This is a genomic window from Candidatus Pelagibacter sp. HIMB109 (assembly GCF_052048155.1).
Classification (GTDB): domain Bacteria; phylum Pseudomonadota; class Alphaproteobacteria; order Pelagibacterales; family Pelagibacteraceae; genus HIMB114.
Map to the genome: position 1 here is coordinate 1 of NZ_JBNAIK010000006.1, position 57,671 is coordinate 57,671.

59 protein-coding genes and 1 tRNA gene (1 of these 60 running past the window's edge) are annotated in these 57,671 nt (G+C 30.3%); 20 read left to right on the top strand and 40 right to left on the bottom strand.

All coding sequences use genetic code 11. The annotated features are described in order from the left end of the window. Nucleotides 1–1,220: hypothetical protein (locus ACTTAQ_RS04525; protein ID WP_440695936.1), on the bottom strand; the 1,220-nt coding region annotated here is incomplete at its 3' end. Nucleotides 1,221–1,410: 190 nt separating this feature from the next. Between ACTTAQ_RS04525 and ACTTAQ_RS04530 the strand changes: the two genes are divergently transcribed. The 3 genes from ACTTAQ_RS04530 to ACTTAQ_RS04540 are packed head-to-tail and all read left to right on the top strand — an operon-like array spanning nt 1,411 to nt 4,275. Further along, nucleotides 1,411–1,914, top strand: a complete 504-nt coding sequence (locus ACTTAQ_RS04530) for a shikimate kinase (RefSeq protein WP_440695938.1) — start codon at nt 1,411–1,413, stop codon at nt 1,912–1,914. After that, nucleotides 1,911–3,023, top strand: a complete 1,113-nt coding sequence (gene aroB / locus ACTTAQ_RS04535; protein ID WP_440695940.1) for a 3-dehydroquinate synthase — start codon at nt 1,911–1,913, stop codon at nt 3,021–3,023. The genes ACTTAQ_RS04530 and aroB overlap by 4 nt, the downstream gene beginning before the upstream one ends. Then, nucleotides 3,010–4,275 carry an HlyC/CorC family transporter gene (locus ACTTAQ_RS04540; RefSeq protein ID WP_440695942.1) on the top strand — a complete coding sequence of 422 codons (1,266 nt, stop codon included), beginning with the start codon at nt 3,010–3,012 and terminating at the stop codon, nt 4,273–4,275. Before aroB ends, ACTTAQ_RS04540 begins: the two co-directional genes overlap by 14 nt. On the opposite strand, the gene ACTTAQ_RS04545 is transcribed toward ACTTAQ_RS04540, so the two are convergent. Next, a complete protein-coding gene (locus ACTTAQ_RS04545) occupies nt 4,265–4,525 on the bottom strand; it encodes a BolA family protein (protein WP_440695944.1) in 261 nt (86 codons plus the stop codon). The genes ACTTAQ_RS04540 and ACTTAQ_RS04545 overlap by 11 nt on opposite strands. 25 nt (nt 4,526–4,550) lie before the next feature. On the opposite strand from ACTTAQ_RS04545, the gene ACTTAQ_RS04550 reads away from it, so the two are divergent. Genes ACTTAQ_RS04550 through ACTTAQ_RS04560 form a run of 3 tightly spaced genes read left to right on the top strand, consistent with a single transcriptional unit; the run spans nt 4,551 to nt 7,956 of the window. After that, on the top strand, nt 4,551–5,201 hold the full coding sequence (locus ACTTAQ_RS04550; RefSeq protein ID WP_440695946.1) for a DnaJ domain-containing protein: 651 nt from the start codon (nt 4,551–4,553) through the stop codon (nt 5,199–5,201). Nucleotides 5,202–5,204: 3 nt separating this feature from the next. After that, entirely contained in the window at nt 5,205–6,179 is a 975-nt protein-coding gene (locus ACTTAQ_RS04555) for an AAA family ATPase (RefSeq protein WP_009360632.1), read from the top strand. Continuing rightward, nucleotides 6,172–7,956, top strand: a complete 1,785-nt coding sequence (locus ACTTAQ_RS04560; RefSeq protein WP_440695948.1) for a cobaltochelatase CobT-related protein — start codon at nt 6,172–6,174, stop codon at nt 7,954–7,956. Before ACTTAQ_RS04555 ends, ACTTAQ_RS04560 begins: the two co-directional genes overlap by 8 nt. Here the strand turns inward: ACTTAQ_RS04560 and ACTTAQ_RS04565 are convergent. Both ACTTAQ_RS04565 and rpmB read right to left on the bottom strand, forming a co-directional pair. Further along, nucleotides 7,927–8,466: a queuosine precursor transporter gene (locus ACTTAQ_RS04565; RefSeq protein WP_440696080.1), complete on the bottom strand. Its 540-nt coding sequence runs from the start codon at nt 8,464–8,466 to the stop codon at nt 7,927–7,929. The two genes, ACTTAQ_RS04560 and ACTTAQ_RS04565, sit on opposite strands and share 30 nt — an antisense overlap. 32 nt (nt 8,467–8,498) lie before the next feature. Then, nucleotides 8,499–8,792: a 50S ribosomal protein L28 gene (gene rpmB, locus ACTTAQ_RS04570; RefSeq protein ID WP_009360635.1), complete on the bottom strand. Its 294-nt coding sequence runs from the start codon at nt 8,790–8,792 to the stop codon at nt 8,499–8,501. A gap of 127 nt (nt 8,793–8,919) precedes the next feature. On the opposite strand from rpmB, the gene ACTTAQ_RS04575 reads away from it, so the two are divergent. Both ACTTAQ_RS04575 and ACTTAQ_RS04580 read left to right on the top strand, forming a co-directional pair. Then, on the top strand, nt 8,920–9,975 hold the full coding sequence (locus ACTTAQ_RS04575; RefSeq protein WP_440695950.1) for a TSUP family transporter: 1,056 nt from the start codon (nt 8,920–8,922) through the stop codon (nt 9,973–9,975). Next, the gene (locus tag ACTTAQ_RS04580) at nt 9,975–10,403 is read left to right on the top strand and encodes a DUF3429 domain-containing protein (RefSeq protein WP_440695952.1); all 429 of its coding nucleotides are present in this window, start codon (nt 9,975–9,977) and stop codon (nt 10,401–10,403) included. Before ACTTAQ_RS04575 ends, ACTTAQ_RS04580 begins: the two co-directional genes overlap by 1 nt. Here ACTTAQ_RS04580 and ACTTAQ_RS04585 read toward each other — a convergent pair. Both ACTTAQ_RS04585 and ACTTAQ_RS04590 read right to left on the bottom strand, forming a co-directional pair. Further along, nucleotides 10,374–11,426, bottom strand: a complete 1,053-nt coding sequence (locus ACTTAQ_RS04585; RefSeq protein WP_440695954.1) for a quinone-dependent dihydroorotate dehydrogenase — start codon at nt 11,424–11,426, stop codon at nt 10,374–10,376. The genes ACTTAQ_RS04580 and ACTTAQ_RS04585 overlap by 30 nt on opposite strands. A gap of 1 nt (nt 11,427) precedes the next feature. Beyond that, the gene (locus ACTTAQ_RS04590; RefSeq protein WP_440695956.1) at nt 11,428–12,987 is read right to left on the bottom strand and encodes a lysine--tRNA ligase; all 1,560 of its coding nucleotides are present in this window, start codon (nt 12,985–12,987) and stop codon (nt 11,428–11,430) included. A gap of 103 nt (nt 12,988–13,090) precedes the next feature. Here ACTTAQ_RS04590 and ACTTAQ_RS04595 point away from each other — a divergent pair, with 103 nt between their 5' ends. Continuing rightward, complete coding sequence (locus ACTTAQ_RS04595) at nt 13,091–14,536, top strand: TrkH family potassium uptake protein (RefSeq protein WP_440695958.1); 1,446 nt, start codon at nt 13,091–13,093, stop codon at nt 14,534–14,536. Here the strand turns inward: ACTTAQ_RS04595 and argF are convergent. From argF to ACTTAQ_RS04610, 3 genes are read right to left on the bottom strand one after another with little or no spacing between them, the layout of a single operon-like run. After that, entirely contained in the window at nt 14,533–15,459 is a 927-nt protein-coding gene (gene argF, locus ACTTAQ_RS04600; protein WP_440695960.1) for an ornithine carbamoyltransferase, read from the bottom strand. The genes ACTTAQ_RS04595 and argF overlap by 4 nt on opposite strands. Beyond that, nucleotides 15,456–16,622 (bottom strand): aspartate aminotransferase family protein, encoded by a 1,167-nt coding sequence (locus ACTTAQ_RS04605; protein ID WP_440695962.1) that lies wholly within the window; start codon nt 16,620–16,622, stop codon nt 15,456–15,458. Before ACTTAQ_RS04605 ends, argF begins: the two co-directional genes overlap by 4 nt. 5 nt (nt 16,623–16,627) lie before the next feature. Then, the gene (locus ACTTAQ_RS04610; protein ID WP_440695964.1) at nt 16,628–17,440 is read right to left on the bottom strand and encodes an ABC transporter permease; all 813 of its coding nucleotides are present in this window, start codon (nt 17,438–17,440) and stop codon (nt 16,628–16,630) included. A gap of 153 nt (nt 17,441–17,593) precedes the next feature. Between ACTTAQ_RS04610 and ACTTAQ_RS04615 the strand changes: the two genes are divergently transcribed. Further along, entirely contained in the window at nt 17,594–18,103 is a 510-nt protein-coding gene (locus ACTTAQ_RS04615; protein WP_440696082.1) for a GcrA family cell cycle regulator, read from the top strand. Between the two features lie 54 nt (nt 18,104–18,157). Here ACTTAQ_RS04615 and ACTTAQ_RS04620 read toward each other — a convergent pair whose 3' ends face one another. Genes ACTTAQ_RS04620 through phnA form a run of 5 tightly spaced genes read right to left on the bottom strand, consistent with a single transcriptional unit; the run spans nt 18,158 to nt 23,288 of the window. Next, nucleotides 18,158–18,637, bottom strand: coding sequence for an SET domain-containing protein (locus ACTTAQ_RS04620; RefSeq protein ID WP_440695966.1), 480 nt, complete (start codon nt 18,635–18,637; stop codon nt 18,158–18,160). 21 nt (nt 18,638–18,658) lie between these two features. After that, nucleotides 18,659–19,504, bottom strand: coding sequence for a hypothetical protein (locus ACTTAQ_RS04625; RefSeq protein WP_440695968.1), 846 nt, complete (start codon nt 19,502–19,504; stop codon nt 18,659–18,661). Between the two features lies 1 nt (nt 19,505). After that, a complete protein-coding gene (locus tag ACTTAQ_RS04630) occupies nt 19,506–20,621 on the bottom strand; it encodes a phosphonoacetaldehyde reductase (RefSeq protein WP_440695970.1) in 1,116 nt (371 codons plus the stop codon). Beyond that, nucleotides 20,621–22,063, bottom strand: coding sequence for an aldehyde dehydrogenase family protein (locus tag ACTTAQ_RS04635; protein ID WP_440695972.1), 1,443 nt, complete (start codon nt 22,061–22,063; stop codon nt 20,621–20,623). The genes ACTTAQ_RS04630 and ACTTAQ_RS04635 overlap by 1 nt, the downstream gene beginning before the upstream one ends. After that, the gene (phnA, locus tag ACTTAQ_RS04640) at nt 22,056–23,288 is read right to left on the bottom strand and encodes a phosphonoacetate hydrolase (RefSeq protein ID WP_440695974.1); all 1,233 of its coding nucleotides are present in this window, start codon (nt 23,286–23,288) and stop codon (nt 22,056–22,058) included. Before phnA ends, ACTTAQ_RS04635 begins: the two co-directional genes overlap by 8 nt. Nucleotides 23,289–23,372: 84 nt before the next feature. On the opposite strand from phnA, the gene ACTTAQ_RS04645 reads away from it, so the two are divergent. Beyond that, on the top strand, nt 23,373–24,248 hold the full coding sequence (locus ACTTAQ_RS04645) for a LysR substrate-binding domain-containing protein (RefSeq protein WP_440695976.1): 876 nt from the start codon (nt 23,373–23,375) through the stop codon (nt 24,246–24,248). Here ACTTAQ_RS04645 and ACTTAQ_RS04650 read toward each other — a convergent pair. The 6 genes from ACTTAQ_RS04650 to ACTTAQ_RS04675 all read right to left on the bottom strand — a co-directional run bounded on the left by ACTTAQ_RS04650 (nt 24,237) and on the right by ACTTAQ_RS04675 (nt 29,234). Next, on the bottom strand, nt 24,237–25,244 hold the full coding sequence (locus tag ACTTAQ_RS04650) for an inorganic phosphate transporter (RefSeq protein WP_440695978.1): 1,008 nt from the start codon (nt 25,242–25,244) through the stop codon (nt 24,237–24,239). The two genes, ACTTAQ_RS04645 and ACTTAQ_RS04650, sit on opposite strands and share 12 nt — an antisense overlap. Nucleotides 25,245–25,246: 2 nt before the next feature. Next, complete coding sequence (locus tag ACTTAQ_RS04655; RefSeq protein WP_440695980.1) at nt 25,247–25,855, bottom strand: DUF47 domain-containing protein; 609 nt, start codon at nt 25,853–25,855, stop codon at nt 25,247–25,249. Between the two features lie 26 nt (nt 25,856–25,881). Next, complete coding sequence (phnE, locus tag ACTTAQ_RS04660; RefSeq protein ID WP_440695982.1) at nt 25,882–26,685, bottom strand: phosphonate ABC transporter, permease protein PhnE; 804 nt, start codon at nt 26,683–26,685, stop codon at nt 25,882–25,884. A gap of 3 nt (nt 26,686–26,688) precedes the next feature. After that, complete coding sequence (gene phnE, locus ACTTAQ_RS04665) at nt 26,689–27,501, bottom strand: phosphonate ABC transporter, permease protein PhnE (RefSeq protein WP_440695984.1); 813 nt, start codon at nt 27,499–27,501, stop codon at nt 26,689–26,691. A gap of 2 nt (nt 27,502–27,503) precedes the next feature. Continuing rightward, nucleotides 27,504–28,262, bottom strand: a complete 759-nt coding sequence (gene phnC / locus ACTTAQ_RS04670; protein WP_440695986.1) for a phosphonate ABC transporter ATP-binding protein — start codon at nt 28,260–28,262, stop codon at nt 27,504–27,506. 66 nt (nt 28,263–28,328) lie between these two features. Continuing rightward, the gene (locus ACTTAQ_RS04675) at nt 28,329–29,234 is read right to left on the bottom strand and encodes a phosphate/phosphite/phosphonate ABC transporter substrate-binding protein (RefSeq protein WP_440695988.1); all 906 of its coding nucleotides are present in this window, start codon (nt 29,232–29,234) and stop codon (nt 28,329–28,331) included. 135 nt (nt 29,235–29,369) lie between these two features. Between ACTTAQ_RS04675 and ACTTAQ_RS04680 the strand changes: the two genes are divergently transcribed. Both ACTTAQ_RS04680 and ACTTAQ_RS04685 read left to right on the top strand, forming a co-directional pair. Then, nucleotides 29,370–30,134, top strand: coding sequence for an MBL fold metallo-hydrolase (locus ACTTAQ_RS04680; RefSeq protein ID WP_440695989.1), 765 nt, complete (start codon nt 29,370–29,372; stop codon nt 30,132–30,134). Between the two features lie 67 nt (nt 30,135–30,201). After that, a complete protein-coding gene (locus tag ACTTAQ_RS04685; protein ID WP_440695991.1) occupies nt 30,202–31,344 on the top strand; it encodes an ATP-binding protein in 1,143 nt (380 codons plus the stop codon). On the opposite strand, the gene phoB is transcribed toward ACTTAQ_RS04685, so the two are convergent. The 7 genes from phoB to ACTTAQ_RS04720 all read right to left on the bottom strand — a co-directional run bounded on the left by phoB (nt 31,341) and on the right by ACTTAQ_RS04720 (nt 37,957). Beyond that, a complete protein-coding gene (gene phoB, locus ACTTAQ_RS04690; protein WP_440695993.1) occupies nt 31,341–32,021 on the bottom strand; it encodes a phosphate regulon transcriptional regulator PhoB in 681 nt (226 codons plus the stop codon). The genes ACTTAQ_RS04685 and phoB overlap by 4 nt on opposite strands. Before the next feature lie 3 nt (nt 32,022–32,024). Further along, complete coding sequence (gene phoU / locus ACTTAQ_RS04695) at nt 32,025–32,687, bottom strand: phosphate signaling complex protein PhoU (protein ID WP_440695995.1); 663 nt, start codon at nt 32,685–32,687, stop codon at nt 32,025–32,027. A gap of 3 nt (nt 32,688–32,690) precedes the next feature. Beyond that, a complete protein-coding gene (pstB, locus tag ACTTAQ_RS04700; protein WP_440695997.1) occupies nt 32,691–33,467 on the bottom strand; it encodes a phosphate ABC transporter ATP-binding protein PstB in 777 nt (258 codons plus the stop codon). Beyond that, the gene (pstA, locus tag ACTTAQ_RS04705) at nt 33,458–34,720 is read right to left on the bottom strand and encodes a phosphate ABC transporter permease PstA (protein ID WP_440695999.1); all 1,263 of its coding nucleotides are present in this window, start codon (nt 34,718–34,720) and stop codon (nt 33,458–33,460) included. The genes pstB and pstA overlap by 10 nt, the downstream gene beginning before the upstream one ends. After that, nucleotides 34,713–36,119, bottom strand: coding sequence for a phosphate ABC transporter permease subunit PstC (pstC, locus tag ACTTAQ_RS04710; RefSeq protein WP_440696001.1), 1,407 nt, complete (start codon nt 36,117–36,119; stop codon nt 34,713–34,715). Before pstC ends, pstA begins: the two co-directional genes overlap by 8 nt. A 67-nt stretch (nt 36,120–36,186) precedes the next feature. Continuing rightward, nucleotides 36,187–37,206 (bottom strand): substrate-binding domain-containing protein, encoded by a 1,020-nt coding sequence (locus ACTTAQ_RS04715; RefSeq protein WP_440696003.1) that lies wholly within the window; start codon nt 37,204–37,206, stop codon nt 36,187–36,189. 235 nt (nt 37,207–37,441) lie between these two features. Next, entirely contained in the window at nt 37,442–37,957 is a 516-nt protein-coding gene (locus ACTTAQ_RS04720) for a DoxX family protein (RefSeq protein WP_440696005.1), read from the bottom strand. On the opposite strand from ACTTAQ_RS04720, the gene ACTTAQ_RS04725 reads away from it, so the two are divergent. Then, on the top strand, nt 37,929–38,345 hold the full coding sequence (locus ACTTAQ_RS04725; protein WP_440696007.1) for an ion channel: 417 nt from the start codon (nt 37,929–37,931) through the stop codon (nt 38,343–38,345). The two genes, ACTTAQ_RS04720 and ACTTAQ_RS04725, sit on opposite strands and share 29 nt — an antisense overlap. Nucleotides 38,346–38,347: 2 nt before the next feature. Here ACTTAQ_RS04725 and msrB read toward each other — a convergent pair whose 3' ends face one another. The 3 genes from msrB to ACTTAQ_RS04740 are packed head-to-tail and all read right to left on the bottom strand — an operon-like array spanning nt 38,348 to nt 41,260. Then, nucleotides 38,348–38,821 carry a peptide-methionine (R)-S-oxide reductase MsrB gene (msrB, locus tag ACTTAQ_RS04730; RefSeq protein WP_440696009.1) on the bottom strand — a complete coding sequence of 158 codons (474 nt, stop codon included), beginning with the start codon at nt 38,819–38,821 and terminating at the stop codon, nt 38,348–38,350. Further along, nucleotides 38,822–40,147: a DUF2064 domain-containing protein gene (locus tag ACTTAQ_RS04735; RefSeq protein WP_440696011.1), complete on the bottom strand. Its 1,326-nt coding sequence runs from the start codon at nt 40,145–40,147 to the stop codon at nt 38,822–38,824. Then, entirely contained in the window at nt 40,148–41,260 is a 1,113-nt protein-coding gene (locus tag ACTTAQ_RS04740) for a HupE/UreJ family protein (protein WP_440696013.1), read from the bottom strand. It lies immediately after the preceding gene. Between ACTTAQ_RS04740 and ACTTAQ_RS04745 the strand changes: the two genes are divergently transcribed. Further along, entirely contained in the window at nt 41,261–42,034 is a 774-nt protein-coding gene (locus ACTTAQ_RS04745) for a DUF4198 domain-containing protein (RefSeq protein ID WP_440696014.1), read from the top strand. Here ACTTAQ_RS04745 and ACTTAQ_RS04750 read toward each other — a convergent pair. From ACTTAQ_RS04750 to ACTTAQ_RS04760, 3 genes are all read right to left on the bottom strand, one after another. Continuing rightward, nucleotides 42,031–42,759 (bottom strand): DUF3047 domain-containing protein, encoded by a 729-nt coding sequence (locus ACTTAQ_RS04750; protein WP_440696016.1) that lies wholly within the window; start codon nt 42,757–42,759, stop codon nt 42,031–42,033. The two genes, ACTTAQ_RS04745 and ACTTAQ_RS04750, sit on opposite strands and share 4 nt — an antisense overlap. Further along, nucleotides 42,760–44,196, bottom strand: coding sequence for an aldehyde dehydrogenase family protein (locus ACTTAQ_RS04755; RefSeq protein WP_440696018.1), 1,437 nt, complete (start codon nt 44,194–44,196; stop codon nt 42,760–42,762). Nucleotides 44,197–44,205: 9 nt separating this feature from the next. Next, nucleotides 44,206–44,282, bottom strand: a tRNA-Arg gene (locus ACTTAQ_RS04760). Nucleotides 44,283–44,372: 90 nt separating this feature from the next. On the opposite strand from ACTTAQ_RS04760, the gene ACTTAQ_RS04765 reads away from it, so the two are divergent. From ACTTAQ_RS04765 to ACTTAQ_RS04780, 4 genes are all read left to right on the top strand, one after another. Then, the gene (locus tag ACTTAQ_RS04765) at nt 44,373–44,897 is read left to right on the top strand and encodes a hypothetical protein (protein ID WP_440696020.1); all 525 of its coding nucleotides are present in this window, start codon (nt 44,373–44,375) and stop codon (nt 44,895–44,897) included. Nucleotides 44,898–44,970: 73 nt separating this feature from the next. Beyond that, on the top strand, nt 44,971–46,206 hold the full coding sequence (locus ACTTAQ_RS04770) for a pyridoxal phosphate-dependent aminotransferase (RefSeq protein WP_440696022.1): 1,236 nt from the start codon (nt 44,971–44,973) through the stop codon (nt 46,204–46,206). A gap of 70 nt (nt 46,207–46,276) precedes the next feature. After that, on the top strand, nt 46,277–47,275 hold the full coding sequence (locus ACTTAQ_RS04775; RefSeq protein WP_009360677.1) for a TAXI family TRAP transporter solute-binding subunit: 999 nt from the start codon (nt 46,277–46,279) through the stop codon (nt 47,273–47,275). 84 nt (nt 47,276–47,359) lie between these two features. Beyond that, nucleotides 47,360–49,717: a TRAP transporter permease gene (locus ACTTAQ_RS04780; protein WP_440696025.1), complete on the top strand. Its 2,358-nt coding sequence runs from the start codon at nt 47,360–47,362 to the stop codon at nt 49,715–49,717. 100 nt (nt 49,718–49,817) lie between these two features. Here the strand turns inward: ACTTAQ_RS04780 and ACTTAQ_RS04785 are convergent, their stop codons facing one another. The 6 genes from ACTTAQ_RS04785 to araD1 all read right to left on the bottom strand — a co-directional run bounded on the left by ACTTAQ_RS04785 (nt 49,818) and on the right by araD1 (nt 56,078). Continuing rightward, a complete protein-coding gene (locus ACTTAQ_RS04785) occupies nt 49,818–50,993 on the bottom strand; it encodes an L-rhamnonate dehydratase (protein ID WP_440696027.1) in 1,176 nt (391 codons plus the stop codon). Next, the gene (locus tag ACTTAQ_RS04790) at nt 50,993–51,982 is read right to left on the bottom strand and encodes a 4-hydroxythreonine-4-phosphate dehydrogenase PdxA (protein ID WP_440696029.1); all 990 of its coding nucleotides are present in this window, start codon (nt 51,980–51,982) and stop codon (nt 50,993–50,995) included. Before ACTTAQ_RS04790 ends, ACTTAQ_RS04785 begins: the two co-directional genes overlap by 1 nt. Nucleotides 51,983–52,027: 45 nt before the next feature. Then, entirely contained in the window at nt 52,028–53,497 is a 1,470-nt protein-coding gene (locus ACTTAQ_RS04795) for a tripartite tricarboxylate transporter permease (RefSeq protein WP_440696031.1), read from the bottom strand. Beyond that, nucleotides 53,497–54,003 carry a tripartite tricarboxylate transporter TctB family protein gene (locus tag ACTTAQ_RS04800; RefSeq protein WP_440679552.1) on the bottom strand — a complete coding sequence of 169 codons (507 nt, stop codon included), beginning with the start codon at nt 54,001–54,003 and terminating at the stop codon, nt 53,497–53,499. The genes ACTTAQ_RS04795 and ACTTAQ_RS04800 overlap by 1 nt, the downstream gene beginning before the upstream one ends. A gap of 11 nt (nt 54,004–54,014) precedes the next feature. Next, on the bottom strand, nt 54,015–54,995 hold the full coding sequence (locus ACTTAQ_RS04805; protein WP_009360684.1) for a Bug family tripartite tricarboxylate transporter substrate binding protein: 981 nt from the start codon (nt 54,993–54,995) through the stop codon (nt 54,015–54,017). 93 nt (nt 54,996–55,088) lie between these two features. After that, a complete protein-coding gene (gene araD1 / locus ACTTAQ_RS04810) occupies nt 55,089–56,078 on the bottom strand; it encodes an AraD1 family protein (RefSeq protein WP_440696033.1) in 990 nt (329 codons plus the stop codon). A gap of 28 nt (nt 56,079–56,106) precedes the next feature. Here araD1 and ACTTAQ_RS04815 point away from each other — a divergent pair, with 28 nt between their 5' ends. Beyond that, entirely contained in the window at nt 56,107–57,627 is a 1,521-nt protein-coding gene (locus ACTTAQ_RS04815) for an aldehyde dehydrogenase (NADP(+)) (RefSeq protein ID WP_440696035.1), read from the top strand. On the opposite strand, the gene ACTTAQ_RS04820 is transcribed toward ACTTAQ_RS04815, so the two are convergent. Then, a protein-coding gene (locus ACTTAQ_RS04820; protein WP_440696037.1) for an isocitrate lyase/PEP mutase family protein crosses the window boundary here: on the bottom strand, nt 57,624–57,671 show its final stretch. 840 nt of this gene lie beyond the right edge of the window; the window shows 48 of its 888 coding nt (coding positions 841–888); its start codon lies off the right edge, out of view; its stop codon occupies nt 57,624–57,626. The genes ACTTAQ_RS04815 and ACTTAQ_RS04820 overlap by 4 nt on opposite strands.

Sequence of the window (57,671 nt, forward strand, 5' to 3'; positions counted from 1 at the left end):
GTTAATTTATCTTTAAAATTATTTAAAATCTTTAATTTGATATCAGGTTTTTGAGCAAGTAACATTGCTTGATATAAAATTGCATGAGACTCGGGACGTCTCAAATTTTTTACAGCATCTTCAACTTGAAATAACTGGTTAAATGAAAAATTATATTTTTTATAAATATCTAAAATTTTTTCATAAGGATAAAGATCTTCATTCACTGAACGTTCTAAAAAAATTACTAAATCATTTAATTCCTTTTTTTTGTCTGGGGATGTATCTTTCATTGCGTCATCTAAAAGTTTATTAGCTAAATTACTTTTAAAAAAATAATTTCTTAATTCTTTAGATTTTGAAAAATTATTATATTTTAATTCAAGACTATCATTCGTGATAAGAGTAAGGTGTGTGTAGAAAACATTATCAAAATTTATATCACTCTTTTGATCACTTATGCCTATCAAAAAATTTACCTTTCCAACAAAAAAATTATCCAAAGAAGATGTTTCTCGCGTTAACTCAAGTTGAGACTGGGCTTGTTTAATTTTTTTATTATTTATTAAACAAAAAATTTTATATTTTTCTAAATCAATACTCTGGACATTAACAGTCATTAACTTGGTGTAACCACACGCTTTATCTATTTGGCCTAAAGACAAATAATGAGTAAACAAAAATTTTAATAATTTAGCATTTTTATTAATGATTTTGTTCTGATCAATAACCTGATCAATAAGTTTCATCTTTTGATTATTTATTAACCAATCAGCAATAAAGCTTAGATGTCTCTCTCCTTTATCTTCAAAAACATTTATATTTGATTTTGAAAATAATACTTTTTCTGAAACAGCAACTAAACTGTTTTTTTCTTTATTTAATAATGTCTCGAAAACTCTGCTATATAAATTATTATCAACATCAGACCAAAAATTTAAGTTTATTTTCGTATCCTCAGGTTCGTATAATCCAAAAATAAGTTCCTGATCATTTATTTCTTCAGATTGACTAATTTCATTTACACTTAAATTTAATTTTTCTTTATCAAAAGTAGTTTGGGGTAAATCTTTATTTAAATTATTTTCTGAATTTTCGATTTTTTTATTTTGATTTTCCTTAATAGTTATTTCTTGTGACTGTTTCCATATATCTTTAGGCTCACTCAAAACTAAAGATGATGAGGATACAAAAATAGATAAAATTAAAATTCTTTTACTTAACTTTAACAGCGATATCATTAGGTAAGGTTTTCTTACTTGCTTTTGTTTCTGGTGATATATCTAAATAATTAACTAAGTACATTGCTCCATAAACAATTAATACGATAGGAAATATTTTTTTAAGTATAAAATTTTTAATCATTAAGAATTAGTTTTATAAACATTTTAGTCAAAAATATGTTATTAAATTAATATTATTCAGCACACAATGTTAAAAACAATAGTTTTAGTCGGAATGATGGGCTCTGGTAAAACCTCTATTGGTAAAGAGCTTGCAAAATCACTAAATATTAACTTTATTGATAGTGACAAAGAAATTGAGCTTAAATGCAAAAAAACAATCCCTCAAATTTTTGAAACAAAAGGTGAAACATATTTTAGGAAAATTGAAGAAAAAATTTGTGTTAAACTTATAGATGGTAATCCAAAAGTTTTGTCACTTGGGGGTGGTGCTTTTTTAAATAGCGCTATAAGAAGAAAAATTAATAAACTAGGTCTTTCAATATGGATTAGTCCCAGTTTAGAAACTATTTATGAAAGGCTTAATAAATCAAAGAATAAAAGACCTTTGTTAAACTATAAGAATTTAAAAAAATCTATTAAAGAAATTTATGACAGTAGAAAAGAGCAATATACTAAAGCCAATTATACAATTAGAACAAAGTCTGATAACAAAAAAAATATCGTAAAAAAAATTATAGAAATATTATGAAAACACTAATTGTAAAAACTTCTTCAAAAAAATACCCAATTTATATTGGTCAAAATATATTATCAAAATTTAGTTTTTTTAAAAAAAAACACCTTAAAAATACAAAAAATATTTTAATAGTATCCTCAAAAAAAATTCCAAAAAAATATACGTTAAGTTTAAAGAAAAATACAAAAGGAATAAAATATTACACTATAATTTTGCCAGATGGTGAAGTTATAAAACAGGATCAATTTTTAATCAAAATCACAAATTTATTATCTAAATGTAACTTTGGTAGAAATGACTGTGTTATCGCAGTGGGCGGAGGAGTGATTGGTGACCTTGCAGGTTTTGCATCAAGTATATTTAAAAGAGGTATCAATTTTGTTCAAGTTCCAACAACTCTTCTTTCTCAAGTAGACTCATCTGTGGGGGGTAAAACTGGAATAAATAATAATTTTGGAAAAAATCTTGTTGGAACTTTTTTTCAACCTAATTTTGTTTTAATTGATATTGATACTCTAAATACTCTTCCAAGAAGAGAGATGATTGCAGGTTTTGCTGAGGTTTTAAAATATTCATTAATTTTAGATAAAAAATTTTTTAATTGGTTAAATAAAAATGGAAAAAAAATTATAAATAAAAAATCTAAAAATCTAATTACCGATGCTATTTATACTAGCTGCAAACATAAAGCTTACGTAGTAAAAAAAGATGAAAAAGAAAAAAATTTAAGAGCGATATTAAATTTTGGACATACGTTCGCACATGCAATTGAAACCGTGACTGGGTATTCTAAAAAGATAATTCATGGTGAGGCTGTACTTATTGGAATGGCTTTGGCTTCAAGATTATCAAATCAAATGGGATACTTAAAAAGGCACGAACTCGAAAGTATTTTATCTTTATATCAAAAATTAAAATTAAATTTCCAGTATAAGAAATTTGTGAACTCGAAAAATATCAAGAAAGTTTTTCAAATTATGAGTAACGATAAAAAATCTGATGGAAAAAAAATTAAAATAATTCTTTTAAAAAAAATTGGTTTATCTATAATTAAGGAAACAACATTGAAAAAAACATTTATTCCCTTAATTCAAAAAGATTTAAAAAATGGAATTTACTAATTATTTACCCATTTTTTACATCGCAATACTCATCGTTATCTCAGGGATGTTTTCTGGTTCAGAAACATCCGTAACGTCGGTAAATAGAAGTAAGATTCATAAACTTGCGAATAAAGGTGATCGAAAAGCTAAAAAGCTCCTAAAACTAATAGATAATAAAAATGATCTTATTAGCTCTATTTTAGTTGGTAATAATATAGTGAATATTCTTGCATCAGTTTTAGCAACAGCAGTTTTAATTGAATACTTTGGTAGTGATGGAATTTTTTATTCTACTCTTGTAATGACTTGCTTAATTGTAATTTTTGCAGAGGTTTTACCTAAAAATATTGCTTTGATAAAAGCAGACCGATTTGCTTTATTTTTTTCAACTCCATTAACAATTTTTGTAAAAATATTTTATCCAATAAACTTGGTTTTAAAATTTCTAAATCACACAACATACAAAATTTTTGGAATTGATCATAAAAATTCTACAAATTCAGTGACCGAAGATATACGTAATATGATTGATATGCACGAAGATGAAGGAGACTTGCATAAAGATGAAAGCGAAATGATCAATGCAATTCTCGACTTAAAGGAAATTACAGTTGAAAAAATTATGACTCACAGAAAAAATATATTTTCTCTAAATTTAAATGAAACAAAAAAAATATACTCAACTATTGCTTCCAGCTCGTTTAGTAGAATACCTGTGTGGAAAGATGACCCAAATAATATTTTGGGCATTATTCACGCCAAAAATATTTTAAGTAATTTAGATGATGATGGTAAAATAAGCTTAGAAAAAGTTAAACGAGGTATTATTAAACCGTGGTTTATACCCGAAACCACAAAAGTAAAAGATCAACTTAATGAGTTTATTAAAAGAAAAGAAAAGATTGCATTTGTAGTAGATGAGTATGGAGAGCTAATGGGACTAATATCATTAGAGGATATAATTGAAGAAATTGTTGGAAACATCTTTGATGAAAAGGACTTCTCTACAATTGGAATAAGAAGAATAAATGAAAATCAATATAGAATAAGAGGAGATGTAAATATTAGAGACATTAATCGTGAGCTAGATTTAAATCTTCCAGAAAATGATTCTTCAACACTAGCTGGTTATATTATTTTTAAAACAGAAGCTTTGCCTGAAGTCGGTCAAACATTCAAATTCGATAACATTGTTTATGAAATTCTAAATAAAAATAAAAATCAAATTACTCAAATCAAAATTATATTAGAAAAATCTACTAAGCATTAATAATTTCAATTTCTAAAGCATGAATAAAACTCTTCATTTCTTCTGAAAGACATGAATAAATCTTTTGATGTGATTTAACTTTTGGAAGTTCACTTAGTTGCTTATCTTTAATAATTAATTTGAAATGACTTATGCCATTATTTGGAGATTGTTGATGATTTTGATGTAAATGAGAATTGTTAACAACTTCAACATCATTAATTCCTAAATTATTTAAAAGTTTTTTTTTAATTAATGTTTCGGCATTCATGATTATTTTATATTATATATTGTTTATGAAAAAAAGTTGCGAAAAAATAAATTGTTTTGAACGTGGTTTTAAAGAAGTACTGATAAGAGATAAAAAAAATAAAGAATACAAAGTATTATGTCAGCATCACTTTGAACAATATACAAAAAACCAAGACCTAAATTGTAATTGGGATTCTTGTAAACAACTTGGCGAGTTCAAAGCTCCAACTAAGGGTGAAGGTGACTATCTATGGTTCTGCGAGGATCATATTAAAGAGTATAATAAAAAATGGGATTTCTTTGAAGGTATGTCTCAAGCACAAATAGAAGACTTTGTGTTCAAAGATATTATTGGACATAGAAAAACACAAAAATTTGGATCAATGGATACTTTTTTTCATGAATTATGGAACAATGCTATTGAAGATGAGTTGTTAAACCTTTCAAAATTTAAAAATACCTTAAATCAAGAGAACCAAAAATATACTGACAAACAAATTGCAGCTTTAAAAAAAATGGATCTTAAACCAAATATTACTTGGTTAGCGATAAAAGAACAGTTCAAAAAACTTGTTAAAAAATATCACCCTGATATGAATGCGGGCGACAAAAAATACGAAGAAAAACTAAAAGAAATTACAATCGCATATTCGTATTTAAAAACATCGCTAAGCGATAAACAAAAGGTAGCTTAATTAATGTTTGCTGAACAACCAGATTTAAAGATTTCTGTTAAACAAACTTTTAATATTGATACAGATATAGAAGTCCCAGCTTTTTCTGACAAAAATGATTATGTCCCGGAAATAGATAATAATTACATCTTTGATAAAGAGACTACTTTGGCAATTCTTGCCGGTTTTTCAAATAATAAAAGAGTAATGGTTCAAGGGTATCACGGTACAGGTAAATCAACACACATTGAGCAAGTTGCAGCAAGATTGAATTGGCCTTGTGTTAGAGTAAATTTAGACAGTCACGTAAGCCGTATCGATTTAATAGGTAAAGATGCAATTGTGATTAAGGACGGAAAACAAATTACAGAATTTAAAGAAGGTATTTTGCCTTGGTCACTACAAAATCCAGTGGCGTTAGTTTTTGATGAGTACGATGCTGGGAGACCAGATGTAATGTTTGTTATTCAAAGGGTTTTGGAAACCGAGGGTAAGTTTACACTTTTAGATAAAAATAAAGTCATAAAGCCAAATAATTCTTTTAGATTGTTTGCAACGGCAAATACAATTGGGCTTGGAGATACAAGTGGACTTTATCATGGAACCCAACAAATTAATCAGGGCCAAATGGATAGATGGAATATTGTTACAACTCTAAACTATCTTGATCCCAAAAAAGAAGAGGCAATCATTCTAGCAAAGTGTGAGTTTTTAAACTCAAATGACGGTAAACAAATTATAAAAAATATGGTGCAAGTCGCGAATCTTACTCGAAATGGATTTGCGAATGGAGACATATCAACTGTAATGAGTCCAAGAACGGTTTTAACATGGGCCGATAATTATAAAATTTTTTCTGATTTAAAACATTCTTTCAAAGTATCATTTTTAAACAAGTGTGATGAACTAGAAAGACCTATCATTTCAGAATACTACCAAAGATGCTTTGGAGAGGATGTTTTGTCAACAGAAGATAAAAATTCCAAACCTAATGGCTGACCACCCAAATTTAGAAAAGTATAAAACTGCAATTCACTCTACTGCAAAAGCAATTGCGAGAAGTAATTTAAAGGAAAAAAGAGAAAAATTTGAAAAAATTACTAAACCAAAAATTTTATCTTCCGAAAATAAAGAAGAAATTCTAGAGGCAAGAGTCCTGGCAGATAGTGAGGCTTTAAAAATAAAATATAGTGATGAAAATATATTAAATAAAAACCTTCCAACTGGAACAATTAGTAAAACTATTTATAATATTGCTGAGAAAATCAGATATGAAAAAATTGGCTCAGATCAATACAAAGGTATTAAAAGTAATTTAAATAATTTTTATCAAAAAAAAATTTCGGAAAGCAATGTGCATTCACAAAATTTTATTGCTGACGCATTTGAAGCATATCTACGCGGTAAGGTATTAGATTTTAAAATTCCAGAAAATAAAAAAGAAGATTTTAAGAGATGGAATGAAATTTTTGACAACAAAGTTTCTGATAAAATATCATCATTAACTAAAAGCTTAAATGATCAGGAGACATATGGCAAAAAAGTTCAATCAATTATTGATGATCTAGAGATTCAAGACCAAAATCAAAATCCACAGAACGCACAAAATGAAGAGGATAATGAAGACAATAATAAGGAGCAAGATAGCGAAAAACAACAATTACAAGAACAAGAAAATCAACAATCTCAAAATCCAGAATTTGATATGGAAAATCTTGTTCCAGAAATAGATTTTGACCCAAGTTTAAATGATCAAGAGATTGCTTTAGAGGATAGTGATGATGAAGATATACAAACTACTAGATCTCAAAAGCAAGTATCAAATGATAATAAAAAATATAAAATTTTTACAAATCAATTCGACAAAGTATTAGAAGCAAATGAGCTTATAACAGATGAAGAGATTTTTAAATTGAGAAACAATCTTGATATCCAACTATCATCTCTACAATCCTTCATTTCGAGACTGGCAAATAAATTGCAAAGAAAACTTTTAGCTAAACAAAATAGGTCATGGAATTTTGATCTTGAAGAAGGATTATTGGATGCATCTAAGCTACCTAGAATTATTATAGATCCATTTAATTCTCTCTCTTACAAAAAAGAAAAAGATATTGATTTTAAAGATACGGTTGTAACCTTACTGATTGATAACTCAGGATCAATGAGAGGGAGGCCAATTACTATAGCAGCGATTTGCGCAGATATACTATCTAGAACGTTAGAACGATGTTCAGTTAAAGTTGAAATTTTAGGTTTTACCACCATGAACTGGAAAGGTGGAAAAAGTAGAGAGCTTTGGATGAAACATAAAAAAGAAAGTCCTGGTCGATTAAATGATCTTTGTCATATTATTTATAAGTCTGCAGATACACCGTGGAGAAGATCTAAAAATAATTTAGGGTTAATGTTAAAAGAAGGAATTTTAAAAGAAAATATTGATGGTGAAGCAATTCTTTGGACTTACAATCGCTTAAAAAAAAGAAAAGAGGAAAGAAAAATTATTATGGTTATCTCTGATGGCGCTCCTGTTGATGACTCTACGCTTTCAGTAAATTCTCCAAGTTATTTAGAACAACATTTAAAAAGAGTGGTGCAATGGATCGAAAACAATTCTGATATAGAAATTAATGCAATCGGAATTGGGCATGATGTAACTAACTATTATGAAAAAGCTATAAAGATTGCAGATGTTCAAGAACTAGGTGATGCAATGGTAGATCAACTTGTAGACTTATTTATTAACTCACCTACTAAAAAAAGAACCTTGAATTAATTCTAAATTTTTGACCATCAATCTAAATGGTACAAGCATTAACATTGCAATTATAATCTTAACAACAAAATCACCTAACGCTAAAGTTACCCATGGAACTTCGGTACCGTAAAATGCAATTGAGAAAAATAAAATTGTATCAATGGCAGATGAAATAATTGATGATAAAAATGGAGGTATAAACCATAACTTATGATCTCTTAATTTATTGAAAATATTTGCATCCAGCAATTGAGCTATTAAAAAAGCTGTCCCTGATCCAATAACAATCCTTAGTGAAATTAAATTAAATTCACTGACTGAAAAAAATAAAGAAATTAAAATTCCCCAAACAAAACCTACATGAATTACTCTTTTAGTGAAATTGATCCCATGAAGTCTATTTGCTAAATCGGTAACTAAAAAAGCAACCGGATATGTGAAAGCTCCCCAAGTTAAAACATCATTAAGATTTAAAAAATTAAATGGAAATTGAACTAAATAGTTAGATGCCAAAACAATTAACATCATTGATAGAATGTAAGGTATTAGCTTTTTATTAATCAATTAGCTTTGGCTTTTGTTTTAACCATTAGAGCTTTCTTCAATTTTTTTATTCTTGGTGCTAAATTTTTATTTTTTGCTCTAATTAAAAACTGATCAAGACCACCTCTAAAATCAACAGCCTTTAAAGCTCTTGTTGAAATTTTCAAACTGACATTCTTTTTTAATAACTCACTTTTAAGAGAAACTTTTTTTAGATTAGGAAAAAACTTCCTTTTAGTTTTGTTATTAGCGTGAGACACCTTATGTCCACTCATCGGTCTTTTGCCAGTTAATTCACATATATTTGCCATAGGTGGTCAGGATATATTTCCTTAAAATGTTTTGGTCAAGGTGTTTTTAGAGGCATTTTATGCGCTCTGTCCGTTTGACAATTAATAATTAGAGGCATAATTGTAATTAAATAATAAACAATGTTAAATGTTTGATTTTTACTTACCGATTGCAGAAGTAACAATTAATATTCCATTATTACTACTAATCAGTGCCGCAGTGGGTTTTTTAACAGGTTTACTAGGAATTGGAGGCGGATTCCTAATGACGCCTATATTAATTTTTTTAGGAATACCTCCTGTGTATGCAGTTGCAAATGGAGCAAATAATATCTTAGCTGCATCAGTATCTGGGTCATTAGCCCATTATTTTAAAAATCACATTGATGTAAAAATGGGAGTTTTAATTTTAATCGGCGGTCTCATAGGATCAATCATAGGTGTTGAAATTTTTATTTTCTTTTTAAAAAAAGGGACAATTAACAGTCTGATATCTATTTCATATTTCATATTACTAAGCTCTATAGGACTAATGATGTTTTATGAAAGCTTGAGTGAAATGAGAAGAATTAGAAACAATAAATTCATTAAAAGAAGAATGCATCAACATTATTGGATACACAATTTACCCTTTAAAGTAAGAATTCATGCTTCAAAGTTATATATTAGTGCTATTGGTCCAATATTTTTTGGAATACTTATCGGTCTGATATCATCATTGCTTGGCGTAGGAGGAGGTTTTATTCTCGTTCCAATCCTAATTTATATAATCGGTATGCCAGCCAAACTCGTTCCAGGCACATCACTTTTTGCAATGATATTTGTTATGATCATAGTAACTTTGCTTCATGCAATAGCAAACTATACTATCGATATTTATCTTGTATTCATATTAGCGCTTGGCTCTGTCATTGGTGCGCAACTAGGTTCAATTATAAGCAGTAAACTTGCTGGTGAAGAATTAAGAGGTTTACTTTCAATTTTGATTTTAACTTTTGGTTTTAAATTTGGTTATGATTTGTTCTTTTCTAAAATTTTACCATCAATGAATATTGCCAGTACTATTCCACCAGAATTTAATAGTTTTACAAATTTAATTATAAATGTTTCACAAAATTATCCGGTAATTTATGGAATAGCATCTGTGAGTATAGCTATAATAGTAGGAATTGCAGTCGCATACTCATTTAAAAAAGTATTGTAATGAATCACCTAAGCTTTGTTAAAACATTATGCTACTCAGGAGCAATTCCCTTTTACATTCTTGCTATTACAAGTTTTCTTTACAAGAATTTTTTTATCTTTGATCTTTTCTCGATATATTCGTTAGTAATTTTAAGTTTTTTATTTGGTTCAAGTTGGTTAATGACTATTTTTTTTGAAAAAGAAAATGTTTCGAAAAAATTAATTTTTTTCATTGTAATCACACCTGTGTTACTAATTTTTGTAGAAATATTTATCCAAATACAAATTAAATTATTTATTTACTCATTGTGTTTTTTTGGGATCTATCTAATTGATAACAAATATCTTAAAAACTTAGACTATTTAAAAATTCGAAAACACTTAACAATACAAGTTATATTAAATCACATGCTAATTTTAATTAGCATTTATACCGACAGCTTCTGAAATATTTTTTAAACCATCTTGTTTTAAGAGCTCAACTAATTCTTTATTAATATTAGAAGCTACATAAGGGCCTTTAAAAACCATAGAAGTATAAAGTTGTACTAAATTTGCCCCACATTTAATTTTTTCATAAGCCGTTTTTCCATCATTTACTCCACCTACGCCAATAATAGGAATTTTGCCTCTTAGATTTTTGTAAAAATTCAAAATAACTTTGTTCGATACTAAGTTAATTGGGCTACCAGATAAGCCACCAGCTTCTCTTTTGTTTTCATCCAATAAGTCTTCTTTTCCTTCAACAGAAGTATTTGTTAAAATTAGACCATCAATTTTTTTATCCAAAAAAATTTCAGATAAATTATTAATTTCTGAAATGTCAATATTGGGTGATAGTTTAAATACAATAGGTTTTATTTTTTCATTTTGATTTCTAAAATTTAATATTGCATCAATTAGATTAATAATTTTTTCTTTATCATGCAGTGATCTTAGGTTTGGTGTATTCGGAGATGAAATATTAATGGCTATATAATCAGCTTGATCATAAAATTTTTCTAAACATATGAGATAGTCATCATTTTTAGTGGCATTTTCTTTATTTGGTCCAATATTAATACCTAAAATTCCATTATTCAAATTATTAGCAATACGATTAAAAATTTTTTCCATACCTTCGTTTGGAAAGCCAAGTCGATTAATAATAGCTTTGTCTTGATTTAATCTAAATACTCTTGGCTTTGTATTTCCCTCTTGAGGTTTTGGTGTAATTGTGCCAACCTCTGCATAACCAAATCCTAATTTGTAGATAGAGTTATAAACTTCTGCATTTTTATCAAATCCAGCTGCTAGCCCTATAGGATTTTCAAACTCAATACCAAAAACTTTGGACCTCAATTTTTCATGAGGTTTAAATTTAAATAAATCAAATGGAATGATATTTGTTTTTAAAAATTTTATTGCTAATTGATGTGCAACTTCTGGGTCGGTTTGTTTTAAAAATGAGTTAAAAATATCATAAAACATTCTATCTTTTTAAACTGTCCTCTAGCAATTTAATAGTTTCTTCACGTCCAAAAAAGCTGATAAACGAACCCATTCTTGGTCCTTGTTCATCTCCAAATACAATTTCATAAATTGCTTTAAACCAATCTCTTAATTTTTCTTTTGGATAATAATTTTTTCCAACTGTAAAAACTTCAGTTTGTATCTCTGAGGGATCTTTCCCATCTGGCATTTTTTTTAAGACTTCAATTAAATCCATTATTGCTTTTTTCTCGTTTTCATTTGCAGGCCTATATTTTTTTGAAGGCTTTACAATGTCATTAAAATATTGAATTGCATTTTTAGTTAATTTTTGAAGTATAGGATGATCTTCTTTAACAATATTTGAACTATAGTTATTAATAAACTTCCATAAAACTTCTTCATTTTCAGCATTACTTGCGCTGACTAAATTCAAAAGTACACCAAAGGAAATTACATTCTTTTCTTTAGGGGGAAAACCATTGTGAACGTGCCATACTGGATTACCTAATTGCTCTTTGATTTCTTGACCGTCAAATTTTTCTAGAAAAGTTAAATATTCATCTACTGCTTTAGGAATAACTTGCGGATAGAGTTTTTTAGCTCTTTGTGGATTTTGATACATATATAATGCTAAGCTTTCTTGGGTCGCGTATTTTAACCACTCTTCAATAGTAATACCGTTCCCTTTTGATTTTGAAATCTTCTCTCCTTTTTCATCTAAAAATAATTCATAAGCAAAACCATTTGGGGTTGGGCTTCCTAATGTTTTACAAATTTGACCTGATAGTTCAGCGCTTGGTATTAAATCTTTTCCATACATTTCAAAATCAACTTTAAGTGCTGACCATCGCATTGCCCAATCAACTTTCCATTGTAATTTGCAAGCACCATCGGTAACTTTAGTTTTAAATTTCTTTCCATTGTTATCAAAAACTACCTCATTTTGTTTTTCATCAATCTCAACAATTGGTATTTCTAAAACTTTGCCAGTATCTGGACAGATAGGTAGAAAAGGGCTGTACGTTTTCTTTCTATCACTACCAAGTGTTGGTAAAATGATATTCATTATCTTTTCATAATTTTTTAAAACATTGATTAGTTCATTATTAAATTCACCAGTCTTATACATTTGAGTTGAGCTTTTGAATTCATAATTGAAATTAAATTTATCTAAAAACGTTTTTAACATTGCGTTGTTATGTTCACCAAAACTTGGAAATTTTTCAAAAGGATCTGGAACTGCAGTTAAAGGTTTATTTAAATTTTTTTCTAATAAGTCGCTATTAGGAATGTTCTCTGGAACTTTTCTAAGTCCATCCATATCATCTGAAAAGGTAAATAATTTTACTGGAATATCAGAAATTTTTTTAAATGCCTGAATGACCATAGTTGTTCTACAAACTTCTCCAAAAGTTCCAATATGAGGTAATCCGCTCGGGCCATACCCGGTTTGAAATAAGACATGACCTTTCTTTTCTAATGCTTTTCCTTTTCTTTTAAGGATTGCTCTTGCTTCAACAAATGGCCATGCGTTGGAGTTTAAATATTCTGAACTCATAAGTATTTTGTTTATAGGCTAAAATTAGCTTTTTTCAAATTACAAACATTTCAAAAGTTGTCTAAAAAAAATATTAATATAATTTCATTTTAACTGCTTCGAAATGAATTCTGGATTAAAAACTACTTTCCTAATTATCGGATATCTAATTATAATCTTATCTGGTTTCATGATTATTCCTCACATTGTTGAAATGACAATTGGTGATAAATCGCAACACTTTCTAGTAACTGGAATTTTGTCAGCATTTATTGGAACGCTATTAGTATTAATAAGCCAAACCAAAGATAGATCTTTGAATGTCCAACAAGCTTTTTTAATGACAAATCTTGCCTGGTTATCTATTTGTTTTTTTGGAGCTATACCTCTATATTTTTCATCACTTGATTTAACTTTTACAGATGCATTTTTTGAGAGTGTATCTGGTATCACCACCACAGGATCTACAATACTGCCAGACATTGAAAGAGCTTCAAAGGGAATTTTGGTTTGGAGATCATTGCTTCAATGGCTTGGGGGGATTGGTATTATCGTTATGGCAATTACTATTTTGCCGTTGTTAAATATCGGTGGAATGCAGTTATTTAGATCAGAAGGTATGGAAGTTGAAAAAGTAGTTCCAAAGGTTACTGAAATTGCCTTATCAATCACAAAAATTTATATTTTCATCACCATCTTATGTTCTTTGGCTTATTGGCTTGCCGGCATGAATGTTTTTGATGCAATAAATCATGCTCTAACGACAGTATCAACTGGTGGTTACTCTACTCACAGTCAATCTATCGGTTACTTTAATAGTTCACTAATAGAGGTGGTTGCTATCATATTTATTATTACAGGGAGTGTACCTTTTTTAGCTTACATAAAATTTACAAGAGGAGATTTGTTTGTATTTTTTAAAGATAAACAAATAATAGGTTTTTTTTTAATTTTAATTGGATCAATATTAATCATCACAATTCACTCCTACGTAAATAGAAGTGATGCTTTAATTTTAGCGCTAAGAGATGCAGCATTTAATGTAACATCTATTATAACAGGAACTGGATATACAACTAAAGATTTTAGCGCATGGGGAAATTTTTCTGTTTTTTTCTTTTTAGTTTTAATGTTTGTGGGTGGTTGCTCTGCTTCAACAACTTGCGGGATAAAAGTTTTTAGATTTCAAATTATTTTATCTTTTATAGATCAACAGGTTAAAAAAATATTTTATCCTAATGGGGTGTTCCCAATAAAGTACAACAACCAAAATATTAATGATCAATTTTTAACTTCGGTTCTTGCTTTTGTTTGTCTATACATATTTATATTCTTTATTTTAACACTTTTACTATCGCTTACTGGATTAGATTTAATTACTTCTGTTTCAGCGGCTGCAACCTCAATTTCAAATGTAGGTCCAGGACTTGGTCATGTCATTGGACCAGATGGAAATTTTTTTATATTATCTAATAGTGCAAAGTGGCTTTTAAGTTTAGGAATGCTGCTTGGTAGACTAGAGTTACTTACTGTTTTAGTTTTATTTTTACCTGCTTTTTGGAGAAATTAATCTGATAAGCACCAATCAATAATCGCCTTTTGACCGTGCAATCTATTTTCTGCTTGCTGCCATACTAAAGATTGTTTCCCATCAATAACAGAAGAGGTAACCTCTTCTTCTCTTGCTGCTGGTAATACATGTAGATAAATTGAATCTGGTTTTGCAAGACTCATTAATTCATCATTAACTTGGAACTGTTTCAAATCACTCTTTTTCTTTTTAATGTCACCTTGATCACCCATCGAAACCCACTTGTCAGACATAATGCAATCAGCTCCAGCTACACCTTTTTTTGCATCATGAAAAAGGTTAATTTTTCCACCTTGCTTTTCCGCCCAATCTAAAACTTTTTTTGATGGTAAATAGTTTTTTGGAACACAAATATTAAGTTCAAAATCAAATTGAACTGCTGCTTCTATTGCAGAATTCGTAACGTTATTTCCATCTCCAACCCAGGCAACTTTAGCCCCTTTAATTGAACCTTTTTGTTCTTCAAATGTCATCACATCGCTCAAAAGCTGACATGGATGACTTGAATTTGTTAACCCATTGATCAAAGGTACAGTTAAGAGTTTTGATAATTCGATTAATGTTTGGTGCTCAAAAGTTCTAAACATTACAATATCAGAAAAGCCTGAAATCACTTTTGCAGTATCTTGTACACTTTCTTCACCTTTTCCAAGATGCATATCATTAGCGTTCATTACAATTGTCTCTCCACCTAACTGTCTCATTGCAAGATCAAAGGAAAGTCTTGTTCTAGTTGAGGGTTTTTCAAAAACCATCAACAATAATTTATCTTTACCATTCGATGGTTCTGATACGACTACTTTGCCTTCTTTGCTTTGTTTTGCTTTTCTTCTTTTTGCTTCAGAAAGAATATGATGCAAATCTAATTTTGGAATTAAAGATAAATCTAAAAAATGTTTCATTTTAATTTTTCACATACTTTCTTAATAATTGAAATAGCTTCATCAATTTCTTTTTCTTTAACGATTAAAGGAGGCAATAATCTCACTACATTTTCAGATGCTTTTACAGCCAACATTTTATGCTCAAATAGCTCATTTATAAATTTAGCATTATCTGATTTTAGTTTTATACCTCTTAATAATCCCTTACCTCTTACTTCTTCAATAACGCTTGGGTATTTTTCTTTTAATTTTAAAAGTTGAGCTTCAAAATATTCTCCAATTTTAACAACATTTTCTAAAAATCCTTTTTCTAAAATAATATCTAAAACCGCATTCCCCACACTCATTGCCAATGGGTTACCGCCAAAAGTAGAACCATGATTTCCAGGCTTCATTCCACTTCCTGCTTTTTTATTAACTAAACAAGCGCCTACCGGAAAACCTCCACCAATTCCTTTGGCAATAGGAACTATATCAGGTTCGATTCCCGCCCAATCAAAGGCAAAAAACTTTCCTGATCTTCCAATTCCACATTGAACCTCATCTAAAATTAATAAAAGATCATGTTCATCGCACAATTTTCTTAGTCCTTGTAAACATTGATCTGGAATAATTTTTATTCCACCTTCACCCAAAATAGTCTCAACCATAATAGCTGCTGTATTTTTATTAATTGCTTTTTTTAAAGCTTCATGATCTCCAAAATCAACTTGATCAAAGCCTTCAACTTTTGGCTCAAAGCCTTTGATATGATCAGGATTATTTGCAGCAAATAAAGAAGCTAACGTTCTTCCATGAAAGGCTCCTTTAAAAGTTATAATTCTATTTTTTTCAGGCTGACCTTTTTCAAAAAAATATTTTCTAGCAATTTTAATACTTGCTTCAGTAGCTTCTGCGCCAGAATTCATAAATATAACGTAATCTGCAAAAGTATTTTCAACCAATCTTTGAGCAAGTTTTTCTTGCTCTGGAATTTCAAAAGCATTTGAAACATGCCATAATTTTGCAGCTTGCTCTTGAACAGTTTTAACAAGGTGATCATGACAATGACCCAATGCATTTACAGCAATACCTGATACAAAATCTAGGTATTTATCGTTAGACATAGAAAACAAATAGCATCCTTTTCCGTGAGAAAAAGATACCGGTCTTCTTGCATATGTTCCAAGAATTGCACTCATAATTATTAAGCTTTAATTTTATAACCCTTTTTAAAAAGAAGATAACATAAACCAATTAAAATCATGTTACAAACAAACAAAATTAGCATTCCAAAATAAACATTAGAATCTGATTGACCTAAAAATCCGTATCTGAAACCATCAATAACATAAAAGAATGGATTAAATTGACTAATCGTATGAATGTGACCTTCTAATCTATTTATTGAAAAAAACGTTCCAGATAAAAATGATAATGGGACAACAATAAAATTTGTAACAGCTGCCATATTATCAAATTTTTCAGCCCAAAGACCTGCAATAAAACCAAGCGCTGCCAGTAAGCAAGAACCTAAAATACCAAAAACTATCACATAAAAAATATGTGCAAATGGAATTTTAATAAAAAATAATGACACTAAAATTGAGAAAAAACCAACAACCAAACCTCTAGTAACACCACCTAAAATTAAAGAAAATGTAACTTCACCAGCTGATAATGGAGGGAATAAAATATCAACGATATTTCCCTGAACCTTAGAAATCATTAAAGAAGAAGATGTGTTTGCAAAAGCATTTTGCATAATTTGCATTGCAATTAATCCTGGGACTAAAAATACAGTAAACTTATGTCCAAGCACATCAGTTCTTTCAGAACCTATGGCCAAACTGAATACAGTTAAAAATAATAATAAAGTAACAATAGGTGAAACAATAGTTTGTACCCAAACTTTAAAAAATCTTTGAACTTCTTTTAAATATAAAGTGTAAAAACCAACCCAGTTCACATAACCAAATCTTCTTACACCGATCTTATATTTGTATTGAATAGCGCTCATGGCTTCTCATTATCAGTTAATTTATAAAAAGGCTTAAAAAATGTGGATATATAAGGTTTTTTCAAAAAAAGGTCATTTTTACTACATTTTTTCATCAACATCTTGTGTTCAATTAAATTGAGTATGCAAGATATGGTTAATATAACATCTGACATGGCTTGGACAGACGAAAAAACAGAACAACTTAAAAAACTTTGGGCAGAAGGTCATACAGCTAGTCAAATCGCAAGAATGATAGGTGATGATATTTCAAGAAACGCAGTCATTGGAAAAGCACACCGTTTAAATCTTGCAGGTAGAACTCAATCAAGAATGATTTCATCTCCAAGAATTAATAACGCTCAGTTTCAACAAAAAAAAGGTCCAGTTCAAAGAAGAACGAGAAGACCTAGAGGTCTAAGAGCCATAGTGATTGAAAAAGATTTTGAACCTGAAAATCCAGTGAGTTTAGAAAACTTAACTGATAAGACTTGTAGATGGCCAATTGGTCACCCTGATGAAAAAGATTTTTATTTCTGCGGAAGAACTCCTATGGATGAAAGAATTTACTGCAAACTTCACGTTCTTCACGCATATCAACCTCGTAATCAAAGAGGCGAAGACAATCAAAAAACAGCAGAAGAAATTCCAAGTTTCATACAAAAAAAAGTAAAAAGCGCTTAAATTAAAAGCTTATTTGGGTTCGTTTGACCAATTACCAGTAAATGGGTTTGTTTCCTACTTATTCTTTAGTCGGCCCTGTTTGGTTTTTGCAAATTTACGATTAATTCTCCATCGCTGGTCATCTCTTACAATATAACCACAACAATTTTTTGATCCGCATTTGCAAGGAAATTGTCTAAAATCTTTATCATATCCAAACCCATAATCGTAAGAAAGTTCATCTCCTTTTTTAATATCTTGAGTCGCTATAATCCAAATTTTTCCTTTAATAATATCAACTTCACAATTTGGATCACACGTATGATTAATATATTTTGCAGTATTAGACTTAGTATCACCATCAAGAACGGTTTTTTTATTTAGTGTAAATAAATAGATAGCTTTAGAATTATCAAACCGATCATCTTCCTCAACTTGTTTATGGGTATATTTTTTACCCTTATATTCAATAACCTTTTCACCCTTCTTAAAATCCTGCCCTGCAAAAAGGCCCCAGTTATTAATTCCTGATTTTTTTCTTACAAATTTTTGCAAAATATCATCTACTTTTTTAATTTAAAAAAGTTTAATAACAACACAACCACATAAAATCAACAAAGCCGAAAAAAAAGCTAGATAACCACCTTTTTCTTTAAGTACAATTAAACCATATATTGAAGCAAATAGAATGCTTACTTCTCTTAGAGCAGCAACTACTGCAACTTTTCCGACTGTAAATCCATATACTGCTGGAAAATAAGAATAAACACTACAAGCTGCAGCAATTGTAATCTTTTTGAAATTATTTCTGAAAAATTTAAAGGTTATTCTATTTTTTTTAAATAAAAATAAGGATATTGCGTTAAATAAAAAACCATCTAGTGCAAAATAATAGAGCAAATAAATAAGCGCATTAGACAATCTTGCTCCTTTTGCGTCTATAATAGAATAAGATACAATAATTGATGCTACAATTAAGCTGTACAACAATCCTTTAAAATTAATTTTTTTAAATTTTCCCTCAGCAAAAACTAATAACAAAATGCCTATAGAAATTACAATTACAGAAATTTGATTTAAAAAAGACAGGTCATCTTTAAAAAAAATTGGTGTTAGTATTAAGATAATTAAAGACGGCAAACCTCTTGCAATTGGATAACCATAAGAAATGCCTGCATAATCATATACTTTGCAAAGAAAGATTTTATAAAAAACATGTATGATCATTGTTACAATAAAGAATGGCCAGGCTTCTTTTGGTAATGGCTCAAAAAAAAATAAAAAAGGAAATAAGACTATACTTCCAAAAAGAGTAAAAGCTCTTGTAAATTCAATTTTGTTGCTAGACTGTTTTAATAATATATTCCAGATTACATGACCTACAGCTCCAGATAAAATAAATAAAAACAGTAAGTTATCCAAATTAGTATCCTAGAGACTCTTGGGCTTGCAATACTCTTTTATAATTTCCAATAAAATTTTTGCCTCGTTCTCCAGAAAAAGCTTCCTTTACTATTAAATCCCAGTCATTCGCATTACCTATGTAATCTTTAAAGTTTGTTGAAACATTAATTTTAGTAAAAAATTCTTTTAATTTATCAGGAGCGCTTTCAAAATCTGAAAATAACGATTTAAAATTCTTATCACAAACCACATCTAATCCCTGAACTGATTTAAGTATAATGGGCAACGTAAATGAGCAAGCAATTCCGTGTGGGATTTTATATTTCAGTGTAATTGGATAAGAAATAGAGTGAGATATTGCTGTTTTTGTATTTGAGAATGCTAAGCCTGCATACATTGATGCTTTCATTATCTGTTCTCGTAATTGGATATTTTCTAAATCATTTATTAAATCAGGAAGATTGCTCATTATGATTTTAATAGCATTTATGGCATGAATATTTGATACTGGATTAGAATTAATATTCCATATACTTTCAAATGCATGTGATATTGCATCTAACGAAGTTTCAATTGTGATTTTTTTCGGTAAAGACAAAGTCAAGTTGCTATCAAATAACGATAATTTTGAGAACAAACTAGGGTGAATCAATGAGTGTTTTCTTTGATTTTTTTCATCCCAAATTGTTGCCCAGCATGTTAACTCGCTACCCGTTCCAGCCGTCGTCGGAATAGAGATTAAATCAACATCTGTTGGCTCAATAAAATCTTGTTTCTTTTCTAGATAATTAACTGTTGTGGCAAAGTCACCTTTTCCTAAAACTATAAATTTTGCAGTATCAATCACTGAACCACCGCCTAAAGCTATGACTTTTTTGATTGATTTACATTTTTGACTATATTCTTGTGAAATAGTTTTAAGATTTTCATAATCAGGATTGGGTAAAATATTATTTATAATAAGTTTTGGCTCACCAATAGCCTTTTTTATTTTGTCACAATACTTTTTAAATACATCATCGCTATAAGTAAAAATACAGTAATCACCTTTACCTATTAAATCACATAATTTTTCAGGGTTATCTAATAACCCTGTTTGAAAAAAAATATTTGATGGATTGTGATATTTAAACATTAATTCCACTTCATATTAATATTCTTGAGTCTAGCGTAACCTTTCATCTCATCAAAACATTCCTCGACACCAATACCGCTCAATTTCCAACCTCCATAAGGTGCTCCGGAGTACCTTCCAGAAGTATTTACCCAAACATAACCAACCTCAACTTCTTCTGATGTTTTCATAGCATTTGACAATGACTCTGTAACAATCATAGTTGTTAAACCATACTGTGTTGAGTTGGCTATTTTGATCATTTCATCATGATCTTCCCAATCTATAACTGATATGACTGGACCGAAAATTTCTTCTTTGGCAATTTTCATATTTGGCTTTACGTCGCAAAAAATAGTTGGATTTATAAAAAAACCTTCTTTAAGATCATTTGAAACATTTTGGTCTCCACCTAAAAGAAGTTTTGCACCTTCGTCTTTTCCAGATTGAATATAAGCCATAACGCTATCAAACTGTTTTTTTGATACAATTGGACCAATTTCGTTTTCTTCATGATACGGTAATCCGATTGGAATAGTTTTTGCTTTTTCAACTAATGATTTAAGAAACTTATTTTTAACTTTTTTGTGAACTAAAACTCTCGACGTTGAACTACAAGACTGCCCTTGACGGCTTAAATTCATACCTTTAATCGCTAAATTTGCAGCAAAATCAGGATCTGCATCATCAAAAACTATAATTGGATTTTTGCCACCAAGTTCTAGGGTAACGTTTTTAAGTTGAGGTGCTGCTGTTTTAGCAATAGCAATTCCAGTATTAACTGAGCCTATAACTGCAATTCTTTTAATGTCTGGATGCTCAACCAAAAATTTTCCATTTTCTGGTCCGCCAGTAACAACATTTATTAAACCCTTTGGAAATAAATCTTCTAACAATTCACAAAATCTTAAAGACGAAATTGGTGCTTGTTCAGAATTTTTAATTATCAACGAATTGCCCATTAATAATGGAGCAGCAATTTTCTCTACACAAAACCTAAATGGATGATTGAAAGGATTAATCTTTAAAACTACGCCGTAAGGCTGATAACGTGTGAAATTTAAATGGTTTTTTTCCATTGAAAATGTCTCACCTTTAACTTCTCTAACCAAGCCACAGAAATAACGAATATTATTAACCGTTTCTTTAACATCTTTTCTCATTCCAGTTAGAGCATTTCCAGAGTCATATGAGTCAATTAACGCAAATTCTTCCTCGTTTTCCTCTATCCTTTTCGCTAATTTTTCTAAAAGGTTTGCTCTTTCAATCAGTGAAGTTTTTTGCCAAACTTTTTGTGCTTGTTTTGCAGCTTCAACTGCTTTTTGAAGTTCCTTAATATCTGAAATAGGAACGTCACTTAATTTTTTGTTATTAGATGGATTAATTATATCGTATCTATTTATATTATTATGCCACTCTCCTGCAACATAAGTTCCTTTAACTTTAAAAATTTTATCATCCATAATTTAATGCTAAATCAAAAATATCAAAATTTCTTAGGACACCTTTAGACTTATAACTTTGATCAATTTTTTTTGATAAAAATATTGGGATATCACTTTCCCCCATTCCTCCATGGGTACGAAGTGGCTCTTTAAGTTTTGTTAAATCATGATCAGATTCTTTTTTACCAATTGCAAAGTTTTCATCTGAAGTAACAACTATGTCGCCAATACGATCTTTAGGTTGATTGAATTTTTTAACACTATCATCGTTAGATAATACAAAATCAATACCCTTAATAGTTTTAATATATTTAATGACCTCAGATATTTTATTTTTATCTTCTAAATAAATAGTCACAAAAGAACCAAATGCACCATGATGAACTACATAAGGATCTGTGATGGTGCAAATTACATTACAAAAATCTTTTCCAAATTTTTTATCTAATTCATCTTGCAAATAAATTAAATTTAAAGATCCATCTTCATTAGTTTTGCCTTTCATTCCGTGGTCTGCCGTAAAACAAATTTCACACCCTTGGTCATATAGTTTTTGTAAATACCCATCAATCATGTGATAAAAGTCATTAGCTATCTTACTTCCTGGAGCGCACTTGTGTTGAATATAATCTGTGGTTGATAAATAAATTAAATCTAATTTTTGCTTTTTTACAATCTCTACAGCTGCAGCAAATATGAATTCCGAAAGATCAGAACTATAAACTTCAGGTAAAGGCTTTTTTGTTAACTCTAGGACATTTTCAATTCTATTATCTTTTAAATTAGCTTGATCTGCTTTTTCAGAAGAAAAACATATCGCTTCTTTCAAATTTTTTCCTAATAATTTTTTTAGTTTATCTTTAGCAGTTATAACTGCTATTTTTGCACCTGCTTTTTCAAATGCTTCAAAAATAGTAGATGTTCTTAGAAAGGAGTCATCGTTCATCAATGTTTCTTTACCTATCTCTGGATCAAAGAAAAAATTACCGCAAATTCCATGTACATCAGGTGTTGTTCCAGTAACGATAGACATATTATTCACATTAGTAAAACTTGGCATAGCACATTTACCAATTTCATAAGTTGATTTTGAAATCATTGATTTCATAAAAGGCATCAAGCCCATTGAAATTGCTGTATCTATATAACCTTTTGGGCCAGGTTCGCTTCCATCTAAACAAATAACTATTGTTGTTTTAGTAGGCCAACTGTAAGTTTTTCCGTTAACTTTTACTGATTTCATACTTAAATTTCTCAAGACCTATATTACTTTAATTGTTAACCCCAACCCATTATATTTTATGTATATCTAGTATATAAATTTCTTATGAACTTTACTCAAATTAGAAGTTTTAATGCTGTAGCTGAGCTTGGAAGCTTTACCGCAGCGGCAAAAAAATTAAATGTATCGCAATCAGCAATATCAGAACAAATACGAGAAGCAGAATCTAGATTTAAAATAAAACTATTTTTAAGAAAAGCTAATGGAATAAGTCTCACAGAATATGGAAAAAAATTATTTGATATAACAAGTGGTATTAACGATATTCATGAACAGGCAATAAATTTACTAGGTTCTGCAAAAAACTTGACCTCAGGAACCTTAAGAATTGGCACAGTTGCACCTGTGCATTTGATGGGTCTTGTAAAAAGATTTTCATCAAAATATCCAAAGGTAAATTTATCAATTTTATTTGGAAATTCTGAAATAACTTTAAATAAATTAAAAAAAAAAGAAATTGACATAGGAATTCTTGCAGACATCTCAGATGAAGATGAGATTTATTCTAAACCACTTGTAAGAGATAAATTAATTGGATTTGTTTCAAAAAAAAATAAGTTAGCAAAGAAAAACTCTGTTAATTTTTCAGAAATTATAAACGAAACATTTATAGTTCGTGAAAAAGGCTCGAAAACTAGAGCGCTTGTTGAAAAAGAATTATTTCATTTAGGTGTAAAAAAGAAACTATTTGAAATTGGAAGCAGAGAAGGGATTTATGAAGCTGTAAAAGAAAACTTAGGTATTGGATTTGTATATAGTGGTGAAAAAGTAAATATTCCTAATATAAAATTTATAAATATCAAAAATACAAAGTTCTACGCTACTGAGTATGTATGTTGTCTTAAAAAAAGATATGATTTTAATGTCATCAAAGCCTTTTACGATATCATTCCAAAATTTACTGATTTATCAAAAAGTTAAGGAAATAAAATAACTTAGAATAAAAACTGAACAAGGAATTAAAAACCAAGATACAATTATTTTCATTGTATGCGCCGGTTGAACTTCTCTAAATTTATTAAAAGATGCTACACCAATAATTCCTGCAAAAGTAATATGCGATGCTGACAATGGCATAGCAAAAATTTCAAAAGGAAGAATAATATTAATTTTTTGAATTAAATAATCTGATGAAAAACTTAATAAGATAATTATTTGTGTTAGTAATATTGCTAGCGCAGAAACTGGTTTTATTGCAGAGATTTGTGACCCGACACTCTGAACAATTCGTTGGGAAAAAATTAAAGCTCCTAGTCCAATTAAAAATGATCCAAAAAAGTATAATTTATTTTCATTAATCAAAACTTGATTGTTAAAAAAATTTAAGTCTAAATTCAAATAAGGAGAATAAATTCCAACAATTGAAGCGGTAAGGTTAGATCCTAAAGCAAAAGCTGCAACACATCCAAAAAAAATTAAGCTTAATCTAATTTGGTAATCGATTTGAAAAACATTAAATTTAAAAAAACTAATTATAAATTGAATTAAATAACAAAAAAATATGGATAAAATAAAAGCAATGATTGGAGTAGCTAACCAAAAGTAAATTAATTTAAAAAATAAACTGTTATCAAAGCTAAAGCCTTTAGCTAATGCAAATCCGAATAAAGAAAAAATAATTGATTGTGAAATCGAGCTTGGTATTTTTAGTTTTAGAGAAATTAACGTTACTAATATTACAGGAACTAATACCAAATAAACTTCGCTAAAAAGTGGATAATTTGTCAATAAATTTTGATAAACTCCTGAAGGATATTTAGCGTTAATTAGTGCCCCAATAATTATAAAAATAAAGAAAAATATGATTGCAAAATTAAATTTTAGCATTTTAGATCCAACTGCAGACCCAAAAACATTAGCTGCATCATTAGTTCCAACAATGATAGCCAATATGGCTATTAGTAATATTTCAAACATAATTAATTTTTAGAAGATGATATAATTAGACGATCCGCAACATCTTCTGATAAATTTGCGACTTCATCCATAATTTCAACAAAATATCGCAAATGAACTTTTGTAGCTAACCCATTTTTTTCATTTGAAAAAATATTCTTTTTTAAAACTGTGCTCACTTTATCTGCCTTACTTTCTATTTTTGAAACTTGTAAACATTTTTCAATTGTTACTTTTTTATCAATAAAAAAGTTTCTAGAACCTTCTATCAATAAAGCTATACATTCTGAGGCATAATCACATAACTGTAAAAAATTTTTACTGAGTTCACTCTCAATGACTGGTTTTTCTGTATTAAAACTATGTGCGTTAGCTTGAATTTGTCCTGGGATTTTATCTAAATTTTCCAGCATTCCCAAAACATCGCCACGCATATCTGGTATGAGTGTTTCCTGATATATCTTTCTTTCTACCTCTCTTCTAATTTTATCACATTGGCTTTCAAGGTCTGAGATTTGGTTGGTAATATTTTCAACTTCATCAAAATTTTTTTTAAAATAACTTTCTAATAATTTTTTAAATAAATTATTAATATTAAGAATATTATCTAAAAAATTATTTATTGAGTCCATCAACTCTTTTTGATGATTCTTCAACACTACTGGGTTTCCTTATAAATTTTATCTCTCATGTAGGCAGATAAAGCCTCTGAGAAAATAACTAAAACAATAATTGAGACAATAATTGCAGAAGTTCTAGCATACTCTAATTGCAAGACATTTCTTTTTAAATACCAGCCCATTCCTCCTGCACCAAAAAAACCAATGATTGTTGATGCTCTAAAACAAACATCCCACGTATAAATTAAAATACCTGTAAATGCTGTCTTTACTTGAGGCCAAACACCAAAAGCAAAAACCTGCATTTCATTGGCTCCATTAGATCTCATTGTTTCTACAAGTTTCATATCAACATTTTCTAATTCTTCAGAAAATAGTTTTCCAAAAAATCCAATACAGTACATGGTCAGAGCCATTGTTCCGGCTAACATTCCAAAACCAACTATTGTTACAAATAATATTGTCCAGATAGTTTCATGAATAGATCTTGAGAAAATTATAAAAAACTTTCCAATCCAATATCCAATTCTTTTGCTTGGTGTAATATTTGATGCAGCAAAGTAAGCTAATATTGATGCTATTATAACTCCAATAACTAAACCGAGATAACCCATTTGGATACTATCTAATATTGATCCTAGGTAACCAGGCTCTAATACATATGGAATTTCAACAGGATAATATCGGTTTGCTATTAAACTTCCAAATCTACCTAAGGCAGAAAAGAATCTTTCAAAATCAATACCAAGATAAAGAAAGCAAAGATAAATGACGAAGAAAAATAAACTTACATAAATAAAGTTTTTTGCATTATTTCTTTTATAAATTTCGTTATTATTCATATTTTAAATTATCTTCTTTCTTAAATAGTGAGATAAAATTTCTCCAATCACAATTAAACCAACAATAAATAAGATTACTGTAGTCACTCCTGGATAATTAGACATGTGCATCTGCCTGAAGAAAGCGAGTCCTAGTCCGCCTGCTCCAACCAAACCCATGACAGCTGATCTTCTAATATTAATGTCCCATTCAAAAATAATTGTTCCAATTACTGTAGGTAGTATTTGGGGTATAATTCCATAATACATCACATCAAACCCCGAACCACCAGCGGCTTTAATAGCCTCGATTGGTTTTTTATCTGCGCCTTCAATATTTTCTGCAATAATTTTTGAAATGAAACCCACAGATCTAAATGCCAAAGCCAGTATACCTGGTAAAGCACCAAGACCAACCGCACCAACAAATATTAACGCCCAAATAATCTCGTGTACTGATCGACTAATTGTCATTAACATTCTAGCAAAACCAAAACTTAGACTCCCTAATGGTGTAACGTTTTTAGCTCCAAGCCATGCTACCGGTAATGATAATAACAAGCCTAACATTGTGCCAAGACATGCCATTAAAAATGTTTCAAAAGCTGGAAGTATAAGATGGGGCATAATCTTTGCATCTAAGCCAATGAAATAAGACAATTGTTTTAATATTGATGCACCTGAACCAATTCGGTGCCAATCAGTATCTAATATAATTATGAAATATACGCTAAGAAATATAACAGCAATTAACAAAACATAAAAAATTACTTTTTTTAATATTTTGGATGAATTTTGTTTCGAATAATCATCTATAGTTAACTGATATTCGCTCATTTTTAAAGAACCTCGAATTTATATAGATCCTGCAAAACATCATTAGTTAACTTTTCAGTAACATCATCAAATTTCTTTTTACCATCTTGTAAGCCTAAAATTTTATTTGCAAATTGTTTTGCAAGTTCAATATTATGAATATTACATAAAACTGGAATTTTTAATTCATCAGCTATTTGCTTTATTAATTCCATCATTTCTACAGCAATTTTTGGATCCAAACTCGATGTTGGCTCATCAACTAAAAGCATTTCTGGCTCTTGCATTAAAGCTCTTGCAATACCAACTCTTTGTCTCTGTCCTCCACTCAACTGGTCTACTCTCTTATTTGCAAAATCCTTCAAACCTACTTTTTCAATAAACTGAATTGCACGACCCACATCTTTTTTACTAAACATACGAAACAGGCTAGAAAAAGTATTCATATAACCCAATCTACCAGTCAAAACGTTATCTATAACTGACATTCGATCAATCAAATTAAATTCTTGAAAAATCATACCAATTCTTCTTCTAACGTTTCTCAATTTTTGACCACCAAGGCTTAATAACTGTTCTCCCTTAAAATTTACTTCTCCGTTATTTGGATTTGCTAGTTTGTTAATACATCTAATTAATGATGACTTTCCCGCACCACTTGGTCCAATAATTGCATAAAAATCATTTTGCATAACTTCAAAAGAGATATCAAATAACACCTGAGGTCCACCCTTGGTGTATGTTAAATTCAAATTTTTAACTTCTAAAACTTTTTCACTCATAATATTTTCTCCCATATCACGCGTTTATAAAATTATAAACGCGTGATTGATTAACTATTCAGGGAATTACTTCTTTTTCTTTTTCTTAAACTCAGCTTTAGCTTTAGCTAAAGTTCTAATCACATCATAGTCTTTGTCAGTCATTGCAACAAATTTTGATGATTTTAGGTTGTCTAAGAATTTTTTAGCTCCTGGATCATTTCCAAGTTCTAAGAAAGTTGATCTGATCGCTTTTTTTATAGGATCACATAATTTTCCACTATAGACGAAAGGGTCTTGTGGGACTGGAGGTGATCTCCATAGAATATTAAAGTCAGATAACTTTACTTTACCTTTAGATACAACGTTATCAAATCGGTGACTAGCTACAAAGCCAGCATCAATTTTTCCACTATGTACTGCTAAAGTTGTTAAGTCATGACCACCTGTGTAGACGATTCTTTTCCAGAACTTATCTGCATCAGTATTCATACTTGGAGCCCAAACGACTCTTGGTATTAAGTCTCCCGAAGTACTTCCAGGGTCAGCGTGTCCAACTGTTGCACCTTTTAAAGATTTTTGAGTTGTAAATTTAGACCCTTTCTTTGAAATCAATACTGATTCATATCCAGGACCTTCTTTTTGCATGTACCCTTTTTTCTTTGCATAAGTTGCGAACACTTCAATTGACTTATCTTTCTTTTTCGCAGTGATGTATCCGTAAGGACCTAATACTGCTACGTCAACGAAGCCTCCGATTAACGCCTCAGCAACTGATGCGTATGAAGTAGGCATATAGAACTCGATTTTCTTTCCAGTATTTGCTTTTAATTTTTTTAATACTGGTCTGTATAAATCAAGCTCAAATGATGACTCTTCGGTAGGTATTATTGAAAACCTTAATTGCTTAGGATCTTTACATTTCGAATATGCAAAGTTAGTTCCTAGCAAAAGGGCTGTAAATAATACCAGTGTCTTTTTTATTAACTGCATATTTCTCCCCCTATTTGAGTTGCACTTAAGTGTACTAATAACTTAATAATATGAATCATTTGTTACAATAAAGAAAAAACGATAAGGGCTATCGGATTACAGATTATTTAGTAATATAAACCAAGGGTTGAAAAATTGACAAAAAACTTCATAAAAATCTTAGGTTGCGGAAGCTCTCAGGGTGTTCCAAAAATAGATGGTGATTGGGGGCAATGCAAAAAAAACATTAAAAATATTAGAACGAGATGCTCAATATTTGTCCAAATAAAAAATATTAAATTTATTATCGATACCTCTCCAGATATTAGATTTCAATTACTGAAGAATAAAATCAATAATATTGATTTTGCTCTTTTTACCCACGCACATGCTGATCATATATTGGGAATTAATGAGTTAAGAACATTTTATATTAAATATAAAAAGAAATTTAATATTTACTTAACTAAATTTACTGAAAAAAGTTTAAAAAAGATGTTTAAGTATCTTTTTATTAACCAAAAAAATTATCCAGCAGTATTAAAAAGCAATATCATTTCAAATAAGAAAAAAATCAGAAATTTAAATATTCAAGCTATAAACGTTATTCACGGCACAATGAAAACTATTGGATATAGAATAAATAATTTTGCTTATATTCCTGATTTTAAAAAGATAAATGATTCTGAGCTTAAAAAATTACAAAATTTAGATGTTTTAATCATCGATTGTTTTAGATACAAAGAGCACAATACACATGTTAATCTAGCAGAATGTCTTCATTATATTAAAATTATGAATCCAAAAAAAGCTTATTTAACTAATTTAAATCAAGACTTAGATTACTTTAAATTAAAAAAGAAAATCAAAAAAAATAATATAAACCCTTGTTATGATAGTTTAAAGATTAGGCTAAATTAACCCCATACTACTTAATTAAAATTTAAATATTTAATAAATCTGTAACAAATTTATAATATCATTAGGTATGAAATTTTTATATTTTTTTTTAGGATTTATTATTGCTTTTGCAATCATAAAATTTTTTTCAAAAAATAATAATTTTAAGTTTTCTCCAAAAAATAGAAATGATGAAGATGAAGGCAAAAATGTAAAGTGGACTAAAGCCTTAAATTTAATTCAGGATCAAATTTTTATTTTAAATAAAAGTAAAAATGTTGTTTTTGCTAATACAGCTGCTAAAAATCAATTTGGTTCAAAAATAGTTGCAAACCATTATGCCTCAATCATCAGAGATACTAATTTTATAGAAGCAATTAATAATATTTTTGAAAATAAAAAAAACTCTTCTGTAAACTCTGAAATTAATTTTCCAACTTATCAATTTTTTAAAGCTAACTTGTATTATATTGAAGAAAATCTTTTTGATGAAAACTTTACAATTATGGTTGTGCTCCAAGACCTAACTGACCTTCTGAAAATTGAAAAATTAAAGTCTGACTTTGTTGCAAACGTATCACACGAACTTAGAACACCACTACAGAGTATTAAACTTGGTTTAGAAACGATTACAGATGGACCTGCAAAATCTGACGATGCTGCAAAACAGAAATTTTTAAATATTATGAAAAATGAAACCAATCGAATGGATCAATTAATTACTGATTTATTAACGCTTTCTAAAATTGAACAAGAAGAACATAAAAGACCTAACGATAAAGTTAATATTAAAAATATAATTAATATCGTGATTTTAAATTTAGAAACCTTGTCTCAAAATAAAAAAATTAAAATCTCAAATCTTATTTCAAGCGATATGATTGTTTTAGGCGATCAGAACAAATTAATAGAAGTTTTTTACAATATTATTGAAAATGCAATTAAATATAGTGACGAAAATAAAGAAATATCTGTAAAAGCTGAGATAAAAGGTGATTTTGTTGAAATCAAAATTATTGATCAAGGATATGGTATACCCAAAACTTCTTTGGGGCGCGTGACAGAAAGATTTTTTAGAATTGATCCAGAAAAAAGTAAAAAAGTTGGTGGTACAGGTTTAGGTTTGGCAATTGTAAAACATTTAATTAATCAGCATCGTGGCCAGCTTAATATCAGAAGTGAATTAAATAAAGGAAGCGAATTTGAGATTAAATTGCCAACTGCAAATTAATCTAAAGAGTATCCTGCAGACCTTACAGTTCTAATTAATTCTTTTGTACCATCTAAATTAATTGCTTTTCTTAATCTTCTTATATGAACATCTACTGTTCGATTTTCTACGTTTATATTATCAGGCCAAACATTTATAAGCAGTTGGTCTCTAGAATAAACTCGTTTTGGATTTTTAATGAAAAAATCTAACATACGATACTCTGTGGGCCCAAGATCAATCTGAGCTTCATTTCTAAAAACTTTTCTTTGTATTCGATCTATAACTAAATCCTCATAAACAGCTTTATCTTCTGCCACTCTTGGCTTGCTTCTTCGTAATAATGCATTAATTCTTGCAACTAATTCTGCATGACCAAAAGGTTTTGTAATATAATCATCAGCTCCAGCATTAAGTGCAGCCACTTTATCTTCCTCTTGACCTTTGGCGGTCAGCATAATGATTGGAAGATCTTGAAACTTTTTATCTTTTTTTAAGGATCTGCAAATATTAATACCAGAAAGGTCTGGAAGCATCCAGTCTAGTAAAACTAGATCAGGTTCTTGCTCCTTGATTTCATGAAGAGCTTCTTCGCCATTGCTAGAAACCAAAAACTTAAAACCCTCTTTTTTTAAATTATATTCAACTAAAGTTATAATTGACTGTTCGTCTTCAACTAAAAAGACTTTAGCACCCATAAATTATTTTTGCGGATAATCGCCTTCTATTAGGTAATGAACATTTTGACAAATACGTGAAAGATGGTCACCGGCTCGCTCTAAATTTTTACAAACAAAAAGTAAATTTGTTGCAAAATCTAAATTCTTTTTATCTTTAGATAAAAATTCTAACACTTCTTTTATTGAGGCAGTCGCTAAGTCATTAACCTGTTCATCGTTTTTAATTGTATCTAAACTCTTTTGAACAGATTTTTCTATAAAACAATCTAAAGTAGACTTTAATTGTTTTTGTACGATTTCTCCCAAACTCTCTATTCGTTTCAACATTTCTGGTGGCAGATCATCTGGCAAGGGTAAAATTTTCTTTGCATTACCTTTTGCCAAATCTCCAATTCTCTCTAGATCTTGTGAAATTTTTAAAGTTGAAATTGCATATCTAAGATCTATTGCGACAGGAGATCTTTTTACTAATATAGTCATAATTTGTTGATCAATTGATGATCTAAACTTATTAATTTTAGCATCACTTTCAACAATTTTACTAACAGCATCTTTATCTACTGTTGTTATTGCATTCATAGAGTCGTGAAGTAACTTCTCAGTTAAACTTCCCATTTGAACCAAGCTATCATTTAAATGTTGAAGCTCTTCGTCGTATGATTTTACAATATGTTCATCGCTCATAAATTATCCAAATCTACCAGTTATATAATCTTGAGTCATGGTATTATTAGGGTTCTTAAATATTTTTTCAGTTTCACCCATTTCTATTAACTTTCCTAAATGAAAAAATCCTGTTCTTTGAGAAACTCTTGCGGCTTGTGACATTGAGTGTGTTACGATTACAATGGTGAATGAACTTTTAAGAGAGTCTATGAGTTCTTCAATTTTTGCAGTCGCAATTGGATCTAAAGCACTACAAGGCTCATCCATTAAAATAATTTCAGGATTAATAGATATAGCTCTAGCAATACACAGTCTTTGCTGTTGTCCACCTGATAAGCCTGTTCCTGGTTCATGAAGTCGATCTTTTACCTCATTCCATAAAGCTGCCTTTTGCAAACTTGTTTCTACAATTTGATCCATTTCATTTTTATCATTAGCAATCCCATGAATTGTGGGACCGTATGCAATATTATCATAAATACTTTTTGGAAAAGGGTTTGGTTTTTGAAAAACCATTCCAACTTTCTCTCTTAAACGAACTACATCGACGTCAGGTTTATAAATATTAAAATTATCTATTTCTATCTCACCTGTGATTTTACAAATATCAATCACATCATTCATTCGATTAATACATCTTAAAAAAGTAGATTTTCCGCAACCCGATGGGCCAATTAAAGCTGTAACTTCATTTTTATAAATTTCTAAATCAATTCCAAATAAAGCCTGTTTATCGCCGTAAAAAACATCGATATTTTTACTTATAACTTTTGCTTCTCTTTTATTTTCTAGTTCCATTTTTTCTCAAATTTTTGTCTTGCATACACAGCAAGCGAGTTCATAACAATTAAAAAACCAAGTAACATCATAATTGTTGCGGATGTTTTTTCCACAAAGCCTCTTTCCGCAGATTCTGACCATAAGTAAACTTGAACAGGTAGTGAGGCTGATGGGTCCATTGGACTGCCTGGCAATTCAACCACAAAAGCTACCATTCCAATTAATAATAAAGGTGCTGTTTCACCTAATGCTTGAGCAAGACCAATGATTGTTCCGGATAAAGTTCCTGGCATAGCTAGTGGTACAACATGATGAAATACGGTTTGGACTTTTGAAGCCCCCATAGCTAAAGCCCCCTCGCGTATTGACGGAGGAACTGCTTTTAGAGATGCGCGTGCTGGGATTATAATTCTGGGCAAAGTCATAAGCGATAATGCAATTCCACCAACTAATGGGGTAGACCTTGGTAATTCAAAAACATTTAATAAAATTCCCAGCCCTAATAATCCAAAAACTATAGACGGAACTGCTGCTAAATTATTGATATTGATTTCTATTAAATCAGTCAGCTTATTTTTTGGAGCAAATTCTTCAAGGTATACTGCTGCTGCTAAAGCTATTGGAAATGAAATTAATAGACAAATCAAAATAGTAAATAATGATCCTAATATGGCGCCTCCAAAACCTGCTAATTCTGGATCACGACTATCTCCTTTTGAAAATAAGTAGTTGTTAAATATTTTTTCTATTTTTCCGTCTTTCAAAAACTGATCATAAATTTTTAGTTGATAATTAGATAATCTCCTTCGATCTTCTGGAATATCTCTTGGAAAGTTACCTTTATGTAACTGATCAAAATCATCTGATGCTGTAAGCAAAAGTGTTACTGTTTTGTTTAATTGATCTTTATTTTTTAAAAAATAATTTTTTGCTTCAAATTCATAATCAGGACTTAATAATTTAATTATTTGTTTTTCCTCTTCGCGGTTTGAGAAAGGATAACTTTTAATAAATTCCTCATAAATTAGAGTATAGTAATCTGCATTATCAACTTCGTCTTTATCGTTAACATTTGTGATCCCTAGTTTATTTGCATCAAATGTAACTTCAAGCTTGATCATTGTTCTTGAAAAAGCACTTGTTCCATCTGAAAAAACTTTAAAAACTAATAACCCTACAAAAAATAATGCTAATGAAATTGCAATAATTCCATAAAGTTGAAATCTTTTTTCTGCTTGATACCTTTTTTTTCTTCTTAGTTCTTTATTCATATTGTTCTCTATATTTTTTGACTACTCTTAAAGCGATAAAATTTAAAACTAAAGTGGCTGCAAATAATGTTAAACCTAAAGCAAACGCTGCTTGCGTTTTTGCGCTTGTAAACTCTTGATCGCCTACCAAGATCATTACAATTTGTGTTGTGACTGTGGTTGTTGATTCTAATGGGTTGATTGTTAAATTTGCAGCTAAACCAGCGGCCATCACGACAATCATAGTTTCTCCAATTGCTCTTGAGACAGCCAATAAGATTGATCCAACAATTCCGGGTAACGCAGCAGGAAATACAACTTTTTTGATTGTTTCTGATTTTGTGGCGCCAACTGCATACGATCCATCTCTTAATGATTGTGGTACAGCATTGACTACGTCATCGGTTAATGAGGAAACAAATGGGATGATCATAACACCCATGACTAAACCTGCGGCTAACGCACTTTCGGATGAAACTTCTAATCCCAAGGACTCTCCTAATATTCTAAAAAAAGGACCAACTGTTAATGCTGCAAAAAACCCGTAAACAACAGTGGGTACTCCTGCTAATATTTCTATTATAGGCTTTCCAAATTTTCTAACATTTGTACCGGCATATTCAGCAAAATATATTCCTGAAAATAATCCAATAGGAACTGCAACGCACATCGCGATAAAAGCAATAAATGCAGTTCCGGCAAATAACGGTATTGCACCAAATGCTTCACTTAGTTCTTTAAGTTGAGCAGTTGTTAGTTCTGCAGAAGCATCACTCACAAAAGCCTTTTGAGGACTCCATGATGTACCAAAAATAAAATCAAAAAAATTAATAGTAGTAAAAAATTTAATACTTTCAAATAAGAGTGAAAATATAATACCCACAGTAGTTAGAATTGCTGCGACAGAACTTGTAAACAAAATAATTCTTATTATTTTTTCAACACCCTCTCTTGCATGAACATTGTTTGAAATATTCTTCAAGGCAAGTCCTGAAAACAAAATAATTGCTGATAAAAAAACAACTACCTTAGAGCTCGTGGCAACTGAGAGGAGACGTTTATATTGTTCAGCTCCTAATTTGATACTTTCATCTAATTGGCCGCTAAAATTTCCAGTATAGTAAGCTTTAATTTTTTGATAAATTAAATTAAGCTCATCTTTTGATATTGCTTTTAAACTATCAGTTTGAATTTTGGAAAAAATTAAATTTTTTATAATAGCTGGCTCTAATATATTCCATGATACCAAAATTATAAGTGCGGGTAACGCACACCACAATGATAAGTAATAAGCATAATACTTTGGTAATGCTTTTAATTTAAATTGTTTACTACTAGCAAAATATCCAATTCTTGATTTGGAAAAAAAATATAAAGAAACTGAAAAAAGAAGAATGAATAAAAATAATACTAAGTTCATTTAGCCCTTTATGTTTAAAGGGCCAGAATAATCCGGCCCTTAGAAACTTTAGCACTAAATAACTAATTTATTGAATTGTAGTTAATTTTAGAGCCGAATTTCTTGTTAAATTATATTTATCTGGACTTAGAGGGACTAACCCAACATCAGTTAAATAACCTCTGGGCCCAGTTGCTTTTTTTGCAGTAAAGTCTTTTAAAAATTCATGAATACCCGGAACAACTCCAATATGAGCTTTTTTTACATAAAAGAATAATGGTCTTGCAATCGGATATGAGTAATTTTGAATTCCCTCAAGTGATGGAACCACTCCATTCACTTTTGCTGCTTTAATTTTGTCTTTGTTAGCTACTAAGTAACTAAAACCAAATAAACCAAAAAGTTCTGGATCTGCGGAAAGTTTATTTACAATCAATGTATCATTCTCTCCTGCTTCAATAGCAAGTCCATCTTCTCTAAGTTTAACGCATGCTTTTTTTGCTTTTTTACCTGCAGCTTCATATGCAGCTTTTGCAGTTTTTGAACAACCTTTTGCCATCACTAATGAATTCCAAGCATCTCTTGTGCCTGATGTTGGAGGAGGTACCAAAATTTTTATTCCATAGTTTGGTAAAGATTTATCAATGTCACTCCATTTTTTATATGGATTAGCTACAAGCTTGCCATCTACATCAACATCATGAGCCAATGCTCTCCATAAATGTTCTTTGGTAAAATTAGCATTTTTTGCTTTTACGGAATGTGCAAAAGATATGCCATCGTTACCAACGACTATTTCAATTATATCTTTAACACCATTTTTTGAGCAAAGCTCTTTTTCGGAAGATTTGATTGCTCTTGACGCGTTTGTAATATCTGGATGGTTAGTTCCAACACCTGCACAGAACAATTTCATTCCTCCACCAGTTCCTGTGCTTTCAATAACTGGTGTTTTAAATTTTCCTGATTTACCAAATCTCTCAGCAACTACGGTCGCATAAGGGTAAACTGTCGAAGAGCCTACAATTTTGATTTGATCTCTAGCAATTGCATTGGATACGAAAACAAATGATAGGATCAAAAAAAATAATGTTTTTAATTGTTTCATTTTTTTTCCTTAAGTTATTAATTTTGGCTCTTTAATTAATAAATAGTGATGAAACTAATATTTAACTAATGTTAAAGTTTTGTTACAATTTTTATCTTAATGGTTGCAATTGAGTTTTTTAAAAGGTTAATAATTTAGGATTTTTAAACAATTAAAGTAATTGCCAATAACACCATACCAACAATTACAAGCAAAACAGGGACTGCTTTATTAAGGGGTAAATTTGAAAGACTCATTAAAATTCTTTTGGCAACTGGTTATCAATTGAAAGTGTACTACCACCTCTTAATGTGATTGCAATCATTATCAGCATCCACATTAATGGGTATTCATATCCACCTTTGACCCATAAAAATCCATTTTGAAAGTGCACAACAAAAGTTGCTACGAACAAGACTCCAACTAACTGTGCAGAAAAAATTCGTGTTAACAAACCAATTGCTACACAAATTCCACCAACAAATTCTATAATACCAACGTACCATGCAAAAAAAACAGATGGTTCAATTGAAATAGATGAAAAAAACTTTGCAGTTCTTTCTATTCCGCCATCATTAAATAATTTTCCGTAACCATGAGGAATCATCATGACACCAACTGCTATTCTTATAATTGGGTAAGCTAGTGGTCCAAGTAACTCATAAACTGGATCGAGTTTTCTAATGATATATCGTGATGTTCTGCTAACTGGTATCATTTGATAATCAATGTATATTACAAAAATGATTTGGTCGATCATTTTTACAGTCATTTTAGTAGCTTTAAGTTTAAAAATTCATGGTTTAACACTGAATTATCTCAGTCAAAACACGGCAAAAAAGTTTATTTATAAAGACTTTGTAAAAATCTCTGCGTGTTTAATTGGGTCTCATTTAGTCCAAATTATCTTATTCGCTTTCTACTATTTCATGTCTTATCAGACTAATCCTGATCAAAATCTTTTTGGTGGAAACTTATCAGGTAACTTTTTAGACTTTTTTTATTATTCCATAAATTGTTACACAACGCTTGGAACAGGAGATATTTTTGCAAATGGACCAATGCGCATTGCAACAGGTTTAGAGGCATTAATTGGACTAGTTCTTATCGCATGGACGGCAACATTTAAGCTGAGTTATTTATTTAAAAATAAAAACTAAACTTAAGACTTAGGAATAAATTTTAAAGCAACACCGTTATTACAATATCGTTTGAAAGTTGGTCTTGGTCCATCATTAAAAACATGACCATGGTGACCTTTGCATGTTGCACAGTGGTATTCAGTTCTTGGATACAAAAGCTTAAAGTCGGTTTTTGTTTTTAAATTTCCTTTATAAAAATCAAAAAAAGATGGCCATCCTGTACCAGAGTCATATTTCATAGATGAATGAAAAAGCTTTGTATTACATGCAACACAAACATATTCACCTTCACGCTTTTCGTTATTTAATGGACTTGTAAAAGGTCTTTCGGTACCCTCTTTTCTTAAAATTTTAAATTGTTCAGGCGTTAAAATTTTTTCCCATTCCTCATCTGTTTTTATAATTTCTTTTAAAGCTGAAAAAACAGATGTTTGGCTAAAACCTATAACCAGTAGAGATTGTGCAATAATTTTTAAAAATGTTCTTTTGTTCATTTATGAATATTTTCTTTTATCAATAAATCCAATTAAATCACTTTGTTCTTTCGTCATTTTAGCATTTTTTAAAGCTGCATACATAGATTGTAAATCATCTAAAGTATCTACGTCGACAAGTAAAAAATCGCTTTTCTTTAAATTATATAAATGTTTTGTAAAATCATTTAAAACTGTACTTGAAGAATAATTCACTCTTGTAAATTCAGCTTCTAAATTTTTTAATTTAGTAGAAAAACAACAATACCCGCCATCCTTTGTACCAATGATGTAACTGTCAAATTTGGAAAGGTAATTTACAGAATCACTTAAATGTTTTGATGTGAGTTCTGGTATATCTGATCCAGATAAAACTATTCTATCCGCAAACGGTGCACAAATTTCATAAACTTCATGCATCGACTTACCAATGTTTTCTTCATTAATATCTAGAATGCTAAATTTAGATAAACCTAATTCTTCAATGTAATCTCTATTTGGACTGTTATTAATAATAACGATTTTATTCCCATCTTTATCTAGAGATAAAATGTTTGATTTTACAATATTTAAACAATGAAGATTAAACTGATCAACTAGCCCTTGGTCTTTTAAAGTCTCTCTAAGTCTTGTTTTAGAGTCTTTCGATTTAGGATCTTTCATAAAAAAACAAAAAATATTCTCAATTTTATTTTGTTTAAATTTTCTGGCCTGAGTTATGGTTTTAAATAATGTCTTTGTTGTTTGCCAAAATGAACTTTCTTCATATTTTCTAGCTGAGGTAATAATTTCTCTGGTAATTTCTTTAATTTCAATACCTAAAGCTTTAGCATCCCATACAAACTTGTGGTCTTCACCTTCTTTTAAACTTTCATCAAATCTACCAATTAAATTAAATAAATTTTTATGAATTAAAAAAGACTGGTCTCCAAAGGGTAAATCAAAGTTTTTAGATCTAAAATTTGCACCAGATGCGTTAATAGTATTTTTTTTATTATCAAATGCGAGTTTAAAATAATTTAACTGTTTTTTTTGAACACGATCTAGGTCTTCTCTTTGAATTTTATCAATCTGACTATCAATATGTAAAAACCATAAATAATTATTCTCAGCTTTTAAAGCTCCAGCGTTTAGTGATTTTCCTCGAGTTGAATTTGGAACTTTGACTAATTTATTAATATTTAAATTAATATCATTTAACGCATCAATAGATAATTCGTTATCAGCATCAATGGCTAAAATGATTTCATGGCCTGAAAATTTATCTTTTAATTTTTTTAATAATGAAAAATCTTTTTCATCTTTAGAGGCTATAACAATAATTGAAAATGTTTTATGTAGCGCCACTTAAATCACTCTTTCAATAAACCAATATATACCCACTAAAGCTATTAATATTGATAATGTGTTTGTAAAATATTTTTTATACCAAGGTTTTTCTTTTATCCAGTATGCAAAACCAAAATAGCAACCCACAATGACAAATAGCTGTCCTATCTCAACCCCAACATTAAATGAAATTAAACTCGTGATAAAATGAGCCTGTGACAATCCAATCTCACTTATAACACCTGCAAAACCAAGTCCGTGAAGTAGTCCAAAAACAAATACAACCATTGGTCTCCAAAGCGAGATATTTTTTAAAAAAATATTCTCAATTGCAACATATGCAATGGACAGGGCAATAATAGGTTCAACAATCTGAGGTGAAATAGAGAGTATATTTAAAACTCCTAAAAAAATTGTAATTGTATGAGCGAGCGTAAAAGCAGAGACCTGGATTAATAACGGTTTAAATTTTGGCGAAAATAAAAATAAACCAATGACAAATAAAATATGATCAAGTCCTTTTGGAACAATATGCAGAAATCCAATAGTTAAATAATTATATATTTCTGCAAACAAATTTTGATCTTTGTTTTTTGTTATTGAAAAATTTTTTGAGACTGAATTGATTTTTAAATATTCAGTATAAACAATTTCTTTTTGAGGATTTGACACTCTAAGAATAACCGGACCATAATCTTTTATCCAACCAAACTGTAAGTTATTTTTATCTATATTTGATCCAGAAATTTGAATTAAAGTCTCTCGTGAAAGATTTAAATCTCCAATTTTTTCTATTTGAACATCATAAATTTCAAACGGTATTTTTAACTCATTTTGGTTTAAAGAAATGTTATCTTTAAAATTCACTAAAGATTTTTTAAATACTTCTAACAATTGTTCAGCAGGCAACTTTCTTAAACTGTTATAATAATCAGAATTTTTAGATTCATCGGTATCTGAATGTGACGGGTCAATATTAGCTAAAATAGCTTCTAAATTAAGTTGAATACTTAATTTAAAATTTAACTTATTATCTTTTTCAATAAATTGAAAATTTGCAATAGATGGTTTTAATTCATGAGAAAAAACTATAGAGGGAATAAATAGAAGAATAAATAGTAAACGCACCATATGAAAATTTATTTAGCAGTAATATTATATTTTTTAATTAATTCAAATTCATTGAATGCGCATGAGCTTTGGTTAGAAGCTGATCAATATCAATTAAAGGATAGTGAAAAGCTAATTGCAAATATCAAAGTCGGACAAGATTTAGTGGGTGAGAGTTACCCTTATTTGTCACAAGAAACTGAGAAACTTTTTTTTATATCAAAAAAAGGTTTTAAAAAATTAAATCAAATCGATGGCGATTACCCTGCAATACAACAATCTGTGAATTATAGTGGGATACAATATTTGTACTATCAGTCAAATAAAGAGTTTCTCAAATATCAAGATTATAAAACCTTTATCGAATTTACAGATGAGTACAATTTAAGTTATGACAAGAGTAATAAAAATCCCCCAAGTGAAATTTATCAAAGATTTGCTAAAATAATTTTTAATGGTGAACCAAATAGTTTTTTCAAAACAAAGAAAAATTTAGAATTTGAAATTATCAATCAAAATAACCCTTATGAAAATAATTTGTCAGAGATACAAATTCTTCTAAAGAATAAACCATTTATAAACAAAAAATTTGTTGTTTTTTTTAAAAATGAAAATACGTTTGAAAGAAAAATATATCAAACTGATTTAAACGGCTTTGCAAAAATAGAAAGTTTAAAAAAAGGACTATATTTGATAAGTGCTGTTGATTTAGAGAAGCTTAATTTAATAGAAAAAATTAAATATAAAGCAGATTATTTTAGCCGCTGGGCAAGCTTAACTTTTAGAAAAAACTAATTAGAAAAATAAATATTTTTATAATACGAGACAGCTTTTTGTTTGGTATTATCTGTATCTGTCATAATCGCAACGCCATCAATTTCTTCAAGTTCAAGATCTAAAAACTTTTTAAAATGCTCTTTAACGTTAAGTTTAACTGTAACCCATGAATTTACTTTTGTATCAACTAGTGATGAAGCGACATAATCAATTATTTGTTTTCGGTAAGGACCCGTCCAATGGCTATTTGTTTTTTCATTGCTAGAAAAAACATAGTTCATCACCTTTTTTTGCCAAGGTAAAGAGCCTGTTTCTTTTATTACTGATACACGAGCGGCAAAATCATGCCCTTTTTTACTATTTTCTTTTATACCAGGAATTCCCTGTTCAACCTTCCAGGTTATATTTAAAAAAGGTGTTTTGTTTAAATCTACTTTGATTTCTCGTCCAAGACCTGATGCTTGTCCTTCAGCCTCTGCCTTTAGGCAGCCATCGCTTTCTACTTTTAAATTAGCATCTGAACTATTTTTGCTTTTAAGTTTAAATAAATCAGAATTTTCTGAAGCAACACATGTACCATTTTGATCTATTAAAATACTGTAATCAGTCTTCTTTTTTATACTGTGAGATTTAAGTTTTGATAGCTCTTCTTGTGTAAATTCGAAAATTACAACTTTTTCATTTGAATATGATTTGGAAGATAAAAAAATTAATAATACAAAAAAAAATAAAATATTTCTCATTTACCACTCCATATTAATGTTTTTTATTCGTCCATAACTTTTCATCTCATCAAGGCATTCTTCAACGCCAATTCCACTTAATTTCCAACCACCAAAGGGAACTCCAGGGTATCTTCCTGCTGCATTAACCCAGATATAACCAGACTCAATTTGATCTGCTATATTTTTAGCTTTATCCATATCATTAGTTACAATATAGCCGGTTAAACCATATATCACGGAATTTGCCATTTTTATAACTTCCTCTTCATCATCCCATTCTAAAACTGAAACTACTGGACCAAAAATCTCTTCATTTGCAACGGTCATGTTTTGAGTCACATTATTTAAAACTGTTGGTCTAATAAAAAATCCGTCTTTTAATTTTTGATCTTCGATTTCATAACCACCTGTATATAGCTCAGCTCCTTCTTGAATTGCGCCATCAATATAAAATTTTATTCTATCGTATTGTTTTTTTGACACTACAGGCCCTACATCTGTATCTTCTTCCCAAGGTAAGCCTATTTTTAACTTTTCAATTTTTTCTTTAAGAATTTCTAAGTATTTTTTTTTCAAAGATTTGTGAATGAAAACTCTAGTAGGCGACGTACAAGATTCTCCCTTGGCATCAAAACGCATTCCCTTTAGCGTAACTTCAACAATTTTTTCCGGATCAGCATCACTAAATGCAATTAAAGGATTTTTTCCACCAAGTTCTAAGCTAACTTTTTTTAACAAACTTGATGCAGCCTCATTAATTTTAATTCCAGTCTCAACAGAACAAATACCTGCTATCCTTCCAACATCAGGGTGCCTGACTAAATAATCTCCAACCTCATGATCTCCACAAATAATGTTCACTAATCCATCAGGCAAAACATCTTTAATAACTTCTGAAAATTTTAAGGCAGATAATGGAGCCTGTTCAGAATTTTTTATAATAATGGCATTACCCATCAAAAGAGGTGCAGCTAATTTTTCTAAACACCATCTAAAAGGTCGATTAAATGCATTAATTTTTAAAACTATTCCGTAAGGTTGGTATTTGGTAATATTTGAATGATTAATTTTATTTGAAAAAGTCTCATCTTTAATTTCATCTACATGATCACAAAAATACTTAACATTTTTTATAGCGGACTTAATATCATTACGAGCAAATCTGATTGTGTTACCAACATTATAACAATCTATTTTTGCATACGTTTCTAAATTTTTTTCTGCAATATCACAAAGTTGTAATATTTTTTTTGCTCTATCTTTAATATTAATTTTAGCCCATTCCTTTTGGGCTTTTTTAGCACCAGCAATTGCTTGATCTAAAATATTTTTTGGAACAATTTTTACTTCAGATAATATTTTTCCAGTTGCGGGATTAATAATTGGTAAACTTTTTCCTTCATCAAACCATTTTCCATCAACAAAGGATCCTTTTAAATTTAATTCATTTTCCATATTTTCTATTGGCGCGCCCGGGAAGATTCGAACTCCCAACCTTCTGATCCGTAGTCAGACGATCTATCCAGTTGATCTACGGGCGCCTTTAATATCAAGCTTATATCAATATCTTTTTTTAAATATAGTTTTTATGTTGAAAAATAAAAGTTCGGATATAATTACTCTGATATTTTATGAAAAAAGCTTTATTAGTATATATCGTAATCTTATTTAATTTTTCCTGCTCAAGTTTGGGTACTATTGAAAGTAATACCGGCAAATCGGATTTAATATTAAATCAAAAACAATATGAAAGATTTATATCTTATCTAAATGGAAAGTATTACTCTTATGAATTTGAGCGGAATGAATATAACAAGTCGCCAATTGCTTTTGCGATATCAAAAGATGGAAGTAAAAGTTTAATGTTAATGTGCGAAGACAATATAAGAACATGTGATAATGGAGTTTATATATTGCAAACTATCTCTAGATTTTCCAAGAAGTTAAATGAGGACTTGTACATTTTTGCATTAGGGAAAAAAATAATTTGGAACAATAAGAAAAAGAATATTCGTAACATTTCAGATTTTGACAATTATCTAAGCTCCAATAATCAAATAAATAAAGTAAAAAAAAATATAAAAGCCAAAAATCAATTTTTTGATATAGTATTTGATGTATCTGAAACTGATAAATGCGATAGTGATGACTGTTAATTGAAATAGACCCTTTAAAAGGCGTTCTAAAAATAGTTGCTATTTAAAACTAAAAGAGTATTAGCCAGAAAACATGAGTTTAATTAAAGAAAATATAAAAGACTTACTACCTTCATCTACTCTTCTTATTAATGAAATGTGTAAGGAGATGTCTAAAGCTGGTAAGACAATTTATCAGTTTGGATTTGGACAATCTCCATTTCCAGTGCCTGAAAAAATTGTTGAAGCTTTAAAAGTAAATGCACACCAAAAAGATTATCTTCCATCTAAAGGATTATTTGAACTTAGAAAATCAATAGCAGGATTTCTAACAAGAAAAGGTTACAAAAATTTAAATCATGAAAATATAATTATAGGTCCTGGTTCAAAAGAATTAATGTTCTTACTTCAAGTTGCGTTTGACGGTGAAGTTATTTTACCTGTTCCAAGCTGGGTTTCTTATGCACCGCAAGCAATTATCGCGAAAAATAAATATCATTGGATTCAAACCGAAAAGGAAACGAATTGGCATATTTCCCCTGAACATATTGATCAAATTGCATCAAAAATCGAAAGTAAAAACAAACTCATTATTTTAAACTCTCCAAATAATCCATCTGGAACAAACATTCATTTATTAAAAGAGTTAGGCGAAGTATTTACTAAACACAATATTACTGTCTTATCAGATGAGATTTACTCTGAACTTTATTTTAAAGATAACTATAAATCTATTTCACACTTTCACGAAAATACGATTGTAAGCAGCAGTTTAAGTAAATGGGCTGGAGCTGGTGGTTGGAGAGTGGGATATTTTGCTGTACCAAATAATTTAATAGAAATTTTTGAAAAACTTGCTGTGCTTGGAACTGAAACATTTAGTGCCGTATCTGCTCCTACACAATTTGCAGCCATTACTGCTTATGAGGAAGATCACTCTGAATACTTAAATAAATCTAAAAAAATTCTTCATGTCATTGCTCATTATGTTTACGAACAATTGAAACAACTTGATATTGATATGATTGAGCCAGAAGGTGGTTTTTATTTAATGCCAGATTTTACAAGAATGCTTCAAAACAAATTTAAAAATTCAAAAGATTTTTGTAAAACTTTATTAGATGAAGCAGGTGTTGCGGTGCTGCCTGGATCTGATTTTGGCTTTCCAGTTGAGAAATTAATATTTAGACTAAGTTATGTTGACTTTAATGGTGCAGAATTTTTAAAAGTTAAGGATTCAGATATTACTGAAGAAAATTTAGTAAAATATGCTCCAAAAATTGTTGATGGTGTTCAACAAATTATCAACTTTGCAAAAAAATACGCATAACTCAACGGTTGATATCATCACGCGGCTATAGTATTTTTTCTCAAACTTTAATTAATTAAGGGGGACAATAATGAAAAAGCTATTTGCTTCTTTCACGTCAGCTTTAGCAATTTTTGCTTTTAGTTTACCTTTCAGTACTTCTGTAAAATCTGCAGAATTCTTTACAATTGGTACTGGTGGTGCAACTGGAGTTTATTTCCAAGTTGGTAACGCTATTTGTAAAATGGTTGCAAAGCTACAATCTGCCGAGCACGGTAGAAAAAAAGGAACTGACAAAGCGTACAGATGTGCGGCTCCATCTTCGGGTGGATCAACATATAACATTGGTCAGATCCAACAAGGCGAGTTCCAATTTGGTGTAGCTCAGTCTGACTGGCAATATCATGCATATAATGCATCTAAGCCAGATAAAGTAAAACCATTCAAAGATCTAAGAGCTGTATTTTCTGCTCACCCAGAGCCTTTTCAAATTATCGCAAGAAAAGGATCTAAGATCAAAGATTGGAAATCTTTAAAAGGAAAAAAGGTTAACATTGGTAACCCAGGTTCTGGTCAAAGAGGAACTTTCGAAGTGCTAATGGAATCTCACGGTGTAAACAAAAGTTATTTTGGTTCTACAACTGAGCTAACTTCATCTGAGCAATCAGGTGCACTTTGTGATAAAAAAATCGATGCTTTTGGTTATACTGTAGGTGTACCTAATGCTGGTGTTGCTCAATCAACAGACGGCTGTGGTGCTTACATTATTAACCTAACAACTCCACAGGTTAAAAAGCTAGTTGCGGATAATCCGTTCTATGCTTTTGCAACTATTCCAAAAGGAACTTACAAAACTTCTAAGAAGGATGTAACAACTTTTGGTGTGATGGCGTCTGTTGTTACAAGCGCAAGTGTTTCTGAAGAAATGGTATACAATGTAGTGAAAGCTGTTTTTGAAAATCTTGATGATTTCAAAAAACAACACCCTGCATTTGCAAACCTTGATCCTAAAAAAATGATCAAAGATGGTTTGTCTGCACCATTGCACCCAGGAGCAGTTAAGTATTATAAAGAAAAAGGCTTAATGTAGTCTTTTGATATTCAAAGGCCCAGTTAATAAACTGGGCCTTTTTTTTTATACTCCTTTAAAAAACAAAAGTTTATAATTCTCATCATGTCAAAAGAAGAAATTAAAACTGCATCAGACCAATTTGAAAATATTGATGATGAAGGTGGAGTAAAAAGAAACCTTAAAGGTTTTAATCTGAAACTTGTTGCAGGTATTGCAATTTGCTGGACGTTGTTTCAGTTGTGGTATGCAAGTCCATTACCGTTTCTTCTAAAGTTTGGAATTTTTATTGATTTACCTGCAAGAGCTATACATTTAGCTTTTGCATTAATTTTATGTTTTTTAATTTACCCTTCTAAAAAATCAAATTCTAACCAACCTATAAAATATTATGATTATATATTTGTTGGGCTTTCTATCATTACAACTTTTTATATCGTCTTTGACTACGAAGGTTTAGTTAACCGTCAAGGAGTCCTTGCAAACATCAATTTATTTGGAATTAAAATTCCATATGAAATGATATTAGGTGCTGTTGGTATGATTTTGTTGCTTGAAGCAACCAGAAGAGCAATTGGATTACCTTTAGTTTTTATCGCTGTCATATTTATAATTTTTTCAATTTTTGGTCAGCAAATGCCAGATCTTATTGCTCATGCAGGTTTATCGATTACTAGATTAGTTGGATATCATTGGCTTGGAGGGGAAGCTATTTTTGGTATTCCCATAAGTGTTTCTGTTGGTTTTATTTTCTTATTTGTTTTATTTGGATCCATTTTAGATGCAGCAGGTGGTGGTAAATATTTTTTAAATTTAGCATTTGCTCTAGTAGGTAAAATGAGAGGTGGTCCTGCAAAAGCTGCTATTTTAGCTTCTGGTTTAACCGGTATGATCTCTGGATCATCTGTGGCAAATACAGTTACAACTGGAACTTTTACAATTCCTATTATGAAAAAAACAGGATTACCTGCAGTTAAAGCTGGAGCAGTAGAAGTTGCAGCATCTGTTAATGGACAAATCATGCCGCCAATCATGGGAGCTGCTGCGTTTGTAATGGCGGAACTACTTGGTATTCCTTATCTAACTGTTGTTACTCATGCCTTTTTACCAGCTGTAATATCTTATATTGCACTCTTTTATATTTCACACTTAGAGGCGTTAAAGCTAGATATTAAAGGTTTGCCTGAAAAAGATATTCCTCCTTTAAAAGAAACATTTTTAAGTGGTATTCATTACTTAATTCCAATTGGTGTTTTAATTTATCTACTATTAGTGATGAATTGGACTGCTGCATCATCAGTATTTTATTCGATAATTTCATTAATTATTATTATTATTTTTAAAGAATTAATTACCTCTAAAAAAGAAAGCCAGACTTCAAAGGTTGGTTTCATTAATGCTTTTAACAAAATTATTACGGGCTTTGAAAAAGGTGCAGTTAATATGGTAAGTGTTGGTATCGCAATTGCAACTGCAGGAATTATTGTTGGTGCTGTTTCATCAACGGGTCTAAGTAATAATCTTGTTATTATTGTCGAGGCTATATCTGGTGGAAATATTATCTATCTTTTAGGTCTTACTGCTTTTCTTTGTATTATTTTAGGAATGGGATTACCTACGACTGCAAACTATCTAGTTGTTGCAGCTCTTATGGCTAATGTTGTAGTTGAGGTTGGTAGTGCATCAGGTTATGTATTCCCGCTTATCGCAATTCACTTATATGTTTTTTATTATGGTTTAATGGCAGATGTCACGCCACCTGTTGGACTTGCTTCCTATGCAGCTGCAGCGATATCAAGAGCAGATCCAATCAAAACAGGTATTCAGGCTTTTTGGTATAGTTTGAGAACAGGTATTTTGCCAATTGTATTTATTTTTAACAATGAACTTTTGCTTATTGGTATTGAAAACTGGTTCCATGGTATTGTTGTTATGATCACATCTTTAATTGCAATATTAGTGTTTACTGCAGCAACACAAGGATGGTTTGTTAATAAATTAAAATGGTATGAAATTATTGTATTTTTACTTATTTCTTTAGCGTTATTTAGACCAGGATTAATTATGGACCAATTTTACCCAGAGTTTAATCAAGTAAAACTCAATACAAAAATAATTAATGAAACTAAATTTCAATCTGATCAAAAAGTTCAAATTAAAGTTACAAGGCAAACAGCCTATGGACCGAGATATAAAATGTTTGAAATACCCAAAGATTCTTTTGACCAATCTTATTCATTAGAAGAGTACGGTATTAATTTAGTCACAAAAAAAGATAGTATCATTATTGATACGCTCAAATGGAATGGTATTGCAAAAAAATCAGGCTTTGAAACTGATGATATTTTAACTGAAATTAAAATTGAAAATAAAAATCGTCCAGATAAAGATATTGTTTATCCGTTTGCTTTATTGGTATTGGGATTATTTGGATATTTAAACTATAGGAAACAAAGTATCTGATAGTTTACAAGACTCGCAAATCATAAAGCCATAAAGTAAATAATTTGCATAAACGGACTCATTTTCTTGAACACACTTTTCACATTTTTTGATAATTTTTTTATTCAATGATTTGGAAGTCTTTTTCATATTTATTTGAAAGATTAATTCCTAAACCAGGAGTATTTTCATCTAAATCGATAAAACCATTTTTTGGCTCCGGGTCACCTTCAAATATATAATAGAAAAGTTCATTACCTATCTCAACATCATGAACAGGAAAAAACTCTGAGAATGGACAATTTAAATTAGCCATTGTTAAATGATAATTGTGCATTTGACCTGCATGAGGAATAACGGGCACTTGATAAGCTTCAGCTAAAGCATTAATTTTTTGTGCTGCTGTAATTCCACCAACTCTATTTGTGTCATATTGAATATAACTCACAGCCTTAAGATCTAACAGCTGTCTAAAGCCAAATAATGAGAATTCGTGCTCTCCACCTGAAATTGGTATCATATTCATATTATTGAGTTCAGCATACCCATGAATATCATCTGCGATCACTGGTTCTTCTAACCACTTTGGTTGGAACTTCATTAACTTGGGCAGCATATGTTTTGTATATTCTAAATTCCAGCCCATATAGCATTCCAGCATTAGGTCCGTGTCATATCCAACAACCTCTCTTACAGCTTCAACTAACTCTAAATTTTTCTTCACTCCATCAGGGCCATCTTTTGGTCCCCAGCCAAAACGCATCTTGAACATTTTAAAACCTTGATCGACATAACTTTGAGCTTCTTTTTTTAAATCTTCAATTGGTTGGCTGTATAATTTTGAAGCGTAAACAGGAATTTTTTCCTTAGTTCTTCCACCTAATAACTTAAACACAGGTTTATTAGTTAATTTTCCTAGTAAGTCCCATATAGCAATATCAACTGCAGATATAGCAGTCATTCCCACACCTTTTCGTCCCCATGCTAATGTTCTTCTGTACATTTTTTCCCAGAGATAAGCATAATCAAAAGGATCTTCATTTAATATTAAAGGCGTTAGATAATGATCAATTGTTTTCTTTACAACTTGTGGCGCTAAAGCAGCGTTACCAATTCCAACCAAACCATCATCGGTTTCAATTTCACACGTCAGCCATTCATGAAATCTGAATGAACCCATATTATCACCCTTTTCATACAAAAGATCAGATGCATTGGTACAAAAATTACTTTGTGGAGGTACTGTTTTACCTTTCCATTGATAGACTTTTGTTTTTACCGATTTGATTTTTGTCATTAATTAATTTGAGTTCCTGAATTCATTTTTACTGCTAACTTAAATGAATTAATCGTTGGCTCTAGATTAGCAGTATTAGTTCCAACAATATCAAAAGCAGTTCCATGGGCTGGTGTTGTTACAGGAACAGTTAATCCACCTGACACTGTTACCCCTCTATCAAAACCAAATGCTTTCAATCCACATTGTAAAGCATCATGATACATTCCCACTATGCAATCGTGATTCTTGTTTTTAAATGCGGTTATAAAAGATGTATCGCAGGGCAAAGGTCCGTCAGCATTAATTCCCATTTTTTTAGCTTCTTCAATAGCAGGTATAATTTCATCTTTTTCTTCAGTGCCAAATTCAGCATGAGGATTAAGTGCTTGGACAGCTATTCTAGGATTTTTAATTCCACTCATTTTTAAAGTTTGGTCTAATAACTTGATTGGTTTTAAAATGTTTTCTTTTGTAATGTTCTCTGGAACTTCTTTGATTGGGATATGTGACGTTACACGAGCAGTCCAAAAATTATCTACAACATTAAATTCACAACAAAATTCTTTCATTTCAAGTTTATTCTGCATGAAATCATGCTCATCATTGTACTGACAACCACCCATCATTAAACTTGTTTTGTTCATAGGACCAAAGTTGATTGCATCAATTTTTTTTTCTTTTGCAAGATCTAAAGCATAATCCATAGCTTCAAGAACGCTTTTTCCAGACTCAGCAGAAACTTCTCCATGTTTATAAGTTCTGTTTGTTCCTTTTGAGATATCTAAAAAAAACTTTGTTTTATCATCAAATTTAACTTCGTTAAAATCAGTAACAAATTTAAAATCAACTTTTTTTCCAGATATATTTTCACCATCTTCTAATATTTTTTTTTCACCAATTACAACTACATTGGCCTCATTAGAAATATCTTCATTTAATAATCTAACAACTAATTCTGGACCAATGCCTGAAGGGTCACCTAGTAAAACTGCTACTTTTTTTTTCATAATTTAAACTCCTTGGTTAATAATTCTTAATTATTCTTAATTCAATCATTTATTCTTTTTCCTTATATTAGGAAATATTAAAGCAACAACCGATAAAATAAAGAAAGTTACAACAATTGGTCTGGTAAAAAACAAAGTCCAATCACCATCAAAAATCACTAAAGATTGTCTTAATGTTAGTTCAACTAATTGCCCAAGGATTAAACCAATAATAACAGGCACAACAGAGAAACCAAATTTTCTCATTACATATCCAATAATTCCAAAACCAATCATCAAGAAAACATCTGTAAAAGATTGGTTTAAAGAATAAGTCCCGCAAACAGATAGTGTAAATATCATTGGCCATAATAATCGATTAGGAATTAATGTTATTCTTGCAAAAATTTTTGCGCCAAAAAACCCAAAAATAAAAAATAGAATATTTGCAAAAAACATTGCACCAAATATTCCATATAAAAATTCAGGTTGTTCTTTAAACAAATCTGGTCCTGGTCTTAAACCATGAATGATTAAACCTGTTAAAATAACTGCAGTTGTAGCGCTTCCTGGAATTCCAAGAGCAAGTGTTGGAACCATGGCTCCACCTGTTGCTGCATTATTTGCAGTCTCAGCTCCTGCTATTCCATCAATCGCACCTTTGCCAAACTCTTCAGGTTTTTTTGACCATCTTTTTGCCTCTGAATATCCTATTAAAGAAGCAACGGTTCCTCCTTCGGCAGGAAGAATGCCTATAAAAGAACCAATTCCAGATGATCTTAAAATCGTTTTAAAACAATATTTAAAATCATCTTTGGATGGAAGTCTTACAGCTTTCATCGCTATTCTTTCAAAAATTTGATTTGTTAAATTAGATTGAACTAATAATTCACTCATAGCAAACATTCCAACTACAACAGGAATAAACCCAATTCCCTCGGTCAACTCATTTACACCAAAAGTAAATCGATCGATTGATGCCATTACATCTTTTCCAACAGTTGATAATAGAATACCAAATGCACCAGCGATTAAATTTTTAATTGGACTTCCTTCTCCTATTGAAGCAAGCATTGTTAATCCAAATATAGCTAAAGCAAAATATTCAGGTTGACCAAACTCATAGGCAATATTTGCTAAAATAGGTGCAAAAAGAACTAATACTACAACGCTGAATAAACCACCGAATGCACTTCCAAAAGTTGCCATACCTAACGCCCGACCAGCTTCGCCCTTTTGAGCCAAAGGATAACCGTCTAAGCAAGTTGCAGCTGCTGCAGGTGTTCCAGGAGTATTAATAAGAACAGCTGTAATTGCACCCCCGTATGTTCCTGCACAATAAATTGCAGTTAATAGAACAATTGCTGACAAAGGGTCTAGGGTAATTGTAAATGGAAGAATTAATGCCCCTCCTGTTGTTGGACCAAGTCCAGGCAAAACTCCTAAAATCAATCCAAACAAAGTTCCCAAAAAAAGGATAATTAAAAGCTTGCTGCTTAAAATTGGTGCAATCATGTAGGATAAATTTTCAATCATTACCAATTATAATAAAGATTAGTTAATATACCTGGTGGAAACCTTAATCCAAGCACACCTTCAAATAATAAAAAAACTAAAATTGGAAACACAATTGATAAAAAAAGATTTAATAATAAATTTTTTTCACCCCAAAAATAAGTTATTGCAATTGAGCTTAGCATTAATGCCAATATCAAATCAACTTTTAGAGCTATTAGTGGAAATATAATAAATATTCCTACAGTTTTATAAAAAATTCTACTTTGCTTTTCATAATCTTTTTTAGGCCGGCTAAAATAAAAATAAACTAATAGTAAATTGAGTGAAAAAATTAGCCCAAGTAGAATTTTAGGAAAAGTTGCGGGTTGAATTCCTCTTACCAAAATTGGCGGAACTTCATCAAAATAAAAAGTCGTTACAAACAAAAAAATTGAAAAGCAGAAAATAAAAAATAATAAAATTAGTTCAGAACTAAAAAGGGCGGATAAAAATCCGCCCTTTTTTTCAAATGAATTACTATTCATTCGTTATAGTATTACTTAATGTAACCTAAAGCTTTTAACTGAGCAGTCATTTCTTTTAGCATTTCGTCCATCTGCTTGCCCCACTCATCAGCCCCAACTACACTTGACTGATCCAGTCCAATTTCAGTTAAGAAATTTTTGTAGTAGTTATGGCTCATTCCTTTTAACATACCTGCTTCAAGTCTTTTTACTTGATCTGCTGGAGTTCCTTTTTTAGTTACGAAACCTCTTACAGTAGATAAAGAAACTGGAATCCCAAGTTCTTTAGCGGTTGGTACATCTTTAAGTTTAGCCATTCTTTTATTTGCTAGAACAACTGAAACACAAAGTTTACCTTCGTTAATTTCTGTTAGTGCTTCACCTAAGTTTAAAACACCTACATCAATATCGCCTTTGATTAAGTTTGTTTTAATAGGTCCAACACCTTTATAAGCAACGATTTTAGGATCTTTTAATTTACCCTTCTTAGTAAATGCAACTGCACTCACATCATCGATACCACCCGTATGTGTTGTTCCATAAGAGAAAGATTTTTTCTTTTGTTGGCTTACAAATTTCTTTGCATCCTTAAAGCTACTCTTACAGTTCACAACGAATAATTGTGGATCATCAGTTCCTCTAGCCAAAGGAACCATGTCGCTTAATTTAACTTTTGTTTTACCAAGTGCCATAGAAACAGCATGACCTGTTGTCCAAGTCAAAATAGAGTTACCATCTGCCGGTTGTGACATTAAGTAATCCATTGATGCAGCTCCACCGCCACCTTTTTTATTTACTAGTTGCATGTCTTGCTTAAGAACTCTTCTTGTTCTTAAAAGCATCATTCTAGTAGTAACGTCTGTACCACCACCAAAACCAGCGTGAGTGATTGATTGAATAGCTTTTTTACTATGCGATCCAGCTTCAGCTTTGTTCAGGTTGATATCTAAAAATGGTACGTCAAAGACTAATACTAAAGCTAAGAAAGCTTGAAGTATTCTTGATTTTTTCATTTTTTCTCCCCGTTAAGTTTGCGATAAATAAACAAAACTATGAACTATTATCAAGTAGAAAATGGCGCTTAAAATAAAATGTTGCGACGCAAATTAATTCAAACTTATTAAATTTTGAAATTTAACAGTTTCTTTTGATTTAATTTTTAATTTATTTTTTAAAGGCATAACAAAACTATCTGAACTAATTTCAAAAATATCACCATCCTGCGCTTTGATACCGTCAGAAAAGCTTAGCGTTGCTGTTCCAAAGTAATGGATATGTAAATCACCAGGTTTTCTAAAAATTTCATATTTGAAATGATGATGCTCAAGATTTTCTATAGAGTGTGACATATTTTTTTCGCCACTTAAAAAATCTTTTTCCCAAATAACTTTTTCATCTCTAATAATTTTTGATTTACCTTTTACTTCACTAGGGATGCTGCCCAGGTTAATTTCGGGTCCAAAAGAACATTGTCGCAATTTTGAATGAGCTAAATATAAGTAGTTTTGTTTTTCCATAACATGGTCAGAAAATTCATTACCAATTGAATAACCTATTTTTACAACTTCTTCTTTTTCATTAATCATATAAATACCAACTACTTCAGGTTCTTCTGATCCATCTAAAGAAAAGTCTGGGATATAAATCGTTTCCGTAGGTGCAGAGATATTATCTCCATTACCCTTGTAAAACCATTCAGGTTGAGCTCCAATGTTACCTTTTTCTGGCTTTCCGCCCTCAATTCCAATTTTAAACATTTTCATTGAATCTGTCATTTCCTCTTCTTTTGTAGCATGCATTTTGTTTCTAGAATCTGCACTACCAAGATGAGTCAGCCCTGTGCCTGTTACATAAAAATGTGATGGATCTTTATGAGTGATAGGTGGCAAAAGTGAGTTTGAATTATAGATTTCTTTGTAATCTAAAATTTCATTTGACTTATTGCTTTCAATTAAATTTTCAATTTTTTCACCGCTGTTGATTGCTTCATTAAATAAATCATATGATAAATTAAAATTTTTTATAATATTAACTTTGCCATTTTCTACATAACCAACATTACATTTATTATCTTTTAGGAATTGAATTATTTTCATAATTAGTTAGAACCTACATCAATTAATTATGAATTTAAATGGTAATTTAATTATTGGTTTAAAAGAAGAGGCTGGAAGTGAGAAAGAAGTCTCTGCTAAAAACCCATCTACAAATGATACATTGTCTCCCGGATATAAAGGGGCAACTGCAAAACAATTAGAGCATGCTTGTGATTTAGCTAATAATGCATTTTACAAGTATAAAAATACTAGTTTTGAAGATAGAGCAAAATTTTTAGATACGATTGCAGAAGAAATAGAGGCTGTTAAAGAAACTTTGTTAAAAATTACTCCTGAAGAAACAGGTTTACCAGAGGCAAGAATCACAGGCGAAACAGGAAGAACGGTTGGTCAATTAAGAATGTTTGCTGAATTTATTAGAAATTCGAAACATACTGATGCTACTATTGATGAAGCATTACCTGATAGGCAACCTCTTCCGAGGCCAGATCTAAGATTGAGAAATGTTGCTATAGGTCCAGTTGCAGTATTTGGAGCAAGTAACTTTCCCTTGGCTTTTTCAGTGGCAGGAGGTGATACAGCTGCAGCCCTAGCGGCCGGATGCCCTGTTATCGTAAAAGCGCATAGTTCTCATCCTAGAACTTCAGAAATAATTGGAAGATGTATTCAAAATGCTGTTAAAAAAAATAATTTACCTGATGGAACTTTTTCACTGTTATTCGGTTCAGGTAATATTGTTGGACAAGGTTTAGTTAAAAATAAATATATCAAAGCGGTAGGTTTCACAGGATCAAGAAACGGTGGATTGCAAATCGTTAAAACAGCTCAAAGTAGAAACGAGCCAATTCCGGTTTATGCTGAAATGAGCAGTATCAATCCAGTATTTGTATTTAATTCTGTTTTAGAAAATCCAGATAAATTTATTGAAGGTTTTTTAGTTTCTTTACAAATGGGTGCTGGTCAATTCTGTACAAATCCTGGTTTAATTATTACAAAAAATTCAAAGAATTACGAAAATTTCAAATCTAAACTTGCAGGAAAAATAAAAGAACAAAACAGCCAGACTATGCTTAGCAATGTAATTGCAAAAGCATATGAGGAAGGTGTCTCAAAGTTTAAAAGTAAAAATAATATAACACTAGTTGGTGAAGGTAAAAAAAATGGCAACGCCAATCAATGTATCCCTCACTTATTTGAAACAAGTGCTAATGAATTTAAAAAAGATCAAGAGTTATCGGATGAAATATTTGGTTCTACTTCATTAATTATAAAATGTGAAAATGATCAAGATTTCAACGAAATTGCAAAAAAAATAGAAGGCCAGTTGACTATTTCATTTCATTCTAACAATGTTGAAGAAGTGTCCGAAGAGTTTGTTAGTTTAATAGAAGATAGAGCCGGTAGAATTATTTATAACCAATTTCCTACAGGAGTTGAGGTTTGTCATGCCATGGTGCACGGAGGACCTTTTCCTGCAACATCTGACACAAGAACTACATCAGTTGGATCTAAAGCTATTTTTAGATTTTTGAGACCCGTTTCATATCAAAATATTCCTAAAGAATTACTACCTAAAGAACTCGTCTAACTTTTATATTGGTCTTCTATTTTGTAATAATCGTTAAACCCTAC

Coding starts and splice junctions, on each gene's coding strand:
- ACTTAQ_RS04720 (WP_440696005.1), bottom strand. CDS start 37,957: ATGACTGTAAAAATGATCGACCAAATCATTTTTGTAATATACATTGAT.
- ACTTAQ_RS04655 (WP_440695980.1), bottom strand. CDS start 25,855: ATGGACTCAATAAATAATTTTTTAGATAATATTCTTAATATTAATAAT.
- ACTTAQ_RS04800 (WP_440679552.1), bottom strand. CDS start 54,003: ATGAATAGTAATTCATTTGAAAAAAAGGGCGGATTTTTATCCGCCCTT.
- ACTTAQ_RS04595 (WP_440695958.1), top strand. CDS start 13,091: ATGAATTCTGGATTAAAAACTACTTTCCTAATTATCGGATATCTAATT.
- ACTTAQ_RS04630 (WP_440695970.1), bottom strand. CDS start 20,621: ATGTTTAAATATCACAATCCATCAAATATTTTTTTTCAAACAGGGTTA.
- pstC (WP_440696001.1), bottom strand. CDS start 36,119: ATGAACTTAGTATTATTTTTATTCATTCTTCTTTTTTCAGTTTCTTTA.
- ACTTAQ_RS04610 (WP_440695964.1), bottom strand. CDS start 17,440: ATGAGCGCTATTCAATACAAATATAAGATCGGTGTAAGAAGATTTGGT.
- ACTTAQ_RS04795 (WP_440696031.1), bottom strand. CDS start 53,497: ATGATTGAAAATTTATCCTACATGATTGCACCAATTTTAAGCAGCAAG.
- phoB (WP_440695993.1), bottom strand. CDS start 32,021: ATGGGTGCTAAAGTCTTTTTAGTTGAAGACGAACAGTCAATTATAACT.
- ACTTAQ_RS04605 (WP_440695962.1), bottom strand. CDS start 16,622: ATGAGTGCAATTCTTGGAACATATGCAAGAAGACCGGTATCTTTTTCT.
- ACTTAQ_RS04545 (WP_440695944.1), bottom strand. CDS start 4,525: ATGAATGCCGAAACATTAATTAAAAAAAAACTTTTAAATAATTTAGGA.
- ACTTAQ_RS04775 (WP_009360677.1), top strand. CDS start 46,277: ATGAAAAAGCTATTTGCTTCTTTCACGTCAGCTTTAGCAATTTTTGCT.
- ACTTAQ_RS04790 (WP_440696029.1), bottom strand. CDS start 51,982: ATGAAAAAAAAAGTAGCAGTTTTACTAGGTGACCCTTCAGGCATTGGT.
- phoU (WP_440695995.1), bottom strand. CDS start 32,687: ATGAGCGATGAACATATTGTAAAATCATACGACGAAGAGCTTCAACAT.
- ACTTAQ_RS04590 (WP_440695956.1), bottom strand. CDS start 12,987: ATGAGTTCAGAATATTTAAACTCCAACGCATGGCCATTTGTTGAAGCA.
- ACTTAQ_RS04530 (WP_440695938.1), top strand. CDS start 1,411: ATGTTAAAAACAATAGTTTTAGTCGGAATGATGGGCTCTGGTAAAACC.
- aroB (WP_440695940.1), top strand. CDS start 1,911: ATGAAAACACTAATTGTAAAAACTTCTTCAAAAAAATACCCAATTTAT.
- ACTTAQ_RS04750 (WP_440696016.1), bottom strand. CDS start 42,759: ATGAGAAATATTTTATTTTTTTTTGTATTATTAATTTTTTTATCTTCC.
- ACTTAQ_RS04635 (WP_440695972.1), bottom strand. CDS start 22,063: ATGGATGATAAAATTTTTAAAGTTAAAGGAACTTATGTTGCAGGAGAG.
- ACTTAQ_RS04565 (WP_440696080.1), bottom strand. CDS start 8,466: ATGATGTTAATTGTTTTGGCATCTAACTATTTAGTTCAATTTCCATTT.
- ACTTAQ_RS04685 (WP_440695991.1), top strand. CDS start 30,202: ATGAAATTTTTATATTTTTTTTTAGGATTTATTATTGCTTTTGCAATC.
- ACTTAQ_RS04765 (WP_440696020.1), top strand. CDS start 44,373: ATGAAAAAAGCTTTATTAGTATATATCGTAATCTTATTTAATTTTTCC.
- ACTTAQ_RS04575 (WP_440695950.1), top strand. CDS start 8,920: ATGTTTGATTTTTACTTACCGATTGCAGAAGTAACAATTAATATTCCA.
- pstA (WP_440695999.1), bottom strand. CDS start 34,720: ATGAATAAAGAACTAAGAAGAAAAAAAAGGTATCAAGCAGAAAAAAGA.
- ACTTAQ_RS04740 (WP_440696013.1), bottom strand. CDS start 41,260: ATGGTGCGTTTACTATTTATTCTTCTATTTATTCCCTCTATAGTTTTT.
- ACTTAQ_RS04725 (WP_440696007.1), top strand. CDS start 37,929: ATGATTTGGTCGATCATTTTTACAGTCATTTTAGTAGCTTTAAGTTTA.
- ACTTAQ_RS04650 (WP_440695978.1), bottom strand. CDS start 25,244: ATGTTTGAAATATTACTAATAGCCATATTGGCTATCATTGTTGGAACT.
- ACTTAQ_RS04770 (WP_440696022.1), top strand. CDS start 44,971: ATGAGTTTAATTAAAGAAAATATAAAAGACTTACTACCTTCATCTACT.
- ACTTAQ_RS04675 (WP_440695988.1), bottom strand. CDS start 29,234: ATGCAGTTAATAAAAAAGACACTGGTATTATTTACAGCCCTTTTGCTA.
- ACTTAQ_RS04555 (WP_009360632.1), top strand. CDS start 5,205: ATGTTTGCTGAACAACCAGATTTAAAGATTTCTGTTAAACAAACTTTT.
- ACTTAQ_RS04715 (WP_440696003.1), bottom strand. CDS start 37,206: ATGAAACAATTAAAAACATTATTTTTTTTGATCCTATCATTTGTTTTC.
- rpmB (WP_009360635.1), bottom strand. CDS start 8,792: ATGGCAAATATATGTGAATTAACTGGCAAAAGACCGATGAGTGGACAT.
- pstB (WP_440695997.1), bottom strand. CDS start 33,467: ATGGAACTAGAAAATAAAAGAGAAGCAAAAGTTATAAGTAAAAATATC.
- ACTTAQ_RS04550 (WP_440695946.1), top strand. CDS start 4,551: ATGAAAAAAAGTTGCGAAAAAATAAATTGTTTTGAACGTGGTTTTAAA.
- argF (WP_440695960.1), bottom strand. CDS start 15,459: ATGAAACATTTTTTAGATTTATCTTTAATTCCAAAATTAGATTTGCAT.
- ACTTAQ_RS04580 (WP_440695952.1), top strand. CDS start 9,975: ATGAATCACCTAAGCTTTGTTAAAACATTATGCTACTCAGGAGCAATT.
- phnC (WP_440695986.1), bottom strand. CDS start 28,262: ATGAGTGAAAAAGTTTTAGAAGTTAAAAATTTGAATTTAACATACACC.
- ACTTAQ_RS04585 (WP_440695954.1), bottom strand. CDS start 11,426: ATGTTTTATGATATTTTTAACTCATTTTTAAAACAAACCGACCCAGAA.
- ACTTAQ_RS04805 (WP_009360684.1), bottom strand. CDS start 54,995: ATGAAAAAATCAAGAATACTTCAAGCTTTCTTAGCTTTAGTATTAGTC.
- phnE (WP_440695984.1), bottom strand. CDS start 27,501: ATGAGCGAATATCAGTTAACTATAGATGATTATTCGAAACAAAATTCA.
- ACTTAQ_RS04815 (WP_440696035.1), top strand. CDS start 56,107: ATGAATTTAAATGGTAATTTAATTATTGGTTTAAAAGAAGAGGCTGGA.
- ACTTAQ_RS04615 (WP_440696082.1), top strand. CDS start 17,594: ATGGCTTGGACAGACGAAAAAACAGAACAACTTAAAAAACTTTGGGCA.
- ACTTAQ_RS04745 (WP_440696014.1), top strand. CDS start 41,261: ATGAAAATTTATTTAGCAGTAATATTATATTTTTTAATTAATTCAAAT.
- ACTTAQ_RS04780 (WP_440696025.1), top strand. CDS start 47,360: ATGTCAAAAGAAGAAATTAAAACTGCATCAGACCAATTTGAAAATATT.
- ACTTAQ_RS04755 (WP_440696018.1), bottom strand. CDS start 44,196: ATGGAAAATGAATTAAATTTAAAAGGATCCTTTGTTGATGGAAAATGG.
- ACTTAQ_RS04560 (WP_440695948.1), top strand. CDS start 6,172: ATGGCTGACCACCCAAATTTAGAAAAGTATAAAACTGCAATTCACTCT.
- msrB (WP_440696009.1), bottom strand. CDS start 38,821: ATGAACAAAAGAACATTTTTAAAAATTATTGCACAATCTCTACTGGTT.
- ACTTAQ_RS04645 (WP_440695976.1), top strand. CDS start 23,373: ATGAACTTTACTCAAATTAGAAGTTTTAATGCTGTAGCTGAGCTTGGA.
- ACTTAQ_RS04785 (WP_440696027.1), bottom strand. CDS start 50,993: ATGACAAAAATCAAATCGGTAAAAACAAAAGTCTATCAATGGAAAGGT.
- phnE (WP_440695982.1), bottom strand. CDS start 26,685: ATGAATAATAACGAAATTTATAAAAGAAATAATGCAAAAAACTTTATT.
- araD1 (WP_440696033.1), bottom strand. CDS start 56,078: ATGAAAATAATTCAATTCCTAAAAGATAATAAATGTAATGTTGGTTAT.
- phnA (WP_440695974.1), bottom strand. CDS start 23,288: ATGAAATCAGTAAAAGTTAACGGAAAAACTTACAGTTGGCCTACTAAA.
- ACTTAQ_RS04540 (WP_440695942.1), top strand. CDS start 3,010: ATGGAATTTACTAATTATTTACCCATTTTTTACATCGCAATACTCATC.